This is a genomic window from Pseudomonas sp. 9.3L, from assembly GCF_058536285.1.
Genome location: NZ_JBZUBK010000001.1, coordinates 210,344 through 268,014, shown reverse-complemented (window position 1 = coordinate 268,014; position 57,671 = coordinate 210,344). Strand labels below are relative to the sequence as shown.

48 protein-coding genes and 2 pseudogenes (2 of these 50 running past the window's edge) are annotated in these 57,671 nt (G+C 58.1%); 18 read left to right on the top strand and 32 right to left on the bottom strand.

The window, feature by feature from the left end; all coding sequences use genetic code 11:
- The 3 genes from AC4LE2_RS01185 to AC4LE2_RS01175 all read right to left on the bottom strand — a co-directional run.
- Positions 1 to 782: the 5' portion of an SdiA-regulated domain-containing protein gene (locus tag AC4LE2_RS01185; protein ID WP_491823555.1), read on the bottom strand. The gene continues 133 nt to the left of window position 1, outside the view; the window shows 782 of its 915 coding nt (coding positions 1-782); its start codon is at positions 780 to 782; the stop codon falls past the left edge of the window.
- A 69-nt stretch (positions 783 to 851) separates the two neighbouring features.
- Complete coding sequence (locus tag AC4LE2_RS01180; protein ID WP_491823553.1) at positions 852 to 1,781, bottom strand: SdiA-regulated domain-containing protein; 930 nt, start codon at positions 1,779 to 1,781, stop codon at positions 852 to 854.
- A gap of 89 nt (positions 1,782 to 1,870) precedes the next feature.
- Positions 1,871 to 2,536, bottom strand: a complete 666-nt coding sequence (locus AC4LE2_RS01175; protein ID WP_491823552.1) for a fumarylacetoacetate hydrolase family protein — start codon at positions 2,534 to 2,536, stop codon at positions 1,871 to 1,873.
- A 184-nt stretch (positions 2,537 to 2,720) separates the two neighbouring features.
- Between AC4LE2_RS01175 and serA the strand changes: the two genes are divergently transcribed.
- The gene (gene serA / locus AC4LE2_RS01170) at positions 2,721 to 3,950 is read left to right on the top strand and encodes a phosphoglycerate dehydrogenase (protein WP_491823550.1); all 1,230 of its coding nucleotides are present in this window, start codon (positions 2,721 to 2,723) and stop codon (positions 3,948 to 3,950) included.
- Positions 3,951 to 4,051: 101 nt separating this feature from the next.
- Here the strand turns inward: serA and AC4LE2_RS01165 are convergent, their stop codons facing one another.
- Complete coding sequence (locus AC4LE2_RS01165) at positions 4,052 to 4,675, bottom strand: 2OG-Fe(II) oxygenase (protein WP_491823548.1); 624 nt, start codon at positions 4,673 to 4,675, stop codon at positions 4,052 to 4,054.
- 150 nt (positions 4,676 to 4,825) lie between these two features.
- Between AC4LE2_RS01165 and AC4LE2_RS01160 the strand changes: the two genes are divergently transcribed.
- On the top strand, positions 4,826 to 5,560 hold the full coding sequence (locus tag AC4LE2_RS01160) for a hypothetical protein (RefSeq protein ID WP_491823547.1): 735 nt from the start codon (positions 4,826 to 4,828) through the stop codon (positions 5,558 to 5,560).
- A gap of 19 nt (positions 5,561 to 5,579) precedes the next feature.
- Here the strand turns inward: AC4LE2_RS01160 and bipL are convergent, their stop codons facing one another.
- From bipL to AC4LE2_RS01120, 8 genes are all read right to left on the bottom strand, one after another.
- Positions 5,580 to 6,515: a phospholipase BipL gene (gene bipL / locus AC4LE2_RS01155; protein WP_491823545.1), complete on the bottom strand. Its 936-nt coding sequence runs from the start codon at positions 6,513 to 6,515 to the stop codon at positions 5,580 to 5,582.
- A 69-nt stretch (positions 6,516 to 6,584) separates the two neighbouring features.
- Positions 6,585 to 7,481, bottom strand: a complete 897-nt coding sequence (locus AC4LE2_RS01150; protein WP_491823543.1) for an ABC transporter permease subunit — start codon at positions 7,479 to 7,481, stop codon at positions 6,585 to 6,587.
- Complete coding sequence (locus tag AC4LE2_RS01145) at positions 7,478 to 8,359, bottom strand: ABC transporter permease subunit (RefSeq protein WP_491828018.1); 882 nt, start codon at positions 8,357 to 8,359, stop codon at positions 7,478 to 7,480. Before AC4LE2_RS01145 ends, AC4LE2_RS01150 begins: the two co-directional genes overlap by 4 nt.
- 32 nt (positions 8,360 to 8,391) lie before the next feature.
- Complete coding sequence (gene potA / locus AC4LE2_RS01140; protein ID WP_491823541.1) at positions 8,392 to 9,534, bottom strand: polyamine ABC transporter ATP-binding protein; 1,143 nt, start codon at positions 9,532 to 9,534, stop codon at positions 8,392 to 8,394.
- A gap of 54 nt (positions 9,535 to 9,588) precedes the next feature.
- Positions 9,589 to 10,683, bottom strand: coding sequence for a polyamine ABC transporter substrate-binding protein (locus tag AC4LE2_RS01135; RefSeq protein ID WP_491823540.1), 1,095 nt, complete (start codon positions 10,681 to 10,683; stop codon positions 9,589 to 9,591).
- Between the two features lie 165 nt (positions 10,684 to 10,848).
- Positions 10,849 to 11,946, bottom strand: coding sequence for a polyamine ABC transporter substrate-binding protein (locus tag AC4LE2_RS01130; RefSeq protein ID WP_491823538.1), 1,098 nt, complete (start codon positions 11,944 to 11,946; stop codon positions 10,849 to 10,851).
- Between the two features lie 140 nt (positions 11,947 to 12,086).
- On the bottom strand, positions 12,087 to 13,451 hold the full coding sequence (locus tag AC4LE2_RS01125; protein WP_491823537.1) for an aspartate aminotransferase family protein: 1,365 nt from the start codon (positions 13,449 to 13,451) through the stop codon (positions 12,087 to 12,089).
- A gap of 44 nt (positions 13,452 to 13,495) precedes the next feature.
- The gene (locus tag AC4LE2_RS01120; RefSeq protein ID WP_491823536.1) at positions 13,496 to 14,854 is read right to left on the bottom strand and encodes a glutamine synthetase family protein; all 1,359 of its coding nucleotides are present in this window, start codon (positions 14,852 to 14,854) and stop codon (positions 13,496 to 13,498) included.
- 688 nt (positions 14,855 to 15,542) lie between these two features.
- Here AC4LE2_RS01120 and AC4LE2_RS01115 point away from each other — a divergent pair.
- Positions 15,543 to 16,919 (top strand): glutamine synthetase family protein, encoded by a 1,377-nt coding sequence (locus AC4LE2_RS01115; RefSeq protein WP_491823535.1) that lies wholly within the window; start codon positions 15,543 to 15,545, stop codon positions 16,917 to 16,919.
- A gap of 307 nt (positions 16,920 to 17,226) precedes the next feature.
- On the opposite strand, the gene AC4LE2_RS01110 is transcribed toward AC4LE2_RS01115, so the two are convergent.
- The 14 genes and pseudogenes from AC4LE2_RS01110 to AC4LE2_RS01045 form a co-directional block, all read right to left on the bottom strand.
- Positions 17,227 to 17,844, bottom strand: coding sequence for a GAD-like domain-containing protein (locus AC4LE2_RS01110; RefSeq protein ID WP_491823534.1), 618 nt, complete (start codon positions 17,842 to 17,844; stop codon positions 17,227 to 17,229).
- A gap of 17 nt (positions 17,845 to 17,861) precedes the next feature.
- A pseudogene (locus AC4LE2_RS01105) lies at positions 17,862 to 18,482 on the bottom strand (polymorphic toxin type 15 domain-containing protein); the annotation flags it as partial.
- A 181-nt stretch (positions 18,483 to 18,663) separates the two neighbouring features.
- Positions 18,664 to 19,281 (bottom strand): GAD-like domain-containing protein, encoded by a 618-nt coding sequence (locus AC4LE2_RS01100; protein ID WP_491823532.1) that lies wholly within the window; start codon positions 19,279 to 19,281, stop codon positions 18,664 to 18,666.
- 152 nt (positions 19,282 to 19,433) lie between these two features.
- Positions 19,434 to 20,036 carry a GAD-like domain-containing protein gene (locus AC4LE2_RS01095; protein ID WP_491823530.1) on the bottom strand — a complete coding sequence of 201 codons (603 nt, stop codon included), beginning with the start codon at positions 20,034 to 20,036 and terminating at the stop codon, positions 19,434 to 19,436.
- Positions 20,037 to 20,171: 135 nt separating this feature from the next.
- A complete protein-coding gene (locus AC4LE2_RS01090) occupies positions 20,172 to 20,783 on the bottom strand; it encodes a GAD-like domain-containing protein (RefSeq protein WP_491823529.1) in 612 nt (203 codons plus the stop codon).
- Positions 20,784 to 20,801: 18 nt separating this feature from the next.
- Positions 20,802 to 22,172 (bottom strand): DUF6861 domain-containing protein, encoded by a 1,371-nt coding sequence (locus AC4LE2_RS01085; protein ID WP_491823527.1) that lies wholly within the window; start codon positions 22,170 to 22,172, stop codon positions 20,802 to 20,804.
- A 1,251-nt stretch (positions 22,173 to 23,423) separates the two neighbouring features.
- Entirely contained in the window at positions 23,424 to 23,639 is a 216-nt protein-coding gene (locus AC4LE2_RS01080) for a TOBE domain-containing protein (protein ID WP_491823525.1), read from the bottom strand.
- A 19-nt stretch (positions 23,640 to 23,658) separates the two neighbouring features.
- Positions 23,659 to 24,468 (bottom strand): aliphatic sulfonates ABC transporter ATP-binding protein, encoded by an 810-nt coding sequence (ssuB, locus tag AC4LE2_RS01075; protein WP_491823523.1) that lies wholly within the window; start codon positions 24,466 to 24,468, stop codon positions 23,659 to 23,661.
- The gene (gene ssuC / locus AC4LE2_RS01070) at positions 24,465 to 25,256 is read right to left on the bottom strand and encodes an aliphatic sulfonate ABC transporter permease SsuC (protein WP_491823521.1); all 792 of its coding nucleotides are present in this window, start codon (positions 25,254 to 25,256) and stop codon (positions 24,465 to 24,467) included. Before ssuC ends, ssuB begins: the two co-directional genes overlap by 4 nt.
- 11 nt (positions 25,257 to 25,267) lie before the next feature.
- A complete protein-coding gene (ssuD, locus tag AC4LE2_RS01065) occupies positions 25,268 to 26,416 on the bottom strand; it encodes an FMNH2-dependent alkanesulfonate monooxygenase (RefSeq protein WP_491823519.1) in 1,149 nt (382 codons plus the stop codon).
- Complete coding sequence (locus AC4LE2_RS01060; RefSeq protein ID WP_491823517.1) at positions 26,413 to 27,390, bottom strand: sulfonate ABC transporter substrate-binding protein; 978 nt, start codon at positions 27,388 to 27,390, stop codon at positions 26,413 to 26,415. The genes ssuD and AC4LE2_RS01060 overlap by 4 nt, the downstream gene beginning before the upstream one ends.
- A 214-nt stretch (positions 27,391 to 27,604) precedes the next feature.
- Entirely contained in the window at positions 27,605 to 27,868 is a 264-nt protein-coding gene (locus AC4LE2_RS01055) for a hypothetical protein (RefSeq protein ID WP_491823515.1), read from the bottom strand.
- A gap of 87 nt (positions 27,869 to 27,955) precedes the next feature.
- Positions 27,956 to 28,126 carry a hypothetical protein gene (locus tag AC4LE2_RS01050; RefSeq protein WP_491823513.1) on the bottom strand — a complete coding sequence of 57 codons (171 nt, stop codon included), beginning with the start codon at positions 28,124 to 28,126 and terminating at the stop codon, positions 27,956 to 27,958.
- A gap of 1 nt (position 28,127) precedes the next feature.
- Positions 28,128 to 29,165, bottom strand: coding sequence for an AAA family ATPase (locus tag AC4LE2_RS01045; RefSeq protein WP_491823511.1), 1,038 nt, complete (start codon positions 29,163 to 29,165; stop codon positions 28,128 to 28,130).
- 852 nt (positions 29,166 to 30,017) lie between these two features.
- Between AC4LE2_RS01045 and AC4LE2_RS01040 the strand changes: the two genes are divergently transcribed.
- Positions 30,018 to 31,622 carry an inorganic phosphate transporter gene (locus tag AC4LE2_RS01040; protein WP_491823510.1) on the top strand — a complete coding sequence of 535 codons (1,605 nt, stop codon included), beginning with the start codon at positions 30,018 to 30,020 and terminating at the stop codon, positions 31,620 to 31,622.
- 68 nt (positions 31,623 to 31,690) lie between these two features.
- Here AC4LE2_RS01040 and AC4LE2_RS01035 read toward each other — a convergent pair whose 3' ends face one another.
- Positions 31,691 to 32,329 carry a peroxiredoxin gene (locus AC4LE2_RS01035; protein WP_491823508.1) on the bottom strand — a complete coding sequence of 213 codons (639 nt, stop codon included), beginning with the start codon at positions 32,327 to 32,329 and terminating at the stop codon, positions 31,691 to 31,693.
- Positions 32,330 to 32,625: 296 nt separating this feature from the next.
- Here AC4LE2_RS01035 and tauA point away from each other — a divergent pair.
- The 6 genes and pseudogenes from tauA to AC4LE2_RS01005 all read left to right on the top strand — a co-directional run bounded on the left by tauA (position 32,626) and on the right by AC4LE2_RS01005 (position 37,970).
- Positions 32,626 to 33,604 (top strand): annotated as a pseudogene (gene tauA / locus AC4LE2_RS01030) (taurine ABC transporter substrate-binding protein).
- 25 nt (positions 33,605 to 33,629) lie between these two features.
- Positions 33,630 to 34,418, top strand: a complete 789-nt coding sequence (gene tauB, locus AC4LE2_RS01025; RefSeq protein ID WP_491823506.1) for a taurine ABC transporter ATP-binding subunit — start codon at positions 33,630 to 33,632, stop codon at positions 34,416 to 34,418.
- Positions 34,415 to 35,248: a taurine ABC transporter permease TauC gene (gene tauC, locus AC4LE2_RS01020; RefSeq protein WP_491823504.1), complete on the top strand. Its 834-nt coding sequence runs from the start codon at positions 34,415 to 34,417 to the stop codon at positions 35,246 to 35,248. The genes tauB and tauC overlap by 4 nt, the downstream gene beginning before the upstream one ends.
- Before the next feature lie 34 nt (positions 35,249 to 35,282).
- A complete protein-coding gene (gene tauD, locus AC4LE2_RS01015) occupies positions 35,283 to 36,116 on the top strand; it encodes a taurine dioxygenase (protein WP_491823502.1) in 834 nt (277 codons plus the stop codon).
- A gap of 53 nt (positions 36,117 to 36,169) precedes the next feature.
- Complete coding sequence (locus tag AC4LE2_RS01010; protein WP_491823501.1) at positions 36,170 to 37,186, top strand: alpha/beta fold hydrolase; 1,017 nt, start codon at positions 36,170 to 36,172, stop codon at positions 37,184 to 37,186.
- Positions 37,187 to 37,229: 43 nt separating this feature from the next.
- Complete coding sequence (locus AC4LE2_RS01005; protein ID WP_491823499.1) at positions 37,230 to 37,970, top strand: SDR family oxidoreductase; 741 nt, start codon at positions 37,230 to 37,232, stop codon at positions 37,968 to 37,970.
- 60 nt (positions 37,971 to 38,030) lie between these two features.
- On the opposite strand, the gene betT is transcribed toward AC4LE2_RS01005, so the two are convergent.
- Positions 38,031 to 39,995 carry a choline transporter BetT gene (betT, locus tag AC4LE2_RS01000; RefSeq protein ID WP_491823497.1) on the bottom strand — a complete coding sequence of 655 codons (1,965 nt, stop codon included), beginning with the start codon at positions 39,993 to 39,995 and terminating at the stop codon, positions 38,031 to 38,033.
- Positions 39,996 to 40,120: 125 nt separating this feature from the next.
- Positions 40,121 to 41,065: a serine O-acetyltransferase EpsC gene (gene epsC, locus AC4LE2_RS00995; RefSeq protein WP_491823495.1), complete on the bottom strand. Its 945-nt coding sequence runs from the start codon at positions 41,063 to 41,065 to the stop codon at positions 40,121 to 40,123.
- Between the two features lie 211 nt (positions 41,066 to 41,276).
- On the opposite strand from epsC, the gene AC4LE2_RS00990 reads away from it, so the two are divergent.
- The 8 genes from AC4LE2_RS00990 to AC4LE2_RS00955 all read left to right on the top strand — a co-directional run bounded on the left by AC4LE2_RS00990 (position 41,277) and on the right by AC4LE2_RS00955 (position 52,700).
- The gene (locus tag AC4LE2_RS00990) at positions 41,277 to 42,275 is read left to right on the top strand and encodes a D-cysteine desulfhydrase (RefSeq protein ID WP_491828017.1); all 999 of its coding nucleotides are present in this window, start codon (positions 41,277 to 41,279) and stop codon (positions 42,273 to 42,275) included.
- 24 nt (positions 42,276 to 42,299) lie between these two features.
- Positions 42,300 to 43,088, top strand: a complete 789-nt coding sequence (gene tcyJ, locus AC4LE2_RS00985) for a cystine ABC transporter substrate-binding protein (RefSeq protein ID WP_491823494.1) — start codon at positions 42,300 to 42,302, stop codon at positions 43,086 to 43,088.
- Positions 43,085 to 43,753: a cystine ABC transporter permease gene (gene tcyL, locus AC4LE2_RS00980; RefSeq protein ID WP_491823493.1), complete on the top strand. Its 669-nt coding sequence runs from the start codon at positions 43,085 to 43,087 to the stop codon at positions 43,751 to 43,753. The genes tcyJ and tcyL overlap by 4 nt, the downstream gene beginning before the upstream one ends.
- 3 nt (positions 43,754 to 43,756) lie before the next feature.
- A complete protein-coding gene (tcyN, locus tag AC4LE2_RS00975) occupies positions 43,757 to 44,500 on the top strand; it encodes an L-cystine ABC transporter ATP-binding protein TcyN (RefSeq protein WP_491823492.1) in 744 nt (247 codons plus the stop codon).
- 583 nt (positions 44,501 to 45,083) lie between these two features.
- Positions 45,084 to 48,572, top strand: a complete 3,489-nt coding sequence (locus tag AC4LE2_RS00970) for a T6SS effector BTH_I2691 family protein (protein ID WP_491823490.1) — start codon at positions 45,084 to 45,086, stop codon at positions 48,570 to 48,572.
- A gap of 62 nt (positions 48,573 to 48,634) precedes the next feature.
- Entirely contained in the window at positions 48,635 to 49,228 is a 594-nt protein-coding gene (locus AC4LE2_RS00965) for a hypothetical protein (protein ID WP_491823489.1), read from the top strand.
- 21 nt (positions 49,229 to 49,249) lie between these two features.
- A complete protein-coding gene (locus AC4LE2_RS00960) occupies positions 49,250 to 50,266 on the top strand; it encodes an IS30 family transposase (protein WP_491823487.1) in 1,017 nt (338 codons plus the stop codon).
- Positions 50,267 to 50,888: 622 nt separating this feature from the next.
- Entirely contained in the window at positions 50,889 to 52,700 is a 1,812-nt protein-coding gene (locus tag AC4LE2_RS00955; protein WP_491823485.1) for a methyl-accepting chemotaxis protein, read from the top strand.
- Between the two features lie 113 nt (positions 52,701 to 52,813).
- On the opposite strand, the gene AC4LE2_RS00950 is transcribed toward AC4LE2_RS00955, so the two are convergent.
- The 3 genes in view from AC4LE2_RS00950 to AC4LE2_RS00940 are tightly spaced (each overlapping or abutting the next) and all read right to left on the bottom strand, a layout consistent with a single transcriptional unit that may run on beyond the window.
- Positions 52,814 to 55,855, bottom strand: coding sequence for an efflux RND transporter permease subunit (locus tag AC4LE2_RS00950; protein WP_491823484.1), 3,042 nt, complete (start codon positions 55,853 to 55,855; stop codon positions 52,814 to 52,816).
- On the bottom strand, positions 55,852 to 56,916 hold the full coding sequence (locus AC4LE2_RS00945; RefSeq protein ID WP_491823482.1) for an efflux RND transporter periplasmic adaptor subunit: 1,065 nt from the start codon (positions 56,914 to 56,916) through the stop codon (positions 55,852 to 55,854). The genes AC4LE2_RS00950 and AC4LE2_RS00945 overlap by 4 nt, the downstream gene beginning before the upstream one ends.
- Positions 56,913 to 57,671, bottom strand: partial view of an efflux RND transporter periplasmic adaptor subunit gene (locus AC4LE2_RS00940; protein WP_491823480.1) — the 3' portion only. Its footprint extends 318 nt past the window's final position; only the last 759 of its 1,077 coding nucleotides appear in the window; its start codon lies beyond the right edge, outside the window; it ends in the stop codon at positions 56,913 to 56,915. The genes AC4LE2_RS00945 and AC4LE2_RS00940 overlap by 4 nt, the downstream gene beginning before the upstream one ends.

Genomic DNA, 57,671 nt, shown 5'->3' with positions numbered 1-57,671 from the left:
AGGGACAGGCTGCCTACAGGTTTGCCATCCGACGCCACCTCGACGATAACCCTGGACTCATCCGACACCACTAACAGGTGCCCGGTAGCCGGGTCGAATTGAAGGCTGGAAATGTCCCGCACGAATAGCGCGCTGTCGCGCTTGGGGTCTTCGTTCACTTCGATGTCTACCGTTGCACCGGCACCCTGATGGGGGAAACCCCGCACCTCGTAGATACGCACCGGGTCACGCTCTTTGGCCACGAACAAGCGCTTGCCTACTGCATCGTAGGCCAGCCCTTCAAAACCCTTATTACCGTTCAAGCCCAGCCCCAGACGTAACTGGTGCCCGTCGGCTGCATTGACTACCTCACTGGCGTTGGTCACCTCAACCTGCACCAGCCGCTGTTGGCGTTCGTCGCTGATTACGAAGGTATCGGCCGCTACGTACTCGACCGCCTCTGGGTCTGCAAAGCCCAACAGTGGTATGCGCTTGAGCACTTTGCCTTCAAGGGATAGCTCTACCAATTCCGGGGTTTTGTTAGTGACGGTAAACAGGGTATTGCGGTCTGGATCGAACGTCAGCGCCGACACATCGCCGCTCAGCCCTTCGATAGGCTTGGCCTCCAGGCTTACACGGTAGTGGGTCAGCCCCAAGGCGGAGGGGGTCGGTGACACCCATTGGCGCAGGGCAAACCAGGCGCGGGCCGTGCCTGGCCATTGGGCAGCAATGCTGCCAATCAACAGTAACGCGAGCAAAAGCAGGCCAACACGGGCCCGGCGAGATGACAACGAAAGGAACATGGAAGCACCAGCAGTGGATAACCTGCTGATAAAACCACACTTGCCTGAATTTCCTATTAAGACGAGGGCTTATTGTTTCTTGAAGGTGTAAAACAGGTTCGGCTCACTGACCATGTACAGCGTGCCTTTGTCATCCATGGCCACGCCTTCGGCACGCGGGATCGTACTGCCCAGCCCGTTCATACCGCCTAGCAGGGTCATGAAGCTCACAGGCTCGCCCTGGCCGTCGGCTTCTATCAACAAGTGGGAATCGGCCGACAATAACAGCAAGTTGCCGGTACGAGGGTCGATGTTCATAGCCGACAGGTTACGCATGTCCAAGGCATTGCTCACCAGCGGGTGCTTGTCGGGCGCGATGGTGCCTGATGCGCCCTGCTTGAGCCCGAACAGCTGCAGGGGCCGCTCCTGGCCTATTAACAATTGCTGATGCCGAGGGTCCCAGGCGACGCCTTCAAACCCTTTGTTTTGGTTAGGCGAGGCGCCGAGGTCGATCTGGGGGAAGCTGGCATAGTCGAGGGAAGTAGTGCTGGCGGTAACCTTTACTTGGGTCAAGGTGTGCAGACGCTCGTCGGCAATCGCCAACTGCCCGTCCCCAATCACTGCCACGCCTTCAGGGTTGGACCAACCTACCAGGGGGATTTTACGCAGCACGTCCCCTGTCAGGCTGAGCTGGACCAAGAACGGGTGTTTGCCCGTTACTGCATACAACGTCTGGCTAGCGGCATCGTACGTGAGGTCCGACGCCTCATCTGTCTCTAAGCCTGTAATAGGGCGTGCGTCGATGCTTACTCGATAATCCGGCAGCCAGATGGCCCGCGCCTGTGTAGCCGGCGAGGAGAAATGTTCCTTGAACCATAGCAGCGCCCTGTCATCCCAGTGCAGAACGGCCATGACCGCGTAAGTCATCAGCAACAAGGCAATGCCAAGCAAAAGCCTGCGCCGACGCCTAGGCGTACGCCGGGTTGCACCGGCGATGGGCGCAGTGACTGTGCTGGGCATGATGGTACCTTTGGTCGGGGCAGAGCTGACGCATTATCCGCACGTTATGTGAAAAAAATGGAAAACCCTGGCACGTGGCTTGCGCCTGTTTACAGCACGCGGGTTTTCGCGCTGATTGCACCGGGAAGCTCGATCACCAACTCATCCCCTACGGCTAACGGCCCTACACCTGCGGGCGTACCCGTCAAGATCACATCGCCGGCCAGCAGTGAAAACTGAGCCGCCATGTGCTGGATCATGGGCACGATGGGGTTGAGCATCAATGAGCTATTGCCGTCCTGGCGTACCTCACCGTTAAGGGTCATGCGGACCGGAATGTCAGTGACATCACTGAAGGTGCTTGCTGCCACGAAAGGGGCCAACACGCAGGCGCCATCGAACGACTTGGCGATTTCCCAGGGCAGGCCTTTTTCTTTGAGCTTGGCCTGAACGTCCCTGAGGGTAAGGTCCAGGGCCGGCGCGTAGCCAGAAATGGCGTCCAGTACTTCTTCTTCAGTAGGTGCATTGGACAGTGGCTTGCCCAGCAGCACAGCAATCTCGGTTTCGTAATGCACCGAGCCACGCTCTGCCGGAATCTTGAAGCCTCCCTCGGCGGGCACCACGCAACTGCCCGGCTTGATGAACAGCAACGGCTCGGTGGGAACAGGGTTGTCCAGCTCTTTGGCATGTTCGGCATAGTTGCGGCCGATGCAGACCACTTTCCCTACCGGAAAATGGATGTGGGTACCGTCGGCATACTGGTGCTGGTAGCTCATCAACGACTCCTGAAACGGGCCTGGAACCCGCGGTTGGCTCATGCGGCGCCTGAGCCAGATTCACGTCTGGGACGGGCGGTGAGGAAGACGATCATGCTAGCATACGCCCCCGCTGTGGCGCTGCCAGCGAGCGCGGCGGGCGCTTCCTTCCCTGCCATTTTTTTTCGGAACCAGGTTTAAGCAGATGAGCAAGACTTCTCTCGACAAGAGCAAGATCAAGTTCCTTCTTCTCGAAGGCGTACACCAGACTGCCGTGGATACACTCAAGGCGGCCGGTTACACCAACATCGAGTACCACCCCAGCTCCCTGCCCGAGGCGGGCCTGAAGGAAAAGATCGCCGACGCCCACTTTATCGGCATTCGCTCGCGCACTCATCTGACCGAAGAGGTGTTCGACTGCGCCAAAAAGCTGGTCGCCGTAGGCTGCTTCTGCATCGGCACCAACCAGGTAGACCTCAGCGCCGCCCGCGAGCGCGGCATTGCAGTCTTCAACGCTCCTTATTCCAACACCCGCTCTGTGGCTGAGCTGGTGCTGGCAGAGGCAATCCTGCTGCTGCGCGGCATCCCTGAAAAGAACGCGTCCTGCCACCGGGGCGGCTGGATCAAGAGCGCGGCCAATTCGTTCGAAATCCGTGGCAAGAAACTGGGCATCGTCGGGTACGGTTCCATCGGTACCCAGCTGTCAGTATTGGCCGAAAGCGTGGGCATGCAGGTGTTTTTCTATGACCCCCTGACCAAGCTGCCCCTGGGCAATGCCATTCAGGTGCCCACCCTCAAAGAACTGCTGGGCATGACGGACATCGTGTCGCTGCACGTGCCTGAGTTGGCGTCTACCAAGTGGATGATCGGCGAGGAAGAAATCCGCGCCATGAAGAAAGGCGGCATCCTTATCAACGCAGCGCGCGGTACCGTGGTCCGCCTGGAAGCCCTGGCCGAAGCCATCAAGGACAAGCACCTGATCGGCGCCGCCATTGATGTGTTCCCGGTAGAGCCTCGTTCAAACGATGACATTTTCGAGAGCCCGCTGCGCGGCCTGGACAACGTAATCCTTACACCCCACATCGGTGGCTCCACGGCCGAAGCTCAGGCCAACATCGGCCTTGAAGTGGCAGAGAAGCTGGTCAAGTACAGCGATAACGGCACTTCGGTGTCTTCGGTCAACTTCCCCGAAGTGGCCCTGCCGGCGCACCCAGGCAAACACCGCCTGCTGCACATCCACGAGAACATCCCTGGCGTGCTGAGCGAAATCAACAAGGTGTTTGCCGAGAACGGGATCAACATTTCCGGCCAGTTCCTGCAAACCAATGAGAAGGTCGGCTACGTGGTAATTGACGTGGACGCCGAGTACTCCGACCTCGCACAGGCCAAATTGCAGCAGATCAAAGGCACCATCCGCAGCCGCGTGTTGTTTTAACCCCTATTCGCTAACTTTGTTGGCTCCTACACAAGCGTGCAAACACACGCCCTCGTAGGAGCCAACAAAGTCGGCGAACAAGGGCTTTCCGCTCATCGGCCCTATAACACCCCTTCCCCACGCCTGCGAAACCAGCCGGTGAGCGATAGCCGTTGGCGGCGGGCGGGTAGCACTTCGTGAGGTATGCGGTCCGATAGGAAAGTGATCAGGGCCCCGCCGGTGGGGATCACGTCATGGATGCGGTCGTTGGGCAGGTACAGGCGCAACTGGCCGCCATCTGCGGGTAGCCAGGCTGAATTGAGGTACAGCACCGTAGACACCATGCGCCGGTCATCATCGTTGAAACGGTCCACATGACGCCGGTAGTAAGCCCCCTCTGGATAGCAGGCAAAGTGCGCTTCGAAGTCCTCCAGCCCAAGGTAGAGCGCTTGGTTCAGGCCTTGGCGGATGCCTTCCATGACCGCGAGGTAGCGGTCGATGGCGCTGCTCTGGCCAGGTTCTATCCATTCGATGGCATCGCCCCGTATAGCCTCGCGCACTTGGGCGCCAACGCCCCGGCCGGTCGCGGCAGGCACTAGCTGGCCAGCCTCCGCGCGCATACGGCACTCCTTGCCTAGCTCAAGGGTGAGTACTTCGGGCATGAAGACGTTTTGCTGCGACCAGCCGTGTTCGGCCAGGTCTGAGGCAATCGAGGAGAACAGCGGGTGCGTGGGGGAAAGGTTCATGGCGCATGGTAGCGACCCCTGGACCAAACCAACAGTGACCGAGCACGTCAATGATCAGGCAAGCGTCGAGTTCATCGGGCGCCGTCTCGTCTCTCTCGACAAATGCCGCCTTCGGCACGGACAATAGCGCCCTGCCGACAGGAGTCCTCCATGCGTCGTTTTCTTTGCGTTGTGTTGCTGTTCTGCGCCTTGCCGGCCTGGGCAGACACACACGACGAGCTGTACAAGGCTGCCGGCTGGCCAGAGCAACGTGTTCATTTCACCGATGCGCTGCGAGCGGCTCAACAACGCTATCAAAACAGCCTGCCCCCTGCGGTCTTCCAGGCGTTGGTTAACAACAGTGGACAGCGCTTCTCGTCACAGGCTGTGGACCAGCGCGCAGAGACCAGCCTACGTAAGACACTGGCACGCCCTCAGCCCGCACTTAGCTTTTTTCAGTCACCGCTGGGTCGCAAGATAGTGGCGGCCGAACTGCTTGCCACCCGCTCAGATCAACTGGCCCGAAATGCCCAAGGCTTGCCCAAGATGCAGGCCAGTGACACGCGCCAACTGCTCATCGGCCATTTGGCCCGTGCCCTCCCCGCCAAGGAGGCTGGTGCGGAAGTCACCCTGGCCATTGCTGGCGTCGCAGCAGACAGCCTCAGTTCGATGATTCCAGGCCTGTTGGGCGGTGGCTCGCCCCAAGGGCTACTGGATGGTCAACGCGAACGCATTCAGCAGCAAATCAGCATCGACCTGGATAACACACTGCTGTACGTCTACCGAGGCCTGAGCGAACCCGAGCTGGAAGAATTCGTAGCCTTTGCTGAATCCGCTGACGGGCAAGCCTATTACCAGGCAGCGCTAGCGGCGGTAAGGGCGGGCCTGGCGGTCGGCACACGCTGATAGCCAGGGTGCTGGCTGCTCAAAGGTATTGTTCCAAAAAACCCAGGTAGGCCGCTCTAATCGACAAGGTTTCATTAGCCAGGTGATGCCGTGCCTGGGGCAGCCGCAGCACCGCCGGCTGCTTGAACTTCGCCTCCAGCACACGCAGGTTGTGCCGCCAGTCCACCGTCATATCCTGCTCACCCTGAACGATCAGCGGCGTTAACCCGCAGGCTGGGGCCGCCTCTATGTGGGTAATCCAGCGGCTCAGCGCACCGACCCACGCCGTTGGAAGGCGCAGTGGCTGCAAGGGGTCTGCCTGCAGGAAGGGTAAAAATGCCGGGTCGTTACTGTTTTCACTGAAGCGACGCGCAATGCCATCCACGAAAGGGTTGAGCAAGTGGTAGCTAAGCTTGGACATACGCCACGCGCGCGGCCGCACCAAGGGCGCCAGTAGCATCACGTGACCGTCTACCGGGCTGCTGGCTGCGTGTAAAGCATGGTCAATGGCGATGGCGCCGCCGGTGCTTTGGCCCAGCAGGTGCCAAGGCTTGGGTAGCCCCAAGGCCTTGGCTTGTGCGAACAAGCCGTCAAGCGTGGCCTGGTAGTGGGCAAAGTCTTCAATGCTGGCACGCGCCCCACTGGACAAACCATGCCCTGGCAGATCGCACGCCACCACCGCCAAACCACAGCCTAGGCCCCACTCGATCAAGTGCCGGAACAACCCCATGTGATCGTAGAACCCATGCAGCAGCACTAGCGTGCCTCGAGGCTGCGGCGGTATCCAGGCCTGGCACACCAGTTCGAACCCTTTGACCTCGAACAGGCCCAGATGCGTATCGAACAGTACGCCGTCGTCTGGAAAATCCAGCCCGTAGAAGCGTTGATAGGCGGCAGCGTGCTCGCTTAGAGGGTTCGCTTCGCTCAGTAGACGAAGGCCGGCGCGAAGGGGAATGGAATGAAAGGCTGCGGTCATAAGGGTCACCCCGGAGTGATGGGTAACCCTACCGCTGTTGCTGGCCGGCAAACAAGCCTGTCGGCAGCCCTAGACCGAAGCCGTCTCTACCTTGGCCCGCCTTGGATCAGGCTGAGACGAGGTGCCCTGTGCGGCTTCTTCGATGGCCTGTTGGATGGCACGACGGCGGCGCTCTTCAGCGCGACGGCTGAAGAACCACACCAGGAAGGTGAAGATCGACACCACCAGAAGAATCAAACTGGCGATGGCGTTAATCTCCGGCTTCACCCCCAAACGTACCTGGGAGAAGACTTCCATGGGCAAGGTGGTAGACCCAGGCCCTGCCACGAAGCTGGCCAGTACCAAGTCATCGAGGGACAACGCGAAGGCCATCATGCCGCCTGCAGCCAGTGACGGTGCGATCATCGGGATGGTGATCATCAAAAATACCTTCCAGGGCCTGGCGCCCAGGTCCATGGCCGCCTCCTCGATAGACAGGTCCAGCTCACGCAAACGGGCCGACACCACCACGGCCACATAGGCCGCGCAGAAGGTGGTATGGGCGATCCAGATGGTGGGAACGCCGCGCTCCTGGGGCCAGCCGATGATCTGTGCCATGGCCACGAACAGCAGCAGCAAGGACAGGCCGGTAATGACTTCAGGCATGACCAACGGCGCAGTGACCAGCCCACCAAACAAGGTACGCCCCTTGAAGCGCGGCACACGGGTGAGCACAAACGCCGCCAGGGTACCCAGGATCACAGATGAGATCGCCGTGTAGGTAGCGATCTCCAATGAGCGAAACACTGCGCTCATCAGTTGGTTGTTCTCCATCAGGCCTACATACCACTTGACTGACCAGCCACCCCACACTGTTACCAGGCGCGAGGCGTTGAAGGAGAAGATCACCAGAATGACCATGGGTGCATAGATAAACAGCAACCCGGCCCACAGCATGAAGGTAGAAAACCGGAAACGGGACGTCATATCTTGCCCTCCAACTCTTTGGCCTGGCTGCGGTTGAAGAGAATGATGGGCACGATCAACAACGCCAGCATGACCACCGCCAAGGCAGACGCCACAGGCCAGTCACGGTTGTTGAAGAACTCTTGCCATAGCACCTTACCGATCATCAGGGTTTCCGGGCCGCCGAGCAGCTCAGGGATCACGAACTCGCCTACCACTGGGATGAACACCAGCATGCACCCCGCGATGATGCCGTTCTTCGACAGCGGCACGGTGATTTTCCAGAAATTGTTAAAACGGCTGGAGCCCAGGTCGGACGCCGCCTCCAACAGGCTCTGATCGTGCTTTACCAGGTTGGCAAACAGCGGCAGGATCATGAACGGCAGGTAGGAGTACACCACGCCGATGTACACCGCCAGGTTGGTGTTGAGGATCTGCAGCGGCTGGTCAATCACCCCCAAGTACATCAAAAACCCATTGAGCAAGCCGTTGTTGCTGAGCAAGCCCATCCAGGCGTAAACGCGAATAAGGATGGCGGTCCAGGTTGGCATCATGATGAGCAACAGCAGCACGGTCTGGGTTTCTTTCTTGGCCACTGACATGGCATAGGCCATGGGGTAACCAATCAGCACACAAAACAGGGTGCTGAAAAACGCCATTTTCAGCGAGCCCAAATAGGCCGCGAAATAGAGGTCATCGTCACCCAGCAGCAAGTAGTTGGCCAGGTTAAGCGCAATGTTGATCTTGCCTTCAGCGTACTGCCAGATGTCCGTATAGGGCGGGATTGCCACGTCGGCTTCGGCAAAGCTGATCTTCAGGACGATGAAGAACGGCAGCATGAAGAACAGAAACAGCCATACGAACGGAATGCCGATGACCAAGTGACGGCCGCCGGGCATCCAGCGGTTATAAACGCGCTTAAGCTTTTTGTTCATGAGCGAAGTACCACGCCGCTGTCGTCTTCCCACCACACGAACACTTCGTCGTCCCACGTTGGGCGGGCGCCGCGCCGTTCAGCGTTAGCCACGAAGGACTGCACCACCTTGCCGCTTGGCAGCTCTACGTAGAACACCGAGTGGCCGCCCAGGTAAGCAATGTCATGGACCTTGCCACGGGACCAGTTGTGCTCATTGGTCGGTTGCTCGGTAGTCACCAGCAGTTTTTCCGGGCGAATGGCATAGGTCACGCTTTTGTCTTCCGCCGCCGTACTTACCCCATGGCCTACATAGATGCTGCGCTCAAGCTCGGGCGAGCTGATGAGTACGTAGCCTTCCATGTCCTCGACCACTTCCCCGTCGAACAGGTTGACGTTGCCAATGAATTCGCACACCAGCCGGCTGGTAGGGGTTTCATAGATATCAATGGGGCTGCCGATCTGGGCGATCCAACCCAGGTGCATGATGGCGATGCGCTGGGCCATGGTCATGGCCTCTTCCTGGTCGTGGGTCACCATCACGCAGGTCACACCCACGCGCTCGATGATTTCCACCAGCTCCAGTTGCATCTCCGAGCGCAGTTTTTTATCCAGCGCGCCCATGGGCTCGTCGAGCAACAGCAGCTTGGGGCGCTTGGCCAGGGAGCGGGCCAAAGCCACTCGCTGACGCTGACCACCGGACAGTTGGTGGGGTTTGCGCCGCGCGAACTGGGTCATGTGTACCAGCTTGAGCATTTCAGCCACGCGCGCGTCGATCTCGGCGCTGGGCATTTTGTCCTGCTTCAGGCCAAAGGCAATGTTCTGCGCCACGGTCATGTGCGGGAACAGTGCATACGACTGGAACATCATGTTGATGGGCCGCTTGTAGGGCGGCATGTCAGTGATGTCCTCGCCATCGAGGTAAATACGCCCTTCAGTAGGCCGCTCAAAACCCGCCAGCATGCGCAGCAGGGTCGACTTGCCCGAACCTGAACCACCCAGCAAGGCGAAGATTTCGCCCTTGTGGATCTGCAAGGACACGTCATCCACGGCGATCGTCTCGTCGAATTTCTTCGTGACTCGATCGATCTTGACCAGCACCTGTTTGAGGTGCTGCCCGCCTTCGAGGGCTTTTTTATAGGCACTGGAGGCAACGGCCATCAACGAACTCCCAACTTTTTCGCAGACCCGCCGTCGCCAGCGGGCGTAGGTTAATCACTTGCCCGTCTTGACTCTGGTCCAGGAGCGGGTCATCAAGCGCTGAATGTTAGGCGGCAACTCATGGTTGACATACGCCTTGTCGAGCACGCTCTGAGGCGGGTAGACGGCAGGGTCTTCACTCACCGCTTTGTCCATGTCGGCCTTGGCCTGGAGGTTCGGGTTGGCATAGCCCACGTAGTCGCTCACCTGCGCAATGACCTTGGGATCTAACAGGTAATTGATGAAGGCGTGAGCTTGTTTGGTATCCGGGGCATCGGCAGGAATCGCCAGCATGTCGAACCACAGGTTGCCGCCTTCCTTAGGCACGGCGTACGCAACGGTTACGCCATTTTTGGCTTCCTTTGCGCGGTTGCGCGCCTGGAACACATCGCCTGAGAAACCTGCGGCCACGCAAATATTGCCCGAGGACAAGTCGGTGATGTATTTGGAGGAATGGAAGTAGCGAACATACGGGCGTACAGCCAGTAACTTCTCCTCTGCCTTTTTGTAGTCCTTCGGGTCGGTGCTATTGGGGTCCAGCCCCAGGTACTGAAGTACAGCGGGCATCATTTCATCAGGTGAATCGAGGAATGCCACGCCGCACTGCTGCAGCTTTTTCATGTTCTCGGGCTCGAACAGCATGGCCCATGAGTCGATCTTGTCCACGCCCAGTGCGGCCTTGACCTTGGCAGGGTTGTAGCCAATACCGTTGGTGCCCCACAAGTAGGGTACGGCGTATTGATTACCGGGGTCGTTGGCTTCTAGGCGCTTCATCAGCGCCGGGTCCAGGTTATTCCAGTTGGGTAACTGGCTGCGGTCAAGCTTCTGGAACACACCCGCCTTGATCTGCTTGCCCAGGAAATGGTTCGAGGGCACCACCACGTCGTAGCCCGTGTGCCCGGCCAGCAACTTACCCTCCAGGGTTTCGTTGGAGTCGAACACGTCATACGTGGGCTTGATGCCGGTGGCCTTTTCAAAATCAGCCAGGGTGGTCTCGCCAACATAGTCGGACCAGTTGTAAATCTTCACAGTCCCTGCTGCGTGGGCTCCCGCCGCCAGGGCTAGCCCCGCAGTGAGAGCAATCGCTTTACCAATGAGGGAGTTAGACAAGTAGAAATCCTCTCGAACGTGTGCTTCTGGCCGACGATAAGCCGGCTGAAACGCGAAACCGGCGCGCAACTTACCTTTGATACACCCGCAGGGCAAAATTATTCGTGATGTGTAGCCCAAGCGCCTGCGGCAACCTGCCCTGGCAGGCGCTTGGACCACTGGGTATTATTTGCCAGATTTGATCTTCGTCCAGCTGCGGGTCATGTCGCGCTGGGTGGCCGCTGGCAGGTCGGAGATTGCATAGAACTTAGCCTTTACCGCGTCGGTAGGGTAAATGTTAGGGTCCGACTTGATGGCATCGTCCACGAACTCAGTGGCGGCCTTGTTGCCGTTAGGGAACTGCACGGCATTGGTGATTTCCGCCATCACCTCGGGCTTGAGCAGGAAGTTCATGAAGGCGTAGGCCGCGTTGATGTTTTCAGCGTCCTTGGGAATAGCCACCATGTCATAGAAGGTACCCGCGCCTTCTTTGGGAATGGTGTAGCTGACCTTCACTTTGCCACCTGCCTCTTCGGCGCGTGACTTTGCCTGCTGTACGTCGCCTGAGTAGCCGACGGCTACGCAGATATTGCCAGTGGCCAAGTCCGAGATGTACTTGGACGAATGGAAGTAGGTGATGCTTGGGCGGATCTTGAGGAACAGGTCCTCCGCCTGCTTGATGTCGTCTTTCTTCTGGGTGTTGGTTGGCAAGCCCAGGTAATGCAAGGCCACTGGCAGCATTTCGGTAGGTGAATCCAGGAAACTCACACCGCAGGACTTGAGCTTGGCGATGTTTTCAGGCTTAAGCAGCACGTCCCACGAGTCGATTTTGTCGACGCCCAGGGCTGCCTTGACCTTCTCAGGGTTATAGCCAATACCGATGGTGCCCCACATGTACGGGAACGCATGGGTATTGCCTGGGTCGCTGGCATCACCCACGGCTTTGAGCAGGGAGGGGTCGAGGTTCTTCCAGTTGGGCAGCTTGGACTTATCCAGCTCCTGGTAAACACCCGCCTTGATCTGCTTGGCCAGGAAGTTGTTGGACGGCACGACGATGTCATACCCAGACTTGCCCGCCAGCAGCTTGGCTTCCAGGGTTTCGTTGCTGTCGAACACGTCATAGACCACTTTGATGCCCGACTCGTCCTCGAACTTCTTCACAGTGTCTGGGGCGATGTAGTCAGACCAGTTGTACACGTGCAGCACTTTATCGTCGGCGTGAGCCGCCCCGATCGAAGCTGCCAGCAGCGACATGGCGACCAGCGTCTTGCCCAATTTCTTCATACGTCATGCTCCAGATGTTTTGATAACCATGTGTTTGGGGTCACTGCTTCAACCGCGAGGCGGCAAACTAAAACCGCAAACTGACCTGGGAAGTGATCCGGCGTGCCGGTTCCCGCACGCGCCGTCGCAAAGACTAGCATTTAGCTACCAAGCGCATTAAGGGTCAGGTCCAGGCACATACGCGCCTTGCTCACTAACTCGTCGATCTCTTCCGGGGTAATCACCAGCGGCGGTGCAATAATCATGGTGTCTCCCACGGCCCGCATGATTAGCCCGTTGTCGAAACAAAACTGCCGACAGATCATTCCGACCCCCCGGCCTTCGTGCCGTTCGCGGGTGGTTTTGTCTTTCACCAACTCGATTGCGCCCAACAGGCCCAGCCCGCGCACCTCACCCACCAGCGGATGATCGGCCAGCTCCCGAAGGCGTTTTTGCAAATACGGTGCCGTTTCGCCTTTCACTCGCTCGATAATCCGCTCGTCACGCAGCAAGCGCAGGTTTTCCAACCCTACCGCTGCGGCGACCGGGTGGCCGGAATAGGTAAAGCCATGATTGAAATCACCGCCTTCGCTGATGGTACGTGCCAGTTCATCACGAACGATCACGCCGCCCATGGGCACATACCCGGACGTAAGCCCTTTGGCGATGGTCATCAAGTGGGGTTGCAAGTTGTAATAGTCGCTGCCAAACCACTCGCCTGTCCGGCCAAAGCCACAGATCACTTCATCGGCCACGAACAGAATGTCGTACTTGGCGAGGATTTCCTTGATGCGCGGCCAGTAGCTATCTGGCGGAATGATCACGCCGCCGGCACCCTGAATGGGCTCAGCGATGAACGCGCCCACCTGGTCTTCACCCAGTTCAAGGATCTTGGCTTCCAACTGGTCTGCTGCCCACATCCCGAAATCGTCTGGAGACATGTCCCCACCCTCACCGAACCAGTAGGGTTGGGCGATATGGACGATACCGGGAATAGGTAAGTCGCCTTGCTCATGCATGCCGCTCATGCCGCCCAGGCTGGCGCCAGCGACCGTAGAGCCGTGGTAGCCATTGATGCGGCTGATGATGGTTTTTTTCTCAGGTTTGCCCTTCAGTGCCCAATAGTGGCGCACTAGCCGCAGTACGGTGTCGTTGCCTTCGGAACCTGAGCCTGTAAAAAAGACATGGCTCATGCCGGCAGGCGCGACGCCCACCACGGCCTTGGCCAATTCCAGGGCCGGAGGGTGAGCCGTCTGAAAGAACAGGTTGTAATAGGGCAGCTCACGCATCTGATTGGCCGCCGCTTGCACAAGTTCTTCACGGCCGTACCCGATGGCCACGCACCACAGGCCCGCCATACCGTCGAGGATCTTATGCCCTTCGCTGTCCCGCAAATGCACACCCTGCGCTTTGGTAATGATGCGCGGGCCTTTTTGCTTCAACTGGTTGTAGTCGCTAAAGGGTGCTAAATGGTGGTCGCCACTGAGTGATTGCCACTGCTGGGTTTGTGGATTGTTGTTGCTCATGCCTATCTCCTCAGCCGGGGCGCCTGCACAGCACCCCGGTGTCGTCAGACCGCGAACAGCAGGAACTCGCGTTCCCACGAGCTGATCACCCGCTTGAAGTTCTCGTGCTCCGCCCGCTTGACCGATACATACCCGGTCACGAACTTGCGGCCCAGGTACTTCTCCACGGTCTTGCAGTTTTCCATGCGCTCCAGCGCGTCTTCGATGGTCAAGGGCAGCCTCAGGTTGCGCCGCTCGTAGCCCCGACCATGGACAGGCGCACTGGGCGGAATACCGTCGATCATGCCGATGTAACCGCACAACAGGCTCGCGGCAATGGCGAGGTACGGATTGGCGTCAGCCCCTGGCAGTCGATTTTCCACGCGCCGGTTTTGCGGCGTCGCGTCAGGCACCCGCAGGCCAACCGTACGGTTTTCCTCACCCCACTCCACGTTTACAGGCGCAGAAGTATCAGGCAGGAAGCGACGGAACGAGTTCACGTTGGGGGCGAACAGTGGCAGCAACTCGGGGATGTACTTCTGCAAACCGCCCACGTGGTGCAGAAACAGTTGGCTCATGGAGCCATCTTCGCTGGAGAAGATGCTCTTGCCGGTTTCTACGTCCACTACGCTTTGGTGAAGGTGCATGGCGCTGCCGGGCTCGCCCGTCATGGGTTTGGCCATGAAGGTGGCGGCCACGTTGTGCTTGAGCGCAGCCTCGCGCATGGTGCGCTTGAACACCACGATCTGGTCCGCCAAGGCCAGGGCACTACCATGACGGAAATTGATTTCCATCTGCGCAGTGCCGTCTTCGTGAATCAGGGTGTCGAGGTCCAGGTTTTGCAGCTCGCACCAGTCATACACGTCTTCGAACAGTGGGTCGAACTCGTTTGCCGCCTCGATGGAGAACGACTGCCGGCCGGTTTCGGGCCTGCCGGAACGGCCGATGGGCGGCTGCAAGGGGAAGTCTGGGTCGTCACAGCGCTTGGTCAGGTAAAACTCCATCTCGGGCGCGACTATGGGTTGCCAACCGCGGTCCGCGTACAGCTTGAGCACCTTTTTAAGCACGTTGCGGGGCGACAGCTCGATGGGGTTGCCCTGCTTGTCGTAGGTGTCATGGATCACCTGAGCCGTAGGCTCGATGGCCCAGGGCACGAGGAATACCGCGTTCTGGTCGGGCCGGCAGAGCATGTCGATGTCTGCCGGGTCCAGCAACTCGTAATAGATATCGTCCTCTACATAATCACCTGTCACGGTTTGCAACAGCACGCTTTCGGGCAAGCGCATGCCTTTCTCGGCAATGAACTTGTTGGTCGGCGAGATCTTGCCCCGGGTAATGCCTGTCAGGTCGCTGATCAGGCATTCAACTTCAGTGATCTTGTGTTTTTTCAACCAATCGGTGAGCTGGTCGAGGTTGGTACTCATAAATACCTCAGGGGTAGAGGCCCTGACCTGAAGGGCCAAGGGTGTTTGGTACGAGCGCTGTTAACCCATTGCGTAGCCTGTTGGCGGGCCCATGCAGTGTGGAGGTCCTGCGGGCGCACTGCCGCCCTGGACTGTCAAAAGACGAACAGGTACGCGGCGGCGACTTCTGGCAGTATGGTAATACGAAGCTGAGAAGATTCGTGATGCACGCTAGGCTTGCCAGAGGCGCGGTAGTGATAGGGCCCGTGCAGGCGTTCCCGGGCGCTGTTGGCCATGCGGTTGCCTGTGCTGAAAGGGCGGGGCCAGCGTGAACCATAAGGGGTTGGCGGGCAGCGCCATGGCGTGTAGCCACTCGCGTACCTCTACCGTCTGCCAACCGGGCAATAGCGCCAGTACAGAACAGGCGTGCCATGATAGCCCCCGATATTCTTGCTGTTATGGGATGTAGCCGAGCTTAGCGTCGTTCAATTTTTTACACAACAGGCTGTAAAACATTCAGGACGCTTAAAAAGGAGACTTAACACATGATCGAATTCACGGCAGAAAATGCTCCCTAATGGCGCAAAAATGGCGGAATTGCCCCTAGATAGCGCTGGAATGGGGTTGCTTGACTTCAGGTTGGCTTTCGGATTGACTGAGTTACTCGTAAGCCAATGATTGAAATTTTTAACAACAAAGGTGTTGCATCATGTCGGTACCCCCGCGTGCCGTTCAGCTCAATGAAGCGAACGCATTCCTCAAGGATCACCCTGAGGTTCTGTATGTTGACCTTCTAATTGCAGATATGAATGGTGTAGTGCGTGGCAAGCGCATCGAACGTACAAGCTTGCATAAGGTGTACGAAAAAGGCATTAACCTGCCAGCCTCGCTATTTGCCCTGGACATCAACGGCTCCACGGTTGAAAGCACGGGCCTGGGTCTGGATATCGGCGACGCTGATCGTATTTGTTACCCTATTCCTAATACCCTCAGCAACGAACCCTGGCAAAAACGCCCCACCGCGCAATTGCTGATGACCATGCACGAGTTGGAAGGCACACCCTTCTTTGCCGACCCTCGTGAAGTGCTGCGCCAAGTAGTGCAGAAGTTCGATGACCTGGGCCTGACCATCTGTGCCGCATTCGAGCTTGAGTTCTATCTGATTGACCAGGAAAACGTTAACGGCCGCCCACAGCCGCCCCGCTCTCCCATCTCGGGCAAGCGCCCGCAATCGACTCAGGTATACCTGATCGACGACCTGGACGAGTACGTTGACTGCCTGCAAGACATCTTGGAAGGTGCCAAGGAACAGCACATTCCGGCGGACGCCATCGTCAAGGAAAGCGCCCCGGCCCAGTTCGAAGTCAACCTGCACCACGTGGCCGACCCCTTGAAAGCCTGCGACTACGCGGTGTTGCTCAAGCGGCTGATCAAGAACATCGCCTACGACCATGAAATGGACACCACCTTCATGGCCAAGCCCTACCCTGGGCAGGCGGGCAACGGGCTGCATGTGCATATCTCCATCTTGGACAAGGACGGCAAGAACATCTTCACCAGCGAGGATCCCGAGCAGAACGCCGCATTGCGTCACGCTATCGGCGGTGTGCTCGAGACCCTGCCAGCCTCCATGGCGTTCTTGTGCCCCAATGTGAACTCCTATCGCCGCTTTGGCGCGCAGTTTTATGTGCCTAATTCGCCTACCTGGGGGCTGGATAACCGCACCGTAGCGCTACGAGTCCCGACAGGCACACCTGACTCCGTGCGTATCGAGCATCGCGTCGCTGGGGCGGACGCTAACCCTTACCTGCTGATGTCAGCCGTGCTGGCAGGCATTCACCACGGCCTGACCACACAGGTAGAGCCCGTGGAGCCGCTGGAAGGCAATGCCTACGAACAGACCGAACCCAGCTTGCCCAACAACCTGCGTGATGCCTTACGTGCGTTGGATGACAGCGAGATCATGGCCCGCTACATCGACCCGAAGTACATCGATATCTTCGTGGCCTGCAAGGAAAGCGAACTGGCGGAATTCGAGCACTCGATTTCTGACCTGGAATACAACTGGTACCTGCATACGGTGTAGGTACGCGGGCTTGGCCCGGCGGGCTGCTAAGGGGAAGTAGACCGTGGCAGCCGGCCTTGGCCGCGACTAGCCCCAACCCCGTAGCGTGGCCGGTCGCCAGCAAGCTGGGCGGCTACGGGACCTACTGCCGTTATCACGCACGTCGATGGCTTTGTTGGGCGTAAGTGCACCAAAGGCACCTAACGGCGCATTCAACAGCAATAGGCGGACCTCATGGATCAAGGCCAGCACCAAGGCAACCTAATGCCTTTGATCGCTGGATAACGCGGCGGGGCATTGCTTGGCTGGTGCGCTCCAAACCCAGGTATCAAAAATCTGAAAAGCTGTAGGGCTCAAGCTCTGCGATTTGCGCGAGGAATGTAAGGTGCTCGACCGCTTTTACTTTCTCAAGATGATCGAACGTTTCCGGCCCGCCTAACATCAGTGCAGGAACAAAGCCGTACATCTCGTCATGCTTTAGAGTGCCAAGCTTTTTCCGGGCCCGCTTAAACATACCTTCAAAATCGTTGTACTCTACCTCCTTGGTTAATAAGAAATTTTGAATCCCTCTATCCATGTCGTCCCTTTTTATTCCAAGATCTTGAATGACGCATCGAGAAAAAAGACTGGTTATTTTAAGTGAAGGACCAGTATTTTCTCCCCATAAATATAAATCGCCAAAAGCCCCACGGGCGAGAAGGTGGTAGGTGTCACGTTTTTCAAGTTTTGTCCCTTCAATCCAGGAAGCCACTACCCCTTCGTACTCTTGTGGATTAACGATCCAAAAAATACCGTCACCATAGCCACACCAGCCATGTTCAGCCCAGTATTCTAACAGTTGATTAGGCAGCTTTCCTCTATAGTGTTCAAGGCTTGAAGCTGGTACTTCCTGGCGATCCGTTGGTCCACCAAACTTTTCTATAAATCTAGCAAATACTTTATCCATAATAGGCCCCTAACTGATTAGCACTTATGTAAGGTTACGTTTAGAAAACGTCCCTTCCCTCATTGATGGAGGTATATTTTCAGCTGCATTTTTCAAGCTTCGAATTTTATTTCTCCATTGAGGGCCGATACTGGAATTTACTTGTCGGCCCCCAAAGTCGGCGATTATGTCTTTACCCCCCGCAGTTAGGTCGGGATTGTGTAACCCTGCCAGGCTTGACATAGTTTTCTTGGCTTCTTTTATTGCTGCCGCTTCAGCATCAAATGGACTCATTTTTTTTGTAAACTCTTCTTGGAAACGCGTTCGCAGCTTTCTTTGCAAATCGTCACGCGCCCTCTGAGCAGCCGCTCTACTGCGCTTCACCGGATTAGCAATATTCTCCAGATACTCCTCAACCGTGAGTCGGTTCAGGCCATTCTCCTGGCCTTTGGGCTGCCGTTCAAACTCCCCAACCTTGGACGCTGGCAATTTGTCTGCCTTGAAGCATTCAACCTGGTGCAGCGGCATGGTGTTTGGTGTGCCCTTCGTAGGCGCCTTGTCTTTTCGTTCGGGCGATGCGAGGGCGTCTCGCCCTGGGGGCTGATTGCGCCTCGGCGGGGTTCGGGGGCTTTCAGGTCGGGGTGCTGTTTCAGGGCCTCTTATTGGCCAAGCGTTGCGCTGCGCTCGCTGCGTTACCCTCTAACGCACTCTAACGTAAACCGCGTGCATGGATACACCAGAAAAGCACAGCGGCTCAGCTATATGACGTCTGTAACCTATCCCGTTAGCGGGCCTAAACGGGCCCGCTCCTTAAGTGTAAGCGCCCTCTAACTTCACATATCAGCCGTCTGAAAAGCTGTAGGGCTCAAGCTCTGCGATTTGCGCGAGGAATGTAAGGTGCTCGACCGCTTTTACTTTTTCAAGGTGATCGAACGTCTCCGGCCCACCTAACATCAGTGCAGGAACAAAGCCGTACATCTCGTCATGTTTTAAGGCGCCAAACTTTTTCGTAGCTCGCTTAAACATTCCTTCAAAATCATTTTCTTCAACCTCATTGCATAACATAAAGTTTTGTACTGCCCTATCCATATGCTCACTTTCAATTCCAAGATCCTGGATAACGCATCGCGAAAAAAGACTGGTTATTTTAAGTGAAGGGCCTGTGTTTTCTCCCCAAAAATATAAATCGCCAAAAGCGCCACGAGCGATAAGGTGATAGTTATCGCGCTTTTCAAGTTTCGTCCCCTCAATCCAGGAAGCCACTACCCCTTCGTACTCTTGTGGATTCACAATCCAAAAAATACCGTCACCATAGCCACACCAGCCATGTTCAGCCCAGTATTCTAACAGTTGATTGGGCAGCTTTCCTCTATAGCGTTCAAGGCTTGAAGCTGGCACTTCTTGGCGATCCGTTGGCCCGCCAAAAGTATCTAAAAAGATAGAAAAAACTTCGTCCACTGAATACTCCGAATGATTAGTACCTGTGTAGGGGCCACGCGTATAAAATTTCCCTCTTTCATGAAAGCTGACCATTCTAAGCGAGCGACTAAAACAGATGTTCCCGCCATATAATTTCAAGCTTTAGGTTGATGAATTAGATATCTGGAAAATTATAGGGGCTCTAAATCTGCCAACTGAGATAATAAAATCAGATGTTCAACTGCTTTGACTTTCTCAATGTGGTCAACAGTATCAGGGCCGCCTAGCATCAGTGCGGGTACAAAACCATACATCTCGTCATGCTTCAGCGTGCCGAGTTTCTTCCTTGCAAGATCGAACATACCATCTAGATCGCTGTATTCCACTTCGTTGCACAGCAGGAAATTCTGGACTTCTCTATCCATCTTCTCAGGCGTTGTCTCGATTTCGTCAATGTTATATCGAGAATCAATACTGATTATTTGAATCGTTGGGCCGGTTCTTTCACCCCATAGGTACAAGTCGCCGAAGGCGCTACGGGCGACGACATGGTAAATGTCGAGGTTCTCAAGTTTCGTCCCCTCAATCCAGGAAGCCACTACCCCTTCGTACTCTTGTGGATTCACAATCCAAAAAATACCGTCGCCATAGCCACACCATCCATGTTCAGCCCAGTACTCTAACAGTTGATTAGGCAGTTTTCCTCTATAGCGCTCTAGGCTTGAGAGTGGTACTTTCTGGCGATCTGTTGGCCCGCCAAAAGTATCTAAAAAAATAGAAAAAACTTCGCCCACTGAATACTCCGACTGATTAGTGTCTGTGTAGGGAGCACGCTTATAAAATTTCCTCTTCCATTAAGGCTGACCATTGTAAGCGGGCGACTAAAACAGATGTCCCCGCCATATAATTTCAAGCCTTAGGTTGACGAATTAGATGTCTGTAAAATTATAGGGCTCTAGATCGGCCAGCTGAGATAATAAAATTAGATGTTCAACTGCTTTGACTTTCTCAATATGGTCAACAGTATCTGACCCGCCTAGCATCAGCGCGGGCACAAAACCATACATCTCATCACAATTTAAAACACCTAATATTTTCATTGCGGGCTTAAATAATCCCCCATAATCGTTGTATTCTTTTTTTATGGAAAGTAAAAAACTTTGGAACTCCCTATCCATCTCCTCGATATCAAATTCGTGGATTACATATTGAGCGACACAACTATCTATCTTTAGCGAATACCCCGTTTTCTCTCCCCATAAATACAGGTCTCCAAAAGCACTGCGTGCAATTACGTGATAAGTGTCACGATCTTCGAGCTCCGTACCTTCAATCCAAGACGCAACGACCCCCTCGTATTCGTGAGGATCAACCATCCAGAATATGCCATTTCCATAACCACACACGCCGTGTTCAGCCCAGTACTCAAGCAGAAGATTAGGTAACTTTCCTCTGTAATATTCGATACTTTTGAGTGAGATCTCTCGCCTATGAATTGGTTGACCCATTTTACTTAAAAATCTATTAAATACCTTATCCAAAAAATGGCTCCTTGATAATTAACACTTGTGCAATCTTACGTTTAAAAAAGTAGATTCCCGCATGGACTCAGGAATTCTCTCGGCAGCGCTCTTCAAGTTTTCTATCTTCTTTTTCCACTGGGGGCCGATACTAGAATTAACGCGGCGATCACCAAAGTCTGTAATCTCATCTTTCCCTCCGGCACTTAGATCAGGATTATGTAAGCCGGCCAGACTTGACATGGTTTTCTTGGCTTTTTCAATAGCCATATCCTCAGCGGAGAGCGCGTCCATTGTTTTTAAAAATTCCCGCTGGAATCTCAATTCCAAATTTGATCTTAAGTTGTCACGCGCCCTCTGAGCAGCCGCTCTACTGCGCTTCACCGGATTAGCAATATTCTCCAGATACTCCTCAACCGTGAGCCGGTTCAGGCCATTCTCCTGGCCTTTGAGCTGCCGTTCAAACTCCCCAACCTTGGACGCTGGCAATTTATCTGCCTTGAAGCATTCAACCTGGTGCAGTGGCATGGTGTTTGGCGTGCCCTTCGTAGGCGCCTTGTCTTTTCCGTTCGGGTGATGCGGGGGCGTCTCGCCCTGGGGGCTGAGCGCGCCTCGGCGGGGTTCGGGGGCTTTCAGGTCGGGGTGCTGTTTCAGGGCCTCTTCATGCTTGACCATCCATTGGCCAAGCGTTGTACCGCGCTCGCTGCGCCGCATCTCGCTGGCCAGCACAGAGGCGTTGCCACGGCCTCGGGTGAGGTACGCCACCATTGCGCTCAGTAGCAGCACCACAACGGCTTCATGGGACAGGGCAATGTTCCATGCGCCTTGTTGCGCGGACATTTCGTCGCTGGAAAACCCGCCCAGCGGGTTGCCGGTGCGCTCTTGCGGACCATTCCAGGCGGTGGAGATCCCTCGCAGGTAGCCGGTGGCGATGGGCTTCAAGCCGTCTGTGAAGAACTCAGCGAGTGAGGCCAGCCCCAGCGCGCCCAGAATCCAGGTGCCTGCCTGCACCCCCACTGCCGCGCCTGCAGCCGCCCCTGGGAAGGCGCCCATGCCACCCGCCAATAAGCCGACTCCGCCCCCGATCGTGGCGCCGGTCAACGCACTGCCGATGATGATCATGGCCATGTCGGTGACTGCGCTGATCAGTTCATCGAGGATGCTGCGAATATCGAGGTCGGAAAAGCGTTTCAAGAGGTTGTCGGCGGCCATGCGTTCGGCCAGGTTACAAGCGCGGCGAACGCACCTGATCCGGCGAACGATCAGCTCCACACTGGGTGCTTGTAATGAGCTGCGCGCGCTGAGGGGGCTTGTGCTGGCGTTGCGATCGTATGCGCTGCGCGTGCCGGTTAGGCGATCTGCGTAGAACTCGATATCGATCCAACGGGGGATGTTGCTCCATAGAGGCATTGACCGCTCCTGCGTTCAGATAGGCTGCAAACCTAAGCGCTGAGCGTTGCCCTGTCAAAAGCGATGTGGGGAATTTGTGCCTTGGGAGGCCATAAGCGCCGTGAAGGCTGAGCTGGATCAAGGCGCGCGGCTGAGGCGACGTAGACCGTAGCAGCCGGCCTTGGCCGCGATTAGCACCAACCCCGTGGCGTGGCCGGTCGCCAGCAAGCTGGGCTGCTACGGGAGCCGCGAGAAAGTAAACCGTAGCAGCCGGCCTTGGCCGCGACCGGACTCAACGCCGTGGTGCCGCCGGTCGCCAGCAAGCTGGGCTGCTACACGTGCCGCGAGAAAGTGAACCGTAGCAGCCGGCCTTGGCCGCGACCCGATTCACGCCGTGGCGCGGCCGGTCGCCAGCAAGCTGGGCTGCTACACGTGCCGCGAGAAAGTAAACCGTAGCAGCCGGCCTTGGCCGCGACCAGCACCACCCCGTAGCGCGGCCGGTCGCCAGCAAGCTGGGCTGCTACGGGTGCCGCGAGAAAGTAAACCGTAGCAGCCGGCCTTGACCGCGACCGGACTCAACGCCGTGGTGCCGCCGGTCGCCAGCAAGCTGGGCTGCTACGGGTGCCGCGAGAAAGTAAACCGTAGCAGCCGGCCTTGGCCGCGACCAGATTCACGCCGTGGCGCGGCCGGTCGCCAGCAAGCTGGGCTGCTACGGGTGCCGCGAGAAAGTGAACCGTAGCAGCCGGCCTTGGCCGCGACCAGATTCACGCCGCGGCGTGGCCGGTCGCCAGCAAGCTGGGCTGCTACACGTGCCGCGAGAAAGTAAACCGTAGCAGCCGGCCTTGGCCGCGACCAGATTCACGCCGTGGTGCCGCCGGTCGCCAGCAAGCTGGGCTGCTACAGGTGCCGCGAGAAAGTAGACCGTAGCAGCCGGCCTTGGCCGCGACCGGACTCAACGCCGTGGTGCCGCCGGTCGCCAGCAAGCTGGGCTGCTACGGGTGCCGCGAGGACGTAGACCGTAGCAGCCGGCCTTGGCCGCGACCAGATTCACGCCGTGGCGCGGCCGGTCGCCAGCAAGCTGGGCTGCTACGGGTGCCGCGAGAAAGTAAACCGTAGCAGCCGGCCTTGGCCGCGACCAGATTCACGCCGTGGCGCGGCCGGTCGCCAGCAAGCTGGGCTGCTACGGGAGCCTACTCCAAAAGCAAGGAAGTAGACCAATGCCGTGGCGCGGCCGGTTGCAGTTAGCTGGGCCGCTACGGGAACCTACTGCCGTTACAGCTTAGCGATAGACACTTCGGTCGACTTCACAAACGCGATCACCTCGCTGCCTACCACCAACTCCAACTCTTTGACTGACCGCGTGGTGATCACGGACGTGACCACGCCTGATGCGGTTTGAACGTCGATTTCCGACAATACCGAACCCTCTATGATTTCTTTGATGGTGCCTTTGAACTGATTACGGACGTTAATGGCTTTGATGGTCATCGGGATTTCCTCGAAGGTGTCAGTAGGCCCAGCGCAGTTGCGTGGGCAAAGGGGTTACAGGGTCAGAAGGAAAGTCTTGGCCAGGCAGCGCGAGCACGCGCTCAAGCACTTGGCGCTCTACTTCAGCCAAGGCCTGAGTGCCGCGCTGGCGAGGGCGCGGAAGGTTTACGTCTAGGTCCAGGCCGACCTGGCCATCCTCGATCAGGATTACGCGGTCGGCGACAGTGACTGCTTCGGCCACATCGTGGGTCACCAGCACCACCGTGAATCGGTGCTGCCGCCACAGCCGCTCGATCAGTTGCTGCATCTCGATGCGAGTGAGTGCGTCAAGGGCTCCTAGAGGCTCGTCTAACAGCAACAGGCGAGGCTCGTGGATCAAGGCCCGCGCCAGGGCAACTCGCTGCTTTTGACCGCCCGATAACGCAGCGGGCCATTCGTGGGCACGCGCGGCCAGCCCTACCGCGTTCAAAGCCTCCAGCGCTTTGGGCCGCCAGCCGCCCTTGAGCCCGAGGCCTACGTTTTCGATCACCGTCTTCCAGGGGAGCAGGCGCGACTCCTGGAACATCAGGCGAGTGCCTTCGCGCAGGGCGCTGAAGTCGCCTTCGCTACTGCCCAGTTGCCCAGCACTGGGTGTATCGAGCCCCGCCAGCAAGCGCAGCAGGGTACTTTTACCGCACCCGCTGCGCCCCACCACGGCCACAAACTGGCCTGGAGGAATGTGCAGGTTGATTCCGTGCAACACCTGGCGCGTGCCGAAGGCTTTGCCCAATTGGCGCAGGTTCAGCGTAATACCCCGCAGAAAATGCGGTGCTTCGTTCAGAACGCTCATGCGCGCCCCCCTTTGCCAGCTTGATAGGCAGGGTGCCAACGTAGCCATACGCGCTCCAGGGCACGCGCACCCAGGTCCGCCAACTTGCCCAGTACCGCATACAGCACGATGGCGACCACCACGACGTCGGTTTGCAAAAATTCGCGGGCGTTCATGGCCAGGTAACCAATCCCCGAACTGGCAGAGATGGTTTCCGCCACGATCAACGTCAACCACATGAAGCCCAACGCAAAACGTACGCCAACCAGAATGGACGGTAGCGCACCGGGTAACACGACCTGCCAGAACAGCGACGCCCCAGACAGCCCATAACTGCGAGCCATTTCCAGTAGCGCCGGGTCGAGGTTACGAATGCCATGGTAGGTGTTGAGGTAAATCGGAAACACTGTGCCCAGGGCTACCAAGAAAATCTTGGCCGACTCGTCGATGCCAAACCACAGGATCACCAGCGGGATCAACGCCAGGTGGGGCACGTTACGGATCATCTGCACCGAGCTGTCTAGCAGGCGCTCGCCCCACCGAGACAGGCCGGTGATAAAGCCGAGCACCAGGCCAATGCTGCCCCCAATCGCAAAGCCCGCCGCCGCGCGCCAACCGCTGATTGCAAGATGCGCCCATAGCTCACCGGAGCGCACCAGCTCCACACCTGCCTCGACCACCGCGACCGGCGCGGGCAGGATGCGTGTGGACAGCCACCCTGTGCTTACTGCCAATTGCCATGCCACCAGGAGTAGTACGGGTAGTACCCAGGGCGCTAGCCGGTCGGCTGTCTTGTGAAAAATCCCCATAACGCCCTCGCCTAATGCCGAGCCGCAGCGTTGGGCACGATGTCATTGGCCACCATTTCACCGAAGGGGCTGATATAGCCTGCGCCGGAGGCTGCGTCGGGGCGATTGATGTCCAAATGCGGGAACAGTAATTCGGCCACCCGGTACGACTCCTCCAAATGGGGGTAGCCAGAGAAAATAAAGGTGTCGATCCCCAAGTCGGCATACTCCTTTACCCGCTCGGCTACCGTGGGGCCATCCCCCACCAGCGCTGTGCCCGCGCCGCCCCTTACCAGACCGACCCCTGCCCAGAGGTTAGGGCTTACTTCCAGGTTGTCGCGCCGGCCACCGTGCAAGGCAGCCATGCGTTGTTGGCCTACTGAATCAAACCCGGAAAACGCTGCCTGGGCTTTGGCGATGGTGGCGTCATCCAGCTCGGCGATGAGCCGGTCCGCAGCGCGCCAGGCCTCTTCGTTGGTCTCTCGAACGATCACATGCAACCGGATGCCAAAGCGAACGGTGCGGCCCTGGGCAGCCGCCTTGGCGCGCACTTGGGCAATTTTCTCGGCAACGGCGGCCGGTGGCTCGCCCCAGGTGAGGTACAACTCCACCTGCTCGGCGGCCAAGTCTTGGGCCGCTTCGGAGGAGCCCCCGAAATATAAGGGTGGGCGGGGCTTTTGAATCGGGGGATACAGCAGCTTCGCGCCCTTGACGCTCAGGTGTTTGCCCTCATAAGTGACCGTTTCACCCTCCAGCACACGGCGCCAGATGCGGGTGAACTCCACGGAGGCTTCGTAGCGTTCTTCGTGGCTTAGGAAGAGGCCGTCACCCGCCAGTTCATCCGGGTCCCCCCCTGTGACCAGGTTGAACAGCGCGCGGCCGCCGGACAGGCGATCCAGGGTCGCCGCCTGACGTGCCGCCACCGTGGGGGAAATAATGCCGGGGCGCAGCGCCACCAGGAACTTCAGCCGCTGAGTCACCGGAATCAGCGACGCCGCCACCAGCCAGGCGTCTTCGCACGAACGGCCAGTTGGGATCAGTACGCCGCCGTAGCCCAGCCGGTCGGCAGCCTGGGCGATCTGTTGCAGATAACCATGATCTACCGCGCGGGCGCGCTCGGCGGTGCCCAAGTAGTGACCATCACCGTGGGTAGGTAGAAACCAGAACATATTAAGGCTCATCGAGAGGCTCCTGTGTAAGGACCAGCCAGGCCGGCAGGCGGGGTCCAGATCACGTCTTTAACGCTTAGCGGCTTGGGAATCAGCTTGAGCTGGTAGAAGGCATCGGCAATTTTCTGCTGCGCGTCGATGACCTCAGGGGAAAGGTAGGTGGCGCCGAACCCTTGGCGTTTTACCGTGGTTGCGACGACAGGCACGGGCAGGCCCAGCAAGGGCGCTACCTGTGCAGTGACTTCGTCGGGGTTGCGTCGTGACCATTCACCCGTCTTGCGCACTTCATCTATCAACGCGGCGATGACATCCGGGTGGGCTTGGGCATAAGGGCGGGTGGCCAGGTAGAACTGGTTATTGTCCACCAGGCCTGCGCCGTCACGCAGGGTACGGGCATTCAATTGCTGCTCAGCAGCGGCCTGGTAAGGGTCCCAGATTACCCAGGCGTCTACACTGCCGCGCTCGAAGGCCGCACGCGCATCGGCGGGGGGCAGGAAGACAGTCTGGATATCACCATACGCCAGGCCGGCGTCTTCAAGGGCGCGTACCAGCAGGTAATGCACATTGGAGCCTTTGTTCAACACCACGCGCTTGCCCTTGAGGGCCTTCACGCTGGTGATGGGTGAATCCTTGGGCACCAAGATGGCTTCGCTGGTGGGGGCCGGGGGTTCATGGGCGACATAGAGCAGGTCCGCCCCCGCCGCTTGGGCGAAGACCGGCGGCGTTTCGCCGGTCACGCCAAAATCGACCGAGCCGACGTTAAGCCCTTCCAGCAGTTGTGGGCCACCAGGGAACTCAGTCCATTGCACGGTTGTACCCTGGGGGGCTAAACGCTGTTCCAGCGTGCCTTTGGCTTTGAGCAGCACCAACGTGCCGTACTTTTGATAACCGATGCGCAGGGTATCGGCCTGGGCCTGGCTGAAGGCGCCAAAGGTAGTCGCGGCAAACAGAGCGACCAAACCTCGACGCAAGGTAAGTGGGCGCATGGCGCTCTCCTTCAAGTGTCGGGTATCCGGTGCCTGCTTCCCGTGGCCGGGTCAGAAGACGAGGGTTGAAGCGGGAGTAAAGCTACTGAGAAGGGAGCCTACAGGGATCTTTTTATATCTATAAATTATATTTAGTCATTTGCTTATAACTATTTTTTATTTTAAATGAAGGTTAGTCGCCTGGGCACTCACCTTACTCAAGATGCTTGGCCTTTCAGCCATCAACGCTCCAAAGCATCGTAGCCTTGAGAGTGTTCTGACTAACTACAGAAGGATGTGGATCTATAGCTCTTAATAAGCTTTTGAGCTTTTGTAGCACGGCAGCCAAATCAATCGCCTGCGGTCGTAATTTCGAATGCTTTTCTGGCTGCTCTATATGTAATACGATTCGCAGCATTGTGCATTGCAACAGCTTCTTGGCGACTTTACGCTCATCTGGATCAACAGCGTGGAGCCTTGCCGATACCAGCCCTGCCAAGGTATCCCTCACCTTGAAAGCGACTACATCAGCAAGTTCACTTGCACTTGTTTTACAATCAATTCGGTAATCTTTTATCTCAGTCAGTCAACCGGTCGAACCTTCTACGTAAACAATATCAACTGCCTTTGCACTACTAAAAGCGTTATTAAACCGTTTACGATAATGACTCCACTCGTCATATTTACTGGCCATCGCATCAGCTGGAAAGCGAAAGCTTAGGCGATCCTCTTTAATCACTTTCTCAATGACTGCCATATCAATCGCCCGCCCCTATAAAACGATCGGATTGTTTTAATTCCTCTTCAAGCAAAATGAGTGTTTGTAGGTCATCTATACTATCGCCCTGCTCTAGCTCTACTCCTTCCGAACCAGACTTTAGCGAAAAATAACGCTGCTTCATTGTTCTGAACTCTGGCTTAGCAGCTAACATTTCTAGCTCACGCAATAAAAACAGTGAATGACTAGCTATGAACACTTGGATGCCTTGCTGGCATAGGTCCATAATACAGGCAGCTATTAAACGGATTAGTTTTGGATTGAGGTTGGTTTCCGGCTCATCCCAGAACAGGTATCCCTGCTCTAACAAAGTTCCAGTACTGATCAGTCTTGCAAGCATCGCGATCTTTCGCAACCCCTCAGCCACCAATGGCATTTCCATCTTACCTTCACTTGGTATATGCAAGTAAAAACGCCCTGTTGCTGTATGTACTATTACCTTTCCGCCAATATGTTCTTCTAAAGGTCGTACTAGTTTAGCAACGACTGATTCTCGCTTTCCTTTGACTGCTGGCTTACCTAACAGTGAAACCGTATCACGCCAGCTCTCCTCAAACTCCAGATGATAGTTATCATACAAGGCTAGAAACCAAGGGCAGAGCGTGATCAGTTCGCGTGTCGGTAGAAAAACCGGAGATTGCTTGAGCTGCTTTGAAGGTAGCTTATCAATTTGAACGGTTTTGGTTGCCCTGGTAGCAAAGCTGATGGTCATATCCTGATCGGCAGTCTCCATGCTCAATGCTACTTGGCATTTGTCGTGCCCCTGACGCCTTTTGACTAACCGCCCAAGCGTTTCTGGACGAAACACGCCTATCAGTTTATCGGCACACGCCTTCTCTAGCTCACTCTTCGTTACTTCTGTGGTATCAGCTTGCACCTTAAGCAGCGAATAGAAAAGTTTTAGCAGTTGACTTTTGCCACAGCCGTTTTCACCAACCACTACATTTAATCCAGTTGCAAAATGTAACTCGGTGTTAGGCAGCGGTCCAAAATTTTGAATGCGGGCGCTTTTGAGCATCTTAGTTTTCCTGTAAATATTTTCTGAAAATGTCATGCAGGTGGGCAGCACTGCCCGCGCAAAGCCGCTTTAGGGGAGCCAGGTAGGAATGGACTGGATTCGGCCAGGTAACCACTAAAAAGCAAGCGGAAATTTGGACGACTGTCCTGCCTGTCCTAAAATGGACCTGCAACAGGGCTGCGTCCCGGATACCAATCTCAGCGCTGCTCAACCGAGCAACCTTTTTGACACTATCAAGCTATTCATCTTTGATAAAAACCGCCTTGGCATCTGTCACTAAATGCTGATCACCTATCAACCCGGACATAGTATGCCAAGGAAAATCTCTAAAGGTAGCGCGGCCTTCGTGCGTGCCATGGGTTAACACAGAAAATTTGAAACTAGCCATAATTGGCAACTATCAGCTAGCCCGAATCACACGTCGAAGGCGGACCAGCTTCCCGTTGGAATAACCTCGCGCTGGACTCTTGCCCCAGCTATAGGCTTCTAGGTTCTGTACGAAAAGGTTTGGAGCGAAGGTCAGGCCGGGCCTCGCAGGCAAGGCAAAAACCGGCCGGGCCGCGTAGGCGAGGAAGCGGACCGGGCTGGCGATCCACCGGGCTGGCGATCCAGTTTACTGATCGTAAATGAGCATTCCGAGCCTGACTGGCCGTGCCGGTTTCAACGCAGCATCACCAAGTGCCAGACCCTTTCGTACAGAGCACAAGACCGATACATACAATTCACCAGATACACCACCGGTCGGATGAGCGCTGCCTACCCTTCAGAAAACCACTGTTACGAACGACACAGTAAAAATTTGTCACAATTTAAGGGGATCATGGCTGTTCATCCCTGGCCTGGAGCCTGCCCATGTCCACTCACTCGTTAGAGACCGGTGCACGTCCTGCCGGCCCGGTGCTTGATCGCCGTGCAAGCCCTTGGGTCAAAGGGGTGTTCTACCTGATATTGGGCGTGGGTGTGGCCTACATGTTCTGGAGCCTGGGCCGCGACCTGGACACGAGCAATGCCTCTACTGCCACCTGGGCACCGTACATTTTGCTGGGGGTGGCGCTGATTACGGCGCTGGCATTCGAGTTCGTTAACGGTTTCCACGACACCGCTAATGCCGTGGCCACCGTGATCTACACACACTCACTCCCGGCGCACGCGGCAGTCATGTGGTCCGGGTGTTTCAACTTCATTGGCGTACTGAGCTCAAGTGGCGCCGTGGCTTATGGAATCATCGCCCTGCTTCCAGCAGACTTGATCTTGCAAGTCGGGTCTTCCGCAGGGTTTGCAATGATCTTCGCGTTGCTGCTAGCAGCGATCATCTGGAACCTGGGCACGTGGTGGCTGGGGTTGCCTGCGTCCTCTTCCCATACCCTGATTGGTTCGATCATCGGCGTAGGCGTTGCCAATGCCTGGATGGCAGGGCGAGATGGCACCTCCGGGGTGGATTGGGGCCAGGCTGCGAAGGTGGGCTATGCCCTGCTGCTGTCGCCGCTCATAGGGTTCGCCTGCGCGGGTGCGTTGATGTTGCTGCTGCGCAAACTGGTCAAGAACCGTGACCTGTATCAAGCACCTGAAGGTTCGGCGCCTCCGCCGTTCTGGATTCGCGGGTTACTGATCATGACCTGTACCGGCGTCTCGTTCGCCCATGGCTCCAATGACGGGCAAAAGGGCATGGGGCTGATCATGTTGATCCTCATCGGTACCTTGCCCATGGCCTATGCGCTAAACCGCGCCATTCCAGAGCCTGAAACCCAACGGTTTGCAGCGCTGGCCGCCGTGACTCAGCAAGCCCTGGTTCGCGCGGAACCTCAGCCTCTGACCGAGGAGCCACGCAAGCGCCTGGAAAACTTCTTGCTTGACCACAAGGCCTCGACCTCGCTCGTGCCGGCCCTGGCGGCCGTTACCGGTAGCATCGGCGATCAGGTGCGCACCTATGGCTCGCTGGACCGCGTCCCCCCTAAAGCCAGCTCTAACGTGCGTAACGACATGTACCTGGCCTCTGAAGCCATGCGTGTGATGGAAAAGGAGAAGATCGGCACCTTCGACGCCGACACTAAAGACAAACTCAAAGCGTTCCAGGCATACATCGGTGAAGCGACGCGCTTCATTCCACCGTGGGTGAAGGTTGCGGTTGCCATTGCCTTGGGTCTCGGCACCCTGGTGGGGTGGAAGCGCATCGTGGTCACTGTCGGCGAGCGCATCGGTAAAACCCACCTGACTTACGCCCAGGGCGCCAGCGCAGAAACCGTGGCCATGCTCACAATCGCTGCTGCTGACATGTACGGGCTGCCCGTGTCCACCACTCACGTGCTGTCATCCGGGGTAGCTGGCACCATGGCCGCCAACGGCTCTGGCCTACAGATGCGTACCGTACGCAATCTGGTTCTGGCCTGGGTGCTTACGCTGCCTGCTGCCATTGGGTTGTCGGCCGGCTTGTATTGGCTGTTCAGGCAGTTCGTATAGCGTATAGCCCTATAAAAAATGCCCAGGCGCTACCGCATACCTGGGCACTTGTCTTAACCGTGTGAAGGTTAGCGGTTGGGCTGTGGCGTCATGCGCAGGTACGGCTTGACGGCCCGGTAGCCTTTGGGGAAGCGCTCAGCGAGCTCCGCTTCGTCCTTCAAGGACGGCACGATCACTACCTCGTCACCGTCTTGCCAGTTGCCCGGTGTGGCGACCTTGTGGCTGTCAGTGAGCTGCAACGAGTCGATCACCCGCAGGATTTCATTGAAGTTGCGCCCGGTACTGGCGGGATAGGTGATGGTCAAACGCACCTTTTTGTTCGGGTCGATCACGAACAGCGAACGCACCGTCAGGGTGTCGTTGGCATTGGGGTGGATAAGGTCATAGAGGTCAGACACCTTGCGGTCGGCGTCCGCCAGGATAGGGAAGTTAACCTGTGTGTTCTGCGTTTCGTTGATGTCGTCGATCCACTTCATGTGCGAGTCAACCGGATCGACAGACAGCGCAATGGCCTTCACGCCGCGCTTTTCAAACTCATCCTTAAGTTTGGCGGTCAGGCCCAGTTCGGTGGTGCAGACCGGTGTGAAATCGGCCGGGTGAGAAAACAACACACCCCAGCTAGTGCCTAGCCATTCGTGGAAGCGAATGCGGCCAAGGCTTGAATCCTGTTCGAAATCGGGTGCGATGTCGCCAAGCTTGAGGCTCATGTTGTCAGCTCCTGTGGAGGTCTCTATGCGCCGATGGTGCATGGGAAACAGTAGGCGCGAAAAGAATTAAACGTGATGGGGTTATAACCACCCACTCCGCCCGCTCACGCGCATGCATAAGCGTCGAGGGCTTAGGTGGTGGTCATTAGAGCACGTTCAGCGCTGCCCTATCCCTTCTTGGACAGACCAACTCGCCATCCCCAAGCGCCATAAGCTAGTAACCAAATAGTATTTATATTTGGATTTTTTATAACGATAACCTAGGTGCCACTGGTTCATTACTCCAAGGCACTCCGATGGCATACCTTCCTTTACGCCGATTGTTACCTAGCGCCTTCGCACTCACCGCCGCTACCCTGACACACGCTTCGGACCTTACCGTTGGCTACCAAACCGGGATTGACCCCAGCAAAGTGCCGCAAGCCGACGGCACCTACGAACAGGCCATCGGGGCGCCTATCGCCTGGCGTCGTTTCAACAGTGGCCCGGAAGTGGTCACTGCCATGGCCTCGGGAGATGTGCAGATCGGTAACTTAGGCTCAAGCCCTTTAGCCGCGGCGGCCTCGCGTAAATTGCCCATTGTGGCGTTTATTGTTTCGGCGCAAATCAAATCGGCTGAGCAATTGGTAGTGCGTAACGGTAGCGGCATCAGCACACCCGAAGACCTGATAGGCAAGACCATTGCTACACCGTTCGTATCGACCTCTCATTACAGTTTGTTGGGGGCACTCAAACATTGGGGGCTGGATACGAAACAGGTTCATGTAGTGAACCTGCAGCCTTTAGAAATCGCCGCAGCCTGGAGGCGGGGGGACATTGACGGCGCCTTCGTGTGGTCGCCAGCGCTGGGCGAAATTCGCAAAAGCGGCACCGTTTTGACCGACGCGGCCCAAGTAGGTCAATGGGGGGCGCCTACCTTCGAAGTGTGGGTCGCCCGCAAGGACTATGCCGAACAGCACCCTGAAGTGATCGCAACATTTGCCCGGGTAACCCTGGATGCCTATGCCGACTACGCCGCGCACAAGGACAGCTGGACCGCACGCTCGGCACCTGTGCAAAAGATCGCCAAATTGACCGGGGCCAACGCCAGCGATGTGCCTGAATTGCTGGCGGGCTCTACCTTCCCCGATGCCCAAGCGCAGGCCTCGTCGCAACTGCTCGAAGGCGGCACCGCGAAAGCGATCAGCGAAACTGCAGCGTCTCAAGGCCCAAGGCAAGGTTGAAGCGGTACTGACTGATTACACCTCTTATGTCAGTGCCGCCTACCTGAAGTAAATGCCTCACAGGAGCACAGCGCCCCATGGCAGACCTAGAACTCGACTGCGTCAGTGCCCAGTATCCAGGCGCGGCACTGCCAGTATTGCAGGACATCTCGCTGCGCCTTGGCGCCAACCAGTTAACCGTAGCGCTAGGGCCCTCCGGCAGTGGCAAAACCTCTCTGCTCAACCTGATCGCAGGTTTCGTGCCGCCCAGTGCTGGCACCCTTCGGCTCAACGGTATTCCCATCCGCGGGCCTGGCGCCGACCGGGGCGTGGTGTTTCAGGACGATGTGCTATTGCCTTGGCAGAACGTGCTGCAAAACGTCGCATTTGGCCTTGAGCTGGCAGGTGCTGCCCGGCCCGCGCGCGAGGCTCGTGCCCGTGAGCTGTTAACCCTGGTAGGCCTTAAACCATTGGAAGAGCGCCGGGTATGGGAACTCTCAGGCGGGCAGAAGCAGCGGGTAGGGTTAGCCCGAGCCTTGGCGGCGGACCCTCAAGTGTTATTGATGGATGAGCCCTTCGGTGCCCTGGACGCCTTCACCCGCGAGCAGATGCAGCAATTGTTGCTGACTGTCTGGCGACGCACAGCCAAACCGGTATTCATGATCACCCACGACATCGAAGAAGCCGTGTTTCTGGCTACCGAGCTGGTATTACTAGCGCCTAACCCTGGCCGGATCGTCGAACGTTTGCCCTTGGCCTTTGGCCGCCGCTTCGCCGATGGCGAGCCTGCACGGGCGATCAAGTCCGATCCGCTGTTCATTGCAACCCGCGAGCATGTGCTAGCCCAAGTCTTTTCTCAGATGAACAGCACCCAGGAGGCTGTATGAGCAGTACCGAATTAGCCTTTCAAGCGGCTAACCGCCCAGCCTCCCCTGCACCTTTGCGTTGGCGCTTGAGCACTCGAGCGATCAGTGCGTTGACCGGGGCCAGCCTGCTGCTGGCATGGTGGGGCGCTACACATGCAGACTGGATCGACCCGCTGTTCTTGCCAGCGCCGGCTGCGGTGGCCGAGAAAGGCTGGTTGTTGGCGACCACGGGGTATATGGATGCAACGCTGTGGCAGCACCTGGGTGCCAGTCTGCAGCGCATCGGTATGGCCTTGGCGTTGGCGATCATTACCGCCATTCCATTGGGTATCGCCATCGGCCGCAACCGTATCGCACGCGGCATCCTTGACCCATTGATCGAGTTTTACCGGCCTATCCCGCCCTTGGCGTATTTGCCGCTAATCGTGATCTGGTGTGGCATCGGCGAATTTTCCAAGGTGCTGCTCATTTACCTGGCGATTTTCGCACCTATCGCCATCGCCACAGCCACCGGCGTACGAACCGTGGACCCGGCCCGGTTGCGCGCCGCGCAGTGCCTGGGGGCCAGCCGCGCGCAGCTAGTACGTCACGTTATAGTCCCCAGCGCTTTGCCCGACATTCTCACAGGCGTGCGCATTGGCCTGGGCGTGGGCTGGTCTACCTTGGTCGCCGCCGAACTGATTGCCGCCACCAGTGGCCTTGGCTTTATGGTGCAGTCCGCAGCGCAGTTTCTGGTCACTGATGTCGTAATACTGGGCATTTTAATCATCGCGGTCGTAGCCTTCGCGCTAGAGCTAGGGCTACGCCTGTTGCAGCGGCGACTGGTGCCCTGGCACGGCCAGAGCCACTGAACACCTTACTTATGCGCCAACCGAGCACTTTGCCATGACCCTTGCCATTACGCCCCTCAACCCAACCATCGGCGCGTGCATAGAGGGCATAGACCTTGCCAGCCCGCTTACCTCGTCGCTGCAACAGGCACTTGAACACGCGTTACTAACGCACCAGGTGCTGTTTTTCCGTGAACAGCCGCTTACGCCCCAGCAACAGGCGAGGCTGGCCCTTACGTTCGGCGAACTGCATGTACACCCTATTTACCCCAATGTGCCCGAACAACCGGAAGTGCTGGTGCTGGACACTGCAGTCACCGATGTGCGCGACAACGCCACCTGGCACACGGATGTCACCTTCCTGTCAGCCCCAGCCATGGGTGCCGTGCTGGCGGCCAAGCAGGTACCCGCCTATGGCGGCGATACCCTCTGGGCCAGTGGCATCGCGGCCTTCGAAGGGCTGTCAGCCCCTTTGCGTGAAATGCTCAAAGGGCTGACCGCCACCCATGACTTCACCAAGTCCTTCCCATTGTCGCGCTTTGGCACCACCGCCGAAGCACTCGCACGCTGGGAGGACACGCGGCGCCGGCATCCACCCGTGAGCCACCCAGTCATTCGTACCCACCCGCGCAGTGGCCGCCAAGCGCTGTTCGTGAACGAAGGATTCACCACCCGAATCAACGAACTGAACGAACAAGAGAGCGCTGCGTTATTGCCCATGCTCTTCGCTCACGTTACCCGACCGGAATTCACGGTGCGCTGGCACTGGCAGGTGAATGACGTGGCTTTTTGGGACAATCGGGTCACCCAGCACTACGCGGTGGACGATTATCGACCCGCGCGTCGGGTGATGCATCGCGCCACCATCCTGGGCGACATGCCACATTGAATACACAGCGAAGGTATACCAGTATGTAGCGGTCCTCGCCCTGGAGCCTGTTGATGAGCTACCGCTGCCTTGCAGGTGTCGCCTTGCTGCTCTGGTCTTTGACCAGCGTTGCACAGTCGCTTCAAACAGCCCGCGTCTCCCCGGACTACGCCCTTGCTATGTTTGCCAACCATTCGGTGCAACAAACGGCCGCGCCAGACCCTGGCATCACCCGTGCGGTAGTCATCGTGCATGGGGTACGCCGTAATGCCCAGACGTACTACGCAACCGGCGAACAGCTATTGACGGCTGCCCAGTGGGCCACCGCGAACACCCTATTGTTGGCGCCAGGCTTTTTCACCGCACGGGACCAGCCGGAGGCTACCGACACTCCCCTATGGAACAGCCGCTGGATGCAAGGCCGCCCTTCCATACAAGGGCAGGTCGGTATCACGCCCATCAGGGCGCTGGATGATTTACTTGCATGGCTAAGCGATGGCGTACGTTACCCCGCGCTCAAGCAAATCGTGCTGATCGGGCATTCGGCCGGTGGCCAATTGGTGCAGCGCCATGCGGTATTGAGCGCAGCCGGGCAACGTCTCGCCGCCCAGGGCATCACTGTGCGTTATGTGATTTCAAGCCCTTCGAGCTACCTGTACTTCGATGATCGCCGCCCGGCAGGGGCTGGTTTCGATGAAGAGGCCGTTGCCCATTGCCCTGAAGTCAATCACTACCGCTACGGGCTGGAAGGGTTGCCGAGCTACCTGGCAGCGCAACATCCTGATGCGCACACGTTATTTAACCGCTACGCCAGCACCCGTATTACCTACCTGGTAGGCGAGCAGGACAACGACCCGAATCACCGTTTGCTGGATAACAGCTGTGCCGCCCAAGCCCAAGGCCCCAATCGCCTGGCGCGGCAACGCTACTACCTGGCCTACGAGCAATTGCTTGGACGGGAATGGCGCGTACCTATCAAACATGAGCAGGCCTTGGTGCCTGGCGCGGGGCATAGCGCCAACGCTATCTATACATCGCCGATGGTGGTTAAGCTGCTCGCGGCGCCCCCCTCGGCCCCCTCATCAAAATAGGCCAGGGTCAGCCCAGGTCATTCTTTTGTTCAAGGAGCACACAATGGTAAACCGCGCTCAGAAAGTTGCCCTCATCACCGGTGCCTCCCGTGGCATCGGCGCTACGCTGGCGTTGCGCATGGTCGACGATGGCTTTGCGGTGGTAGTGAATTACGCTCACAGCGCCAGCGAAGCCGATGCCTTGGTGCAGCGCATCATCGATGAGGGTGGCCGGGCCGTTGCGATCCAGGCCAATGTGGCCAATAGCGAAGAGGTGCGCCGGTTGTTCGATGAGGCAGAGGCTGCCTTGGGCCGCATAGACATACTGGTGAATAACGCCGGGGTGCTGAAAATGGTGCCTTTGGCTGACAGCACCGATGAACTGTACGAGCAGACCTTCAACATCAATACCCGCGGCACTTTCAATACCTTGCGCGAAGCGGCCACACGGCTGAAGGATAACGGGCGGATCGTGAACTTCTCCAGCAGCACCGTAGGCATGAACCTGCCTAATTACTCCCTGTACATCGCCAGCAAGGCTGCCGTGGAATCCTTGACCAAAGTGTTTGCTCAGGAGCTACGCGGGCGTGGCATCACGGTCAATGCCGTGGCGCCGGGGCCGGTGGCCACCGACCTGTTCTTCGAGGGCAAATCCGAAGAGCAAATCCAGCAACTGGCCAAGCGTCCGCCGTTGGAGCGCCTGGGCGAGCCCCACGATATCGCAGGCCTCGTGGCGTTTCTGGTAGGGCCGGAAGGCGGCTGGATCAACGGCCAGGTCGTGCGGGCAAATGGCGGGATCGTTTGATCGTCAACGCCCCGCGCCGTTGACCTCGGGCAGCCTTGCACGCGAGGCTGCCCACAGGTGCTAGCGCACCAAGTGCAGGAACTGCATGTGCCGTTCGTACTGGTCCAGCACGTCGGTGATGATCTGGTCTTTGTGGTAGCCCACCAGGTCGTAGTCCTGACTGCCTTCGGCCAGGTGCACCTCGGCCCGGTAATAGCGACGGTTTTTCAGCTCCCTATTACCCATGCTGCATCGGGCAAACGACGGTGTGAAATACCCCCTCATGCGTACCTGATACACGAACGGCCGCTCTTCACCGTGGGTGACGATCAGGCTTTCGGCGCCATGACCGGTGTCTTCTTCCACGCGCGCATTCAGGCCTTTGCCCACGAACTCAGCGCAGACGTCCTGCAAGGCGGGGCGCACCGAACCCTCCATGAAGCGGTACACCTCGTCCCTCGAGGGGAAATGCACCGCCTGGCTCAAGCGTTGCCGCCACCCACCACGGCCTTTGCCACGGCCCGCCAGGGTGGTAGGCGCCAGGGAATGCAACTGGGCGATCTTGCGCTGGGATTCTAAATAAAACGCTTTGTGCAGCCCCCACATCATCAGCAACAGGATCAGCGAGAACGGCAAAGAGGTCAGCACCACCGCCGACTTGAGCGAATCGATACTCCCTGCGAACAATAGCCCACCGGTAACCAGTGCCGTGGCACCGCCCCAGAATACGCGCAGCCATTTGGGGCCATCTTCGTCGGGCCCGCCGCCCTTGGCGGATAACGTGGACAGCACTACGGTGCCGGAGTCGGCGGAAGTTACAAAAAACACAAAGCTTACGAAGACCGTCACGCCGATCACCGTGCGGCTCCAAGGGTAGTGTTGCAGCATCAGGTACAGGGTTTGCGAAGGGTCCGCCAGCGCGGAAGCTGCCAGGTTCAGCACGCCATGCAGCTGCAAGTCCAGCGCACTGTTGGCGAAGATAGACATCCAGGCCAGGGTAAAGCCCAGGGGAATGAACAGCACACCAAAGACGAATTCGCGGATGGTACGCCCGCGGGAAATCCGCGCGATGAACAGACCCACGAAGGGCGACCATGCAATCCACCAGGCCCAATAGAAGACAGTCCAGTCACCCAGCCAGCTACCCGAATCACCATAGGCATACAGGTCGAAGCTCTTGCCCGTGACGACTGACAGGTAATCGCCAATATTCTGCACCAGCGTATTCAGTAAGTGTTGAGTCGGCCCTGCAAACAGCACGAACAACAACAGCCCACACGCCAGCAGCATGTTCAGGTCAGACATGACGCGCACGCCTTTGTCCACGCCCGACACCGCCACGACAATAGCCGCGCCCATCATCAACACGATCAACCCCAACTGCACCCATTGGTTGTGGGGTACGCCAAACAGCTGATCCAGCCCGGCATTCAGGTGAAGCACGCCAAACCCCATGTCGGCGCCCAACCCAAACACGGTGGCAATGATGCCAAAGCCGTCCACGGCATAACCGATGGGGCCGTTGATACGCTTGCCGATCAGCGGGTACAACGCCGAGCGCAGGGCCAGGGGGAGGTTGTGCCGGTAGGCAAAATACGCCAGCGCCATGCCGACGAATGCAAATACCCCCCAGCCGTGGAGCCCCCAATGCAAGAACAGCAACTGCATAGCCTGACGTGCCGACGCTGCAGTCCCTCCTTCGCCTTGGGGCGGTTGGGCAAAGTGCGTCAACGGCTCTGACACACAGAAGAAGAACAGCGTGATGCTGATGCCTGCAGCGAACAACATGCCGGCCCATGACAGGTAGCTGAACTCCGGTTCGTCATGGTCGGCCCCCAGTTTTATGCGGCCATAGCCAGACAGCGCCGTGACTACGACGAACACTAGGTACAGGGTCATAGCCAGCAGGTAATACCAACCTACGGTATTCGCGGCCCAGCCTTGGGCGGCAGTGAGCCAGGCCCCCGCTTGAAGAGGGAACCCCAGCACAACGACGGCGAACAAGAGGATGAAGCCAGCGGCAAAGTAAAACACTGGCGGGTTCATGCGAACAGATGAGGTAGGGCTACTAACAGGCAGAAGGGCCTCCTGATGAAACGTTTAAGTTGAACGATCGTTCAATTTAAACATGATTATCTAGAGAGGCCAAACTGGCAGTGCGCAGGCTGCCTTTACCGCGCGCTGCCTTCATCCTGCTGCAGGTTCGCCTGGGTCAGGTTACTGCCCGGTGGCACACTGCGCGTCAGCCATACGTTACCGCCGATGGTAGAGCCTTTGCCGATGGTGATACGGCCAAGGATCGTAGCCCCTGCGTAGATCACGACGTCATCTTCGACGATGGGGTGGCGCGGCAGGCCTTTTTGCAAGGTGCCGTCTTCGGCGGCAGGGAATCGTTTCGCGCCGAGGGTCACGGCCTGGTAAATACGCACCCGCTCACCAATAATCGCGGTTTCGCCAATCACCACGCCCGTGCCGTGGTCGATGAAGAAACTCGAGCCGATACGGGCGCCGGGGTGAATATCGATGCCGGTACTGGAATGCGCAAGTTCCGACGCGATGCGTGCCAGTAGCGGCAAGCCCGCCTGATACAAGTGGTGCGCCAGGCGGTGATGGATCACGGCGGTCACGCCGGGATAGCACAGCAGCACCTCATCAACGCTGCGGGCCGCCGGGTCGCCCTGGTAGGCCGCCAAGACATCGGAGTCCAGCATGCGGCGCAAGGCGGGTAACGCGCTGGCAAAGCCTTGGATCAGGCTAAGGGCCGTGGCGTCGAGCTGTTCAGTGTTGCAGGGGCCATGGCGACCGGCATAGCGCAATTCGAGCCTGGCTTGTGCGAGAAGCCCATTGAGTGCCGCGTCCAGGGTGTGGCCTACATAGAAGTCTTCGCTCTCTTCACGCAGGTCGACCGGCCCCAGGCGCATGGGAAACATTGCCCCACACAGTTGCTCGAGGATGTTGGCCATGGCCTCGCGCGACGGCAATTCGCGCCCGCCGTTAGACCCACAACTGCGGCCGTTCTGCCGCCGCCATTGCTCCCGGGCGCCGCGTAGATCGGCGACTATATCGTTGAGCTGCCAATGGCCGCTGACCCTGCCCCACCCTTGCCCACTCTCCATCACCGTACTGTCTCCTGTGTTAAGGACGTGCGCATGGCGCCTCTCCGGCGCCCACTCTACGGGAAATCCCTCTATTGAAAAAATAACCCTTTTCGCAGTCGAGCTTACCGTCAGGCATATGCACCTCAATGCAGACGACAAGGCGGTGAACGTATTGCTTGGGCGGTGTGCCATGCCTATGATCGCGGACTGGCCATTTACCGGACGCCCCATGATCAACGAGCAGCTTTCACGTTTTCCCCGTCTAGACCTGATGCCGGCCGCCACTCCGCTAGAAAAGCTCAACCGGCTCTCTTCCTGGTTGAACCGTAACATCTATATCAAGCGCGATGACCTCACGCCACTGGCGCTGGGCGGTAACAAGCTGCGCAAGCTCGAGTACCTGGCTGCCGATGCCTTGGCCAAAGGCGCGGATACCCTGGTGACCGCTGGAGCGATCCAGAGCAATCACGTACGCCAGACTGCCGCGCTGGCTGCACAGTTAGGGTTGTCCTGCTTTGCCCTGTTGGAAAACCCCACCGGCACCACGCACCCCGACTACCTAAGCAATGGCAACCGCCTGCTGCTGGAGCTGTTCGATGCACGGGTGGAGCTGGTAGAAAACCTGGATAACGCTCAAGCCTCGCTCGAAGCTCTGGCGGCGCGGCTGGAAACGGCCGGCAAACATCCCTATATCGTGCCTATTGGCGGCTCTAGCCCGGTGGGAACGCTTGGCTATGTGAGGGCCGGGTTGGAGCTGGCCGAGCAGATCGAAGCCAGCGGCGTGACCTTTGCCGCCGTGGTACTGGCCAGCGGGAGCGCCGGCACTCATGCAGGGTTGGCCCTGGCCTTGAGCGAGCGGCTGCCTACGCTACCGGTGATAGGTATTACGGTGTCGCGCGACGAAGACCAGCAGCGGCCGAAGGTACAAGCCTTGGCTGAAGCCACGGCCGAGTTGCTTGGCGTGCCGCTGCCCGACGCGTTCAAAGTGCGCCTGTGGGACGAATATTACGCGCCGCGTTATGGCGAACCGAACGCAGGCGGCCTGGCCGCTATCAAACTCCTGGCGGCCCAGGAAGGCATCCTGCTAGACCCGGTGTACACGGCCAAGGCCATGGCCGGATTACTCGATGGTGTAGGCCGTGAGCGTTTCGAAGACGGCCCGATTCTGTTTTTGCACACCGGAGGCGCACCTGCGCTGTTCGCCTATACCGATGCCTGGTCTGTGTGACCGGCTCTTAGAAAGGATCATTCCATGCGTTTGAATGCATTGCGTCACTTGGCCTTTACCGCCCTTGCCCTTACCGCTGCCTTTGCCGCCAACACCCAGGCCGGCGAGCAGCTCCAACAGATCAAAGACCGCGGCGTTATCAAGGTAGGCCTTGAAGGCACTTACCCGCCCTTCAGCTACGTGGACGACAAAGGCAAGCTGACCGGCTTCGAAGTGGAGCTGTCGCAAGCCTTGGCCAAGCAGATGGGTGTCAAAGCCGATATCCAGCCCACCAAGTGGGACGGGATCCTGGCTGCACTGGAATCCAAGCGCCTGGACGTGGTCGTAAACCAGGTCACCATTTCCGGTGAGCGCGAGCAGAAGTACGACTTCTCTGTGCCTTACACCATTTCGGGTATCCAGGCCCTTACCCGTAAGGCTGATGCGGCGACCATCAAAAATCCTGCAGACCTGGCAGATAAAAAAGTGGGCGTAGGCTTGGGTACCAACTACGAACAGTGGGTGAAAGCCAATGTGCCGAAAGCCGACGTGCGTACCTATGAAGATGACCCCACCAAATTCCAGGACCTGATGAACAACCGCATCGACGCCATCCTGGTAGACCGCCTCGCGGCCCTGGATACCATCAAGACAACCGGCGACCAGCTGGCAGTGGCTGGCGATGCCTTCTCGCGCCAGGAGTCCGGCATCGCCCTGCGCAAGGGTGAGCCCGAGCTGCTCAAGGCCATCGATGACGCCCTGGCTGCACTGCGCGCCGACGGCAGTCTGGCCGCGCTGTCGAAGAAGTGGTTTGGCGCTGACGTTACCCAATGAACCAAGACAGCCTGCGCATCGCCCTGGAATCGCTTCCTTTCCTGCTCCAGGGCGCCTGGTTCACTGTAGTACTCAGCCTGGGGGGCATGTTCTTCGGCTTACTGCTGGGGTTCGCCCTGGCGCTGATGAGGCTCTCGCGCCTGGCGCCGGTCCGGGGCATAGCCCGCGTTTACGTGTCCTTTTTCAGAGGCACGCCGCTGCTGGTGCAGTTGTTTCTGATCTATTACGGGCTCCCCTCCGTAGGGCTTGAACTGAGCCCGTTGGCCGCAGCCTTGATCGGCTTCTCGCTGAACATGGCGGCCTATGCGTGTGAAATCCTAAGGGCGGCTATTAGCTCCATCGACCGAGGGCAGTGGGAAGCCGCGGCCAGCATCGGCATGACCCGAGCGCAAACCTTGCGCCGGACCATCCTGCCTCAAGCGGCACGCACCGCTTTGCCGCCGCTGGGTAATAGCTTTATCTCGCTGGTCAAGGACACGGCCCTGGCTGCCACGATCCAGGTACCCGAGTTGTTCCGCCAGGCACAATTGGTCACAGCACGCACCTTCGAGATCTTTGCCATGTACCTGAGTGCTGCACTGATTTATTGGGTACTGGCCAGCATCCTTGCGTATTTCCAGAATCGTCTGGAACAGCGTGCCAACCGCCACGACCTGGAGCATTGAGCAATGATTGTGGTAGAGCACCTGACAAAACGATTCAACGATACGGTCGTGCTGGACAGCATCGACTTGACGGTGGCCGAGGGCGAGGTAGTCGCTATTATCGGCCCTAGTGGCTCAGGCAAAACCACTTTCCTGCGCTGTCTGAACCTGCTGGAAACGCCGTCTGCAGGGCGCATTCAAGTAGGTGCGGTACGCATTGACACCGACCAGCCCATCGCCCGGCAGCAGGCCGACGTACGCCAACTGCGCCAGCAGGTAGGGTTCGTGTTCCAGAACTTCAACCTCTTCCCCCACCGGACGGCCCTTGAAAACGTGATCGAAGGCCCCGTGGTGGTGAAGAAGATGCCCCTGGCCCAAGCCCAGGCGCTTGGGAGAGCGCTGTTGGCCAAGGTAGGCCTTACAGGTAAGGAAGACGCCTACCCTCGCCGGCTATCAGGCGGCCAGCAGCAACGTGTGGCCATTGCTCGCGCCCTGGCGATGCAGCCTCAGGTGATCCTGTTCGATGAGCCTACGTCTGCGCTCGACCCTGAGCTGGTGGGCGAGGTATTGGCCACCATTCGCGGCCTGGCCGAAGAAAAACGCACCATGGTAATCGTCACCCACGAAATGAGCTTTGCAAGGGATGTGGCCAACCGTGTGATTTTCTTCGATCAGGGCCACATCGTAGAGCAAGGCGACCCCAAGCTGATGTTCGCTTCGCCCCAGCAGGAACGTACTCGGCAGTTTTTGGGGAAATTTCTGGGGTAACGCGGATCAGCCTAATCGCGGCCCGTGCGGCTGGGTTCGACCCTGCTGAGGCAGGTCGCTTTTTCACGAACTAACGTGAAGCCAGCGCCTACTGGTTCGGGCTGCGATGCCTATGTCACCTGCCTCTTGATAAGCGCTGTGTTTCTTGTAGGAAACAACCGTAGCGGCATGCCATTCTGGCCAGGCAAATGCGCAATTTAACGTACTAGCGCATTCACACTTATTTATAAATTCGCACACCCCTAATAATTGCGCAAAAAATTACTTACCACTGCGCAAATTATTGCGCACTTTGAAAAGCGGTAATTTGGTCAACTTGCAGGAATCCAGGAAAACCCCCATTAAACTTAAGTCGCTTTAAAAGCTTTATTTAATTTAACGCACTAATTGTTTATTCTTTACCGTCTGCGGCATTAAGGCTGCTTGACTCACCTGACTCTACTGGCCAGAACTCCGATAGTGGCTTTATGGAATAGAGGAATATTGCTGCCACACGGTGGTAGCCATTCAACTGCGCGCTAAAGCACCGTTTAAGCACCTAGGCAAAGGCCTGCCTGTGCAACGAACTGACCAAGGAGGTCCAATGGACGACCCTGAATACCGCGCCCAACTGCACCGGGCCAGGCGCAACCAAGCCTTCAGCAACGCCCCCTTCGGCATGGGCCTGTGCCCACTTCAATCGGCGGAGGTGGCGATTTTCCCGGTGCGCTATGCTTTGGACGAAGCCCCCAGCCAGCCCGGCAGCCCACAGGGCCCGCACCCGCTGCCTAAAGGCTGGGCAAGCCACCTGCCAGCGCTGGTCACCCGCAGTTACACCCTGCGCCAACTGCGTGACGGCTGGCTGTACGTGTGGAACAGCACCGACGAGACTTTCCACGAATACGAGGTGACGGGCCACCAGTTCACCCGCCACGAATGGACCGACGCCCAGCTCAACCAGGACGTGCGCCACAACCCCGGCGAGCCCTTGCCCTACGTGCTGTACCCCCGCCGCAGCCAGCTGCGCATGGCCTACTCGCCGGTGCAGTGGACCTGGCGTCTGTGCGAGCGCTTTCGCCAGCACCCCGAGCAGGCGCACTGGACCAGACGCCTGAGCCTGCCCCAGTTCTGCACCGAGGCCAGCGTGCCGCACGGCGCGATGATTACCGAGCTGAGCCGGTGCGTGGCGGACATCTTCGCCTTCGGCGAAACACCACCCTTTTTCACCAGCACCCTGCTGCCTACAGGGCCCACCGCGCCGGATGGGCCGTTCAAGGCGGGGTTCGAGGAGTGCTGGGTTCGCGGCGGCGTACCCGACCAGGACACCGCCCTGTTCGTGGCCCTGGACGACCCCCTGGCCCTGATCGATGACCTGACCATGAGCCTGAGTGGCCGGGTGCAGGAGGTGCAGCAATTCCAGAACGAGCACCAGTACCGGATGCAGAGCGCCGCGGTGGTGGAGCGCTTGTGCGGCGGCGACACCGAGGCGCTCATCCCCGCCGAGCTTAAGGGCCGCACTCAGCAACAAGCCTACACCGACGACCTGTATGCGCTATTCCAGGCCTATGACGCGGTGCATGCACGCAACAGCCTGACCGAGCCCGGCGTACAGAGCCTGTCGCTCGCCGATGCAGGCTACCTGAAAGCCGCAGACGACGCGTTCATCGCCACATGGGGCCGCTTGCCCGACCGCCGCCTATGGCAAGAGCACCTGCAACGGTGGGACGCCCGGCGTACCTGGAGAGAGGACGTGCGCCTCGACGACGCGCGCCACTACCTTGACCGCAACAGCACCCTGATGGAGCGCCTGCATGCGCATTGTGAGCGCAGCAGGGAAGACCTCACCGCCTGGCTCCAGGCGCTGCCTCCTCACGCTGAGGCCGTGTTCCACGACCCCTGCAACGCCACCCAGGCCGCAGCGTTGATGGGCACGGCCCACGCCGTCTGCCAAACCCTCAGCGGCGTGACGGGTGGTCAACAGTGGCTGACCGACCAAGCCCGGCAGCCGACCACGCTGTTTGCCCTGGCGCGGTTCAACTTCACCCCCGAGCTTGCCGAGCTGCTCACTACCGTGGCGCATCGCTTTAGCACCACGGGCAGCCTGGACGGTAAAGGCCACGGCGATGGCAGCACCCCGGGCCTGGCCATCGGCAACCCAGGGGACGTAACCAACGTGGGCACGCGGGTAAATGAACTCAACGCCGTGTTCGACCTGGTGGTGCTGCGCGACAGCCCGCCCTATCAAGCCGCCAGCAAGGTCACCCAACGCAGCCTCAGCACCCTGCTGGAGGTGGCCAACGGCCTGGCGAAAACCGCCTGGCATGGGTTGGTCAGCCTCTATGTGGGTACCCTGACTGCCGAGACCGCACTGATACAGGCGGTCACCCACGCCCTGATCTCCAAGGAGCTGTCCAGCGGTACTCAGCTGATCTTCAATGGTAATTACGCAGGCGAATTCCAAGCGTGGCTGCTTGAGCTCAGGGGCCTGCAACACCAGGTCAACGACCTTAACGCGCTGCTGCAGCGGCCCGCCCCGGCCCACGACCACCACGCCGCGCGCATCCGGCTGTTCCGGTTGAACGAGCGCCTCAATACCCTTTTCCTGCAGCGCCCGCTTCAGGTCACCGCCAAGGTCACCGGTCACACTCAGGTGAATGCATCGATAACAGACCTCAACGGCTGGTTGAGCGACATGGGCCAGGCCGAAGCGCGCGCTCAGGTAAAGGGTGCGGACCGCGTCTCGCCCGCGCAACACCTCAAATACTGGTTCAACCTGGACTTGGGCACGGCACTGCCCTCCCTGGTCGTGGCGCTGAACCTGTGGAACCTCCACCACACCGCACAAAGTGCCGCCAACGACGGCAGATTTACTGCAGATGAGCTGCGCACGCTGGGCGCCAACAGCGCCTATGCCGCTAACGCCCTGGCTGCGTTATGGGTGGCGCCTGCGTGGAGTCGAGCGGGTGGGATGGTGATGGAATTCACTGGTGAAGCACTGAAGGTGACACAGGCGGGGTATACGAAGTGGCTGGGCCATGCCAATCGCCTGGCTGGGGCAGGAGATAATCTTAAAGCGGCCACCGCAAACGAATTTGCAGCGATTTCAAAAGGGTTGATCATACGCACCGCTACATGGGCTGCGCTGGGAGCGGTTGCGGCATGGTTGGAGGCTTGGCAGTTACGGACGGATATTGATAAGGCTAGTAGCGGCGTCGAAAATGGGCTGTTGTGGACTAAGTTTGGTGTAGTGGTAGCAATGGGGGCGGTGGCTTTTGGGCAGATGGGCGGAGCACTCCTCGGCGCCTGGTTCCCCTTCAGTTGGTTAATGTCCACACCGGTGGCAATCATCATCGCTGTCCTGGGCATTGCCTACCTTTGGATTACAAAAGAAGCCTACCGCTACAAGCGCGAAGGGCTGCGGCTATGGCTCTACCGGTGTGAGTGGGGCCGTGGCGCCATTGCCGAATGGCAGGGTAAATACGGCCATGCCAAGCAGATGCAGGCCCTGATGCACATCCTCAACCGCCCCAGCGTACTGGCCAAAACGCTGAGGCTGGCCTGGGAACATACCTACCCTACCTCCCAAGGCGTGTGGGTGCAGGTGCTGCTACCAAACAGGCTGGCCGGTAACACTGTCACGCTGAGGCCTGCCCTCGGCCGTCAGCATGTGTTGGTGCCGGACCAACTGGAAAACCAACGCTGGGAGGTGACCGAACAGTTCCTCCAGGGCCACTGGGTAGACCCCGACCTGCTCGGTAAGCTGCCTGACATTCCTGGGCCAACTACTCGGCAAACAGACTTCCCGTACAGCGAGAAACACGAGCACCGCCTCTGGCAGGTGTGGTTAGCGACCACCCTGCCCTCACCGGTTCTTGAGCTTGAAATCCTGTACCCCCTGGAAACCCACCAGGATGAACGCCGTTTGCGCTACCTATTCCGCCTGGAGTCTTTGACGGGCACTAAAGAAGCCGACCGCCTAAACACCGCCTTCAGCGCAGAGCCTGCGGATACGGGAGACATCATGCTATTGAACACAGGGTACCGAGAAAGGGTTAAAGCCCTGACGCTCAGCGTGCCGGTGCAGTCTAAATGAGTGTGCTTATGTTTAACTTCAGAAGACCCATCGTCCTCCCGCCTCGCCTTACCTGGAAGTACATGCGTGAGCCTGAGCTTCTTGCCTGGACGCTAAAGGCGAGAAATTACAGCACCTTTGTAGCCAATATAGGATTTTCAATAATAGCTGCAGTTTATTTCGTCATAGCGCTGATTCTTTATTCGGTGTACGAATCCATGGGGGAGCCGTGGCGAACGCTCTGCAGTTTGACCTTCTTTTCAATCTTTACCTTGATGGTATGGAGCGGGTTAGGCCAAACCACAAACATCGCCTACCGATTTACAAAAACAGGCTGGGAATACTGCGAATGGAAAGATACACCTAAATGGCATTTGACTCTGGTGAAATGGGCTACAGGGTTCATAGTTGTGGTCTCCCTGTATTTGGTCAGCATTGACCCAGGCTTTATGCTCGGCGCACTCATCGGCCCAGGTGGCATGGCGATAGTTTATCTGTCCATGGCCAATTCGCAGGAATATCAGCAGCTTCAGACCCAGTATAACCACCTTACCTATAAGTGGGGACAGGCCACGCAGCTAGCCATTGTTGTGAACAGAGAAGCGGTGAACATAAAGCATGGAGTTTGGTGCAAAAATATATTCTGGATAGCGGCAAAAACTGAGTGCAACACCTGACCTTTCCGGTACGGTATGCCTATGTCCTATCAAGAGCTCAACATCGAAGAACGCGTGACCATCCAAATAGGCACTCTTCAGGGCCTGAGCCTGAGGGCCATTGCCAGGATGCTCGACCGAAGCCCTTCGACCATCAGCCGCGAAGTGCGCCGCAACAGTCTGACCGCTCATCGCTATTCAGCCAGCCAAGCCCAGCAACACATGCGCTCTCGCCGCCAGGTCTGCCGCCCTGCGCTAAAGCTGGTCCCAGGCAGCGACCTGTTCGATCTTGTGGTCTATCTGTTGCGACAACGCTTTTCCCCACAGCAAATTGCAGGCAAGCTCAGGTCCATGGAATTTCCTAACTTTGAAGACACCTTCGTCTGTCGCGAGACCATCTACAACGCCATCTATGCGCTGCCAGTGGGCGAGCTTCGCAAGGAACTGATCATCTGCCTTCGCCAAGGCAACACCACCAGGCGCCCACGGTCTGGCGGTGTTGACCGGCGCGGTCAAATCCCTGATCTGGTCAGCATTCACGTACGACCGCCAGAGGTAGAGGATCGGCAAATGCCGGGCCATTGGGAAGGCGATCTCATAAAGGGCAAGGCCAATGCATCGGCTGTCGGGACCCTGGTGGAGCGAAGTACAGGCTATCTGATGCTGGTCAGGATGAACGATGCGACGGCCACCTCGGCTGTTGAGGGCTTTAGTGCGGCATTGAATCGTATGCCACTGGCGGCGCGTAAAACGCTGACGTATGACAGGGGTCGTGAAATGGCGCGGCACGCTGAAATCACCCAGCGCACTGGCGTGGCGATCTACTTCTGCGACCCGCACAGCCCTTGGCAGCGGGGCAGCAACGAAAACATTAACGGATTGATCCGCCAGTATTTGCCTAAGGGAGCCGATCTGTCAGGTGTAAGTCAGGAGCAACTGGATGCCATTGCGTACCAGTTGAACATCCGTCCGCGTCAGCGATTTGATTACAAATGCCCCATTGAAATGATGACGGCTATGATGGCTAAGCATCACCAGCCCCCCTCCTTAACTCAATAGCTGTGTTGCACTCAGCCTTGGCAACCGCCCTGCAAACAGGGTGAAAAGGAAGCAGTTGCACACTTCATTCGCTCTCACCTCTCTCCAGACGTTCCCTTCGTCAGGGCAAGAGTCAATAACATAATGTTCATCCAGGAAGGCGAGCCCATCTAACAAAAAGCCGAAGCGGGATTAGCTCAACCTGTTAATAGCTCAGGCTTGCCAACGGCAGAAGATCAAACCTTTCGTCATCGGCGTAGCCGGGATGCGGTTGGGCTCTTGATAACCACGCGGGGAGATGCATCGCTACCAAGCCATTAGCTTCCGCCCCAAGGCGCTCCTGCAAGTACCCTTGACATAGAGCCTTCCAAAAGCCTTCCTACTAAAAGTCTACAAGCCGACGGGGGGCGTTAAAGTTTATTGAGCGCCCGCCGCTATCCTCCTACACCGTGTATTTCCTGTTCTTCACCTACAGCCCTTCTGGAAACTGCACTCAGCCAGATAAATAAGGACGATAATCATGAGTATGGTGCCACGCTTTTTTGTAGACCTTTCCATAAGTAAAAAGCTAGCGGCTGGCTTTGGAATTCTGCTTCTGCTAACGGTTGTAACTACCGGGATTGGTCTCAAAAGTACCAACCTCATGATAAAAAGCGCTGATGACTTATACAGCGTAAGCCAAATCGAATCTGCGTTACTTGAAGCGCAAATCATCCGCGAGCAGTTCATCGCTCAGGGTGACAGAGCAGACGCCGAGCGGCTTCAGGGCATGATAACCGGGCTCAATCAGCAGATTGTGAAAGGGCTCGAGACGCTGCCTCAACGGCAGCATGACGAACTCATTAACATACAAACCGCCGGTCAGCGCTATGAAACGGCGCTCACCGCCTTGGTCACTGCGCAAGCCAATCGCGATCAGGCACGCGCCGGCCTGGTCGCCTCTGGCAATAACGCATTCAAAGCCTTCGACACGCTTCAGCAGCAGCTCTACCAAGAGGCTTACAACACGCTGGATACTCAGCAACTTCAATTGATTGAGCGGGTGAGTAAAACGTATCAGCAGTTACTGCATATTCGGTATTTGGTGCGCGGATATATCTTCGAACAGAATGACAAATCCCTGAGTGCTGCGTCTCAGGCATTGGACGGCGTGGTCGCTGACCTCCAAAAACTCATCGCGGACACCCCCACAGACCAACGCCAGCCTCTTGTTGCAGCGGATCAATTCCTGGGGCAATACAAAGCGGCATTCGTGTCCTTCACTAAAGGCATCCAGGCCAGCCAGGCAGCGGCCACGGCCATGTCTGAGCAAGGCCTGTTGATGAAGGAGGCCAGCCACCGAATTCAGCAGAGCCAGGTTGCCATCCGGAACCATGACGAACACAGCGCCAAGGCGCAGATGCTCAGCGGCCTGATTGTAGCGCTGGTGCTAGCGGTGCTTGCGGCCTGGCTGATTACCCGGCAAATCGTTGCGCCTTTGACCGCAGTGGTAAGGGCATCGAACAGGATCGCCAACGGTGACCTCAGCGAAGACATCGTGACCGACCGTGCAGACGAACTGGGGCAGCTTCAAAGCAGCACCCAGGCCATGGTCAAAAGCCTGCGCGGGTTGATCAGCCACATCGGCTCGGGCGCTTTGCAAATCAATGAGGTGTCGAGGCAGCTGTTACAGATTACCGACACGGCAAACGTCGGTATTGCCCAGCAGCGCACCGAAACCGATCAAGTGGCGACCGCCATGAATGAAATGACGGCCACCGTGCAAGAGGTGGCCGCCAATGCCGCGCAAGCGTCGAATGCCGCCGAAGCGGCTGACCAGCAGGCGCAAGAGGGTGATCGCAAGGTAAACCAAGCCATCACTGAGATGGATCGCCTGTCTGCCCAGATGATTCTCTCGTCAGAGGCGGTTCAGCAGTTGCAACACGAGAGTGATCAGATTGGTAGCGTGCTGGATGTCATCAAGTCGGTGGCTGAGCAAACCAATTTACTGGCCTTGAACGCTGCCATTGAAGCCGCTCGCGCGGGTGAAGCGGGGCGAGGTTTTGCCGTGGTTGCCGACGAAGTGCGCGGCTTGGCGCAGCGTACGCAGCAGTCCACCACTGAAATCGAAACCCTGATTACCAAGCTCAAGGACGGCGTGAACAAGGTGACAGCCTTGACTAAGAACAGCCGGGACCTCACCGCCAATACCCTGGTGCTGGGTAACGATGCCGGTGCTGCGTTGAAACACATCACCACATCGGTCTCCAGCATCCAGCAGATGAACCTTCAGATCGCAACGGCGGCGGAACAGCAGAGCTCAGTGGCCGAGGAGATCAACCGCAGCGTATTGAACGTGCGCGATATCGCCGAGCAGACCGCGCAGGCCAGCAGCCAAACGGCGCACTCGAGTGCCGGCATGGCGACGCTGAGTGACCGTCTGCAGGAGCAGATCGCGCGGTTCCGCTTGAGCTGAGCATTGGCTGACCTAAATCATTCGGCAACTGGCGTTACCTCCTACACGGGGTAGGAGGTAACGCCAGTTGCCGAAGCGTTGCAGGCGATGTACGCCCGGGCCGCCGTAACCGGTTATTCCTTGATCCGATACCAGGCCACATACAGCGCCGGCAGGAACAACAGCGTGAGCAGGGTGGCGCTGATGATGCCGCCGATCATGGCATAGGCCATGGGGCCCCAGAACACTTCACGGGCGATGGGGATCATACCCAGGCTGGCGGCAGCGGCGGTGAGCAAGATCGGCCGGCGACGGTGCTGGGTGGCTTCTACCACGGCGTCCCACGGCTTATACCCCTCTCGCTCGAAGCTATCGATCTGGGTCACCAGGATCACCGAGTTGCGGATGATGATACCGATCAGCGCCAGTACCCCTAGGATCGCCACGAAGCCCAAGGGCGTACCAGTGGGCACCAAGGCCACGACCACGCCGATCAAGCCAAGGGGCGCCACGCTGGCCACCAGGAACATCTTCTGCACGCTGTGCAGCTGGATCATCAGGAAGGTGGCCATCAAGAACAACATCAATGGCACCACCTGTGCGATAGGGCCTTGGGCCTTGCCGCTTTCTTCGACCGTACCGCCCGTGGCTACGTTGTAGCCCGCTGGCAACTGTGCGGAGAATTTATCGATCTCCGGCTTGAGCTGCGCCACCAGGTCGGTGGGCTGAACGCTATCGCGCACGGCGGCCTTGAGCGTGACCGTGGGCATCCGGTCACGGCGCCACACCAGCGGCTGCTCAAGCTCGTAGCGCACGGTGGCGAACGACAACAACGGAATCGAGACGCCACTCGGGGTAACGATTTGCAGGTTTTGCAGGGTATCCGGTGAGTTTCGCTCGGCGTCCTCCGCGCGCCCTACTACGTTCACCAGGTAGATATCGTCGTTGATCTGGGTGATAGGGGCACCGCTGACAATGGTGTTCATAAGCTTGGCAACGTCTTCGGACGACAACCCCAACTGGCGGGCACGGTCCTGAGCAATATCGATGCGCAACACCTTGCCCGGCTCGTTCCAGTCAAAAATCATGTCGCCCACGTGCGAATTCTTATCCAGCAACGTGGCTAGGTCGATGGCGTGCTGGCGGACCTCGTCCAAGTCCTTCCCGCTCACACGGTACTGCAGCGGCCGCCCGACCGGCGGGCCCATTTCCAATGGCTGCACGTAGGTGCCAATGCCAACGAAATCTTGCCGTAGCCGTTCACGCAGTCGCTGCGCCAAGCCTTCGCGCTCTTCCAGGCCTTTGCTGACTATCACCAACTGCGCGTAATAGGGGTTTTGCAGCTGTTGGTCCAGCGGCAGGTAGAAACGAATAGCGCCTTCACCGATGTAGGTGCTCCAGCGCACGATGTCGGGATCGTCCTTGATGATCGCCTCGAGTTTGTTCACCTCCCGCTCGGTTTCGTGAATCGAAGCGTTTTGTGGCAGGTTCAGATCTACCAATAGCTCAGGCCGGTCAGAAGAGGGGAAGAACTGGTTCTGCACGAAGCGCATGCAGAACAGTGCCAACGCAAACAGCAGCAAGGTGCCGATGATCGTCAGCCAACGGTGCCGCATGCAGCCGACTAGCGCGTTATTGAACGCACGGCCTACTCGACCTGGCTCGTCCGAGTGCTTACCTGCGACTTTCTCGCTGAGGATGTGCACACCGATGACCGGCGCGAAGAATACCGCCACGACCCAGGACACCAACATCGCGACGGCAATCACGGCGAACAGGGTAAAGGTGTACTCGCCGGCAGAGCTGGCGTTCAGGCCAATGGGGGTAAAACCTGCCACCGTGACCAAGGTGCCGGTGAGCATGGGAAAGGCGGTAGAGGTGTAGGCGAAGGTTGCGGCCTTTTTTCGGTCATCGCCTTGCTCCAACCGAGTGACCATCATCTCCACCGTGATCATGGCGTCATCCACCAACAGCCCCAAGGCGATGATCAACGCGCCCAATGAGATCCGCTGCATGGTGATCCCGCTGTACTCCATGAATACAAACACCATGGCCAGCACCAGCGGAATGGAACAGGCCACGACCAACCCCGCACGGATACCCAGGCTGACGAAGCTCACCACCATCACAATGATGACGGCTTCGAACAGCGCGCTGGTAAAGCCGCCCACAGCCTTCTCCACCACGGCAGCCTGGTCAGACACGGTGTGCACGCCCACGCCCACCGGCAACTCGGCAGTCAGTTCAGTCATGCGCGCATGCAGTGCCTTGCCAAAGGCCTGGATGTTGCCGCCATCGCGCATGGCAACCGCCAGGCCAACGGCAGGTTGGCCGTTGAAGCGGAACATGGGCGCGGGGGGCTCTACGTAACCCCGCGTGATCTCTGCGACGTCGACAAGCCGGTAAAAGCGATCATTGACCCTGAGGTTGATCTCGCGCAGGTCGGCCTCAGACTTGAACTGGCCGGTGGTGCGGACCGAGATACGTTCAGGGCCTGCTTCGATCACGCCTGCCGGTGTGACCGCGTTTTGTGCTTGTAGCGCTTGCACCACCTGGCGCTGATCCAGGCCTAGCGCCGCCAGCTTACGGGTAGAGAAGTTGAGGTAAATCACCTCTTCCTGCTCCCCGATCATTTCAACCTTGCCCAAGTTCTCGACCTGGCGGATGCCGGCGCGTACCTGCTCTACGTAGTCGCGCAACTGGCGCATGCTCAGGCCATCAGCGGTGAACGCATAGATCGAGCCGTAGACGTCGCCGAACTCATCGTTGAAGGCCGGCCCTTGCAACCCCTGGGGGAAATCGCCTCGAATGTCGTCGATCTTCTTACGCACCTCGTACCAGATGTGCGGAATCGCCTCGGCTTGGGTGGTATCGCGCAGGTACACGAACACCGTGGACTCACCTGGGCGCGTGTAGCTTTTGGTGTAGTCCAGCGAATCGAGCTCTTCGAGCTTCTTCTCAATGCGATCAGTGACCTGCTTGAGGGTCTCATCCTGAGTGGCGCCGGGCCACCGGGTTTGAATCACCATGGTCTTGATGGTGAAGGCTGGATCCTCCTCACGGCCCAGCTTCATGTAAGACAGCACCCCCATGAGCAGGGCCACGAACATCAGGTACCACACGAACGACTGGTGTCGCAGCGCCCAGTCCGAGAGGTTGAACTTACTGCCGCTCATTGGCCCTTCCCTTGGTCAAGTTTGATCTGCTGCCCCGGCTTGAGGCTGTTCAGCCCGGCAATCACCACCCGCTCGCCAGGGCGCACACCCGTGTCGATGATGGCGGTCTCGCTATTGCGCTCCATAACGGTCACCGGACGGGGCGAAACGGTGTGAGCCTGTTCGTCGATCACCCATACCTGGAAATGCCCACGGGTGTTTTGGAGCGCTTGCACCGGTATCTCCCCACGCAGTGCCACCTGACGGCTGGCGGTTACACTGATCGCGGTCCCGAGCCTGAGTTCGGGGGGCGTGGTCTCCAGGCTTAAACGCACTTGTCGGGTCCGCGTGGTGCTGTTGGCTTGAGGCTCAATCTCGCGCAGGGTAGCGCGCGTGCCTACGCTGGGGGCCAACTGCGCCTGAACGTAAAACGTCACATCGGGGGGCAGTTGCTCCGCCAGGGACGAAGGCAGGTCAATCACCGCCTCTTTTACATCCGGCCGTGCCAGGGTTACCACCTCTTGCCCGGCCGTGACCACTTGCCCTGCCTCGGCACTCAGGCCCGTCACCACCGCGTCATGGTCGGCGCGCAGCTCGCTGTAACCTACCTGGTCGCGCGCCTGGTTAGCGGCGGCCCTGGCCTGCTCCAGTGACGCCTTGGAGGTTTTCAGGTCTGCGGTGGCGCGATCCAACAGCGCGGTGGAACCGACGCCCCGGTCATACAACTCTTGCTGACGCCGGCTGTTGGCCTGGGCGTTGATCCACTGGGCTTCGACGCGGCTCAGGTCGCCCTGCCGCGTACGCAGTTGATTCTGTTGGTCGGTGGGGTCGAGTACGGCTAATAAATCGCCCCGCTTGACCTCGCTGCCTACGTCTACCAAACGCTGGGCAATACGCCCGCCTACCCTAAAGCCCAGGGTGCTCTGGTAACGTGGCGCGATATTACCGGCAAAACGGCCAAGCGCTTGTTGCTCCACGGCAGTGACCGCAGCAGACAAGACGGGACGTATGGGCTCTGGGGGCGGCGGATCATCCGAACAACCGGCCAGCAACAATAAAGGGAGCGCGTGCCAGAACTTCATTGCGCGGCCTCCTCGGCAACGTCCACCTGCATATCAGGATGCAGTAACTGCCCACCGGCGATGACCACTCGGTCGCCATCCGCCAGGCCGTCGGTGACGATGACCTTACCGGTGAGGTAGCGGCCCACTGTCACTTTGTGCAGGCTCACGGTATCGCCTTTGAGCAGCCACACCGCGGAGTCATGAATATCTTTGGTAAGGGCAGACCAGGGCAGCTCCACGGCAGGCTTGGCAGGTGCTTCGAGTAGGCCAGTGACGACTGACCCCAGGCGGATGCGAGCGGGCAGCGCCTCTAGCGCAACCTTCACTTGCAGGGTGCCGGTTTGCGCCGACACCGTTGGCGTGACCTCACGCACCTTGCCCTGCACGGTCACGCTGGGGTCTTCCAGCAAACGTACGGTAATCGAGGCGCCCCCCGTAGGCTGCACGAATGCCCCTTCAAACACATTGAACACCGCATCCCGCTCACCGTCGCGTGCCAGGCTGAACATAGGCTGTGTGGCTTGTACCACCTGCCCTACTTCAGCCTGGCGAGCAGTGATAACGCCTGCTGCTTCAGTAGTTAGGTCGGTATAGCCCAGTTGCTCTCGTGCGTTGGCCAATTGTGCTTGAGCAGCCGACAGCGCGCTTTGGCTACTGCGCAGGGCTGCCTGGGCGGAGTCGTATTCGCTTTGGCTGGTATAGCCCTTGGGTAGTAATTTGGCCTGACGGTCGAATGCCGCGCTGGCCTGCTTCACCCGAGCCTGTTCAGCGCC

What these genes read in the sequence shown, in the direction of transcription:
- AC4LE2_RS01180 (WP_491823553.1), bottom strand. Translation starts at nt 1,781, where the DNA reads ATGCCCAGCACAGTCACTGCGCCCATCGCCGGTGCAACCCGGCGTACG.
- AC4LE2_RS01175 (WP_491823552.1), bottom strand. Translation starts at nt 2,536, where the DNA reads ATGAGCTACCAGCACCAGTATGCCGACGGTACCCACATCCATTTTCCG.
- serA (WP_491823550.1), top strand. Translation starts at nt 2,721, where the DNA reads ATGAGCAAGACTTCTCTCGACAAGAGCAAGATCAAGTTCCTTCTTCTC.
- AC4LE2_RS01165 (WP_491823548.1), bottom strand. Translation starts at nt 4,675, where the DNA reads ATGAACCTTTCCCCCACGCACCCGCTGTTCTCCTCGATTGCCTCAGAC.
- AC4LE2_RS01160 (WP_491823547.1), top strand. Translation starts at nt 4,826, where the DNA reads ATGCGTCGTTTTCTTTGCGTTGTGTTGCTGTTCTGCGCCTTGCCGGCC.
- bipL (WP_491823545.1), bottom strand. Translation starts at nt 6,515, where the DNA reads ATGACCGCAGCCTTTCATTCCATTCCCCTTCGCGCCGGCCTTCGTCTA.
- AC4LE2_RS01150 (WP_491823543.1), bottom strand. Translation starts at nt 7,481, where the DNA reads ATGACGTCCCGTTTCCGGTTTTCTACCTTCATGCTGTGGGCCGGGTTG.
- AC4LE2_RS01145 (WP_491828018.1), bottom strand. Translation starts at nt 8,359, where the DNA reads ATGCCCGGCGGCCGTCACTTGGTCATCGGCATTCCGTTCGTATGGCTG.
- potA (WP_491823541.1), bottom strand. Translation starts at nt 9,534, where the DNA reads ATGGCCGTTGCCTCCAGTGCCTATAAAAAAGCCCTCGAAGGCGGGCAG.
- AC4LE2_RS01130 (WP_491823538.1), bottom strand. Translation starts at nt 11,946, where the DNA reads ATGAAGAAATTGGGCAAGACGCTGGTCGCCATGTCGCTGCTGGCAGCT.
- AC4LE2_RS01125 (WP_491823537.1), bottom strand. Translation starts at nt 13,451, where the DNA reads ATGAGCAACAACAATCCACAAACCCAGCAGTGGCAATCACTCAGTGGC.
- AC4LE2_RS01120 (WP_491823536.1), bottom strand. Translation starts at nt 14,854, where the DNA reads ATGAGTACCAACCTCGACCAGCTCACCGATTGGTTGAAAAAACACAAG.
- AC4LE2_RS01115 (WP_491823535.1), top strand. Translation starts at nt 15,543, where the DNA reads ATGTCGGTACCCCCGCGTGCCGTTCAGCTCAATGAAGCGAACGCATTC.
- AC4LE2_RS01110 (WP_491823534.1), bottom strand. Translation starts at nt 17,844, where the DNA reads ATGGATAAAGTATTTGCTAGATTTATAGAAAAGTTTGGTGGACCAACG.
- AC4LE2_RS01085 (WP_491823527.1), bottom strand. Translation starts at nt 22,172, where the DNA reads ATGCCTCTATGGAGCAACATCCCCCGTTGGATCGATATCGAGTTCTAC.
- AC4LE2_RS01080 (WP_491823525.1), bottom strand. Translation starts at nt 23,639, where the DNA reads ATGACCATCAAAGCCATTAACGTCCGTAATCAGTTCAAAGGCACCATC.
- ssuB (WP_491823523.1), bottom strand. Translation starts at nt 24,468, where the DNA reads ATGAGCGTTCTGAACGAAGCACCGCATTTTCTGCGGGGTATTACGCTG.
- ssuC (WP_491823521.1), bottom strand. Translation starts at nt 25,256, where the DNA reads ATGGGGATTTTTCACAAGACAGCCGACCGGCTAGCGCCCTGGGTACTA.
- ssuD (WP_491823519.1), bottom strand. Translation starts at nt 26,416, where the DNA reads ATGAGCCTTAATATGTTCTGGTTTCTACCTACCCACGGTGATGGTCAC.
- AC4LE2_RS01060 (WP_491823517.1), bottom strand. Translation starts at nt 27,390, where the DNA reads ATGCGCCCACTTACCTTGCGTCGAGGTTTGGTCGCTCTGTTTGCCGCG.
- AC4LE2_RS01050 (WP_491823513.1), bottom strand. Translation starts at nt 28,126, where the DNA reads ATGGCAGTCATTGAGAAAGTGATTAAAGAGGATCGCCTAAGCTTTCGC.
- AC4LE2_RS01045 (WP_491823511.1), bottom strand. Translation starts at nt 29,165, where the DNA reads ATGCTCAAAAGCGCCCGCATTCAAAATTTTGGACCGCTGCCTAACACC.
- AC4LE2_RS01040 (WP_491823510.1), top strand. Translation starts at nt 30,018, where the DNA reads ATGTCCACTCACTCGTTAGAGACCGGTGCACGTCCTGCCGGCCCGGTG.
- AC4LE2_RS01035 (WP_491823508.1), bottom strand. Translation starts at nt 32,329, where the DNA reads ATGAGCCTCAAGCTTGGCGACATCGCACCCGATTTCGAACAGGATTCA.
- tauB (WP_491823506.1), top strand. Translation starts at nt 33,630, where the DNA reads ATGGCAGACCTAGAACTCGACTGCGTCAGTGCCCAGTATCCAGGCGCG.
- tauC (WP_491823504.1), top strand. Translation starts at nt 34,415, where the DNA reads ATGAGCAGTACCGAATTAGCCTTTCAAGCGGCTAACCGCCCAGCCTCC.
- tauD (WP_491823502.1), top strand. Translation starts at nt 35,283, where the DNA reads ATGACCCTTGCCATTACGCCCCTCAACCCAACCATCGGCGCGTGCATA.
- AC4LE2_RS01010 (WP_491823501.1), top strand. Translation starts at nt 36,170, where the DNA reads ATGAGCTACCGCTGCCTTGCAGGTGTCGCCTTGCTGCTCTGGTCTTTG.
- AC4LE2_RS01005 (WP_491823499.1), top strand. Translation starts at nt 37,230, where the DNA reads ATGGTAAACCGCGCTCAGAAAGTTGCCCTCATCACCGGTGCCTCCCGT.
- betT (WP_491823497.1), bottom strand. Translation starts at nt 39,995, where the DNA reads ATGAACCCGCCAGTGTTTTACTTTGCCGCTGGCTTCATCCTCTTGTTC.
- epsC (WP_491823495.1), bottom strand. Translation starts at nt 41,065, where the DNA reads ATGGAGAGTGGGCAAGGGTGGGGCAGGGTCAGCGGCCATTGGCAGCTC.
- AC4LE2_RS00990 (WP_491828017.1), top strand. Translation starts at nt 41,277, where the DNA reads ATGATCAACGAGCAGCTTTCACGTTTTCCCCGTCTAGACCTGATGCCG.
- tcyJ (WP_491823494.1), top strand. Translation starts at nt 42,300, where the DNA reads ATGCGTTTGAATGCATTGCGTCACTTGGCCTTTACCGCCCTTGCCCTT.
- tcyL (WP_491823493.1), top strand. Translation starts at nt 43,085, where the DNA reads ATGAACCAAGACAGCCTGCGCATCGCCCTGGAATCGCTTCCTTTCCTG.
- tcyN (WP_491823492.1), top strand. Translation starts at nt 43,757, where the DNA reads ATGATTGTGGTAGAGCACCTGACAAAACGATTCAACGATACGGTCGTG.
- AC4LE2_RS00970 (WP_491823490.1), top strand. Translation starts at nt 45,084, where the DNA reads ATGGACGACCCTGAATACCGCGCCCAACTGCACCGGGCCAGGCGCAAC.
- AC4LE2_RS00965 (WP_491823489.1), top strand. Translation starts at nt 48,635, where the DNA reads ATGCGTGAGCCTGAGCTTCTTGCCTGGACGCTAAAGGCGAGAAATTAC.
- AC4LE2_RS00960 (WP_491823487.1), top strand. Translation starts at nt 49,250, where the DNA reads ATGTCCTATCAAGAGCTCAACATCGAAGAACGCGTGACCATCCAAATA.
- AC4LE2_RS00955 (WP_491823485.1), top strand. Translation starts at nt 50,889, where the DNA reads ATGATAAAAAGCGCTGATGACTTATACAGCGTAAGCCAAATCGAATCT.
- AC4LE2_RS00950 (WP_491823484.1), bottom strand. Translation starts at nt 55,855, where the DNA reads ATGAGCGGCAGTAAGTTCAACCTCTCGGACTGGGCGCTGCGACACCAG.
- AC4LE2_RS00945 (WP_491823482.1), bottom strand. Translation starts at nt 56,916, where the DNA reads ATGAAGTTCTGGCACGCGCTCCCTTTATTGTTGCTGGCCGGTTGTTCG.